A 57,671-nucleotide genomic window follows, 5' to 3' on the forward strand; every position below is an offset into this window, starting at 1 on the left:
GGCGTTAAACGTCTGGTGGACCTGATTGGCCGTACCGACCTGCTGAAAGAGCTGGAAGGCTTCACCGCCAAGCAGCAGAAGCTGGAGTTGAGCAAGCTGCTGGAAACCGCGCAGCCGCATCCTGGCAAAGCGGTCTACTGCACCGAGAACAACCCGCCGTTTGATAACGGCGTGCTGAACGCACAGCTGCTGCAGCAGGCGAAGCCGTACGTGGACGACAAGCAGAGCAAAACGTTCTGGTTTGATATCTGTAACACCGACCGTTCCGTGGGTGCATCGCTCTCCGGCTACATCGCGCAGACGCATGGTGACCAGGGGCTGGCGTCGGATCCGATTACCGCGCATTTCAGCGGTACCGCGGGTCAGAGCTTCGGCGTGTGGAACGCAGGTGGTGTTGAGCTGTACCTGACCGGCGATGCCAACGACTACGTCGGTAAAGGCATGGCGGGCGGTCTGCTGGCGGTGCGTCCTCCGGTCGGCTCAGCCTTCCGCAGCCATGAGGCCAGTATCATCGGTAACACCTGCCTGTACGGCGCGACCGGCGGTCGTCTGTTTGCAGCAGGCCGTGCGGGTGAGCGTTTTGCGGTGCGTAACTCCGGTGCCATCACCGTGGTGGAAGGCATTGGCGATAACGGTTGTGAATACATGACGGGCGGGATTGTTTGCGTTCTGGGTAAAACCGGCGTGAACTTCGGCGCGGGCATGACGGGCGGTTTTGCGTACGTCCTGGACGAAGACGGCGAGTTCCGCAAACGCGTGAACCCGGAGCTGGTAGAAGTGCTGGACGTTGATACGCTGGCTATCCATGAAGAACACCTGCGCGGCTTGATTACCGAACACGTGCAGCATACCGGTTCTTCGCGCGGCGAAGAGATCCTGGCGAACTGGCCGGCGTTCTCTGCGAAATTCGCGCTGGTTAAGCCGAAGTCCAGCGATGTTAAAGCCCTGTTGGGTCACCGTAGTCGTAGCGCAGCAGAGCTGCGTGTGCAGGCGCAGTAAGGAATTCAGATGAGCCAGAACGTATACCAGTTTATCGACCTGCAGCGTGTTGATCCGCCAAAGAAACCGCTGAAGATCCGCAAAATTGAATTTGTTGAAATCTACGAGCCGTTTTCAGAAGGCCAGGCCAAAGCACAGGCGGACCGCTGCCTGTCCTGCGGTAACCCTTACTGCGAATGGAAATGTCCGGTACACAACTACATCCCGAACTGGCTGAAGCTGGCCAACGAAGGACGTATTTTTGAAGCCGCCGAGCTGTCTCACCAGACCAATACCCTGCCGGAAGTGTGCGGCCGCGTGTGTCCTCAGGACCGTCTGTGCGAAGGCTCCTGTACGCTGAACGACGAGTTCGGTGCGGTGACCATCGGCAACATCGAGCGCTATATCAACGATAAAGCGTTCGAGATGGGCTGGCGTCCGGACATGACCGGCGTGAAGCAAACCGACAAGCGCGTGGCGATCATCGGCGCGGGCCCGGCGGGCCTGGCCTGTGCGGACGTGCTGACCCGCAACGGCGTGAAGGCGGTGGTCTTTGACCGTCATCCGGAAATCGGCGGTCTGCTGACCTTCGGTATCCCGGCCTTCAAGCTGGAAAAAGAGGTCATGACCCGTCGCCGTGAAATTTTCACCGGCATGGGCATTGAGTTCAAGCTGAACGTGGAAGTAGGCCGCGACGTGCAGCTCGACGACCTGCTGAAGGATTACGACGCCGTATTCCTGGGCGTGGGCACCTATCAGTCCATGCGCGGTGGTCTGGAAAACGAAGACGCGCCGGGCGTGTACGACGCGCTGCCGTTCCTGATTGCCAATACCAAGCAGATCATGGGCTACGGCGAAACCGCCGATGAGCCGTTCGTCAGCATGGAAGGCAAACGCGTGGTGGTGCTGGGCGGCGGTGATACCGCGATGGACTGCGTGCGTACCTCCATTCGTCAGAATGCGGCACACGTGATCTGCGCCTACCGTCGTGACGAAGAGAACATGCCGGGCTCTAAGCGCGAAGTGAAAAACGCGCGTGAAGAGGGCGTGGAGTTCCAGTTCAACATCCAGCCTCTGGGTATTGAAGTGAATGCCAACGGCAAAGTGAGCGGCGTGAAGATGGCGCGTACCGAGATGGGCGCACCGGATGCGAAAGGTCGCCGTCGCGCCGAGATCGTCGCCGGTTCTGAACACGTGATCCCGGCCGATGCCGTGGTGATGGCGTTCGGTTTCCGCCCTCACAGCATGGAGTGGCTGGCGAAGCACAGCGTTGAGCTGGATTCGCAGGGCCGCGTAATCGCGCCAGAAGGCAGCGATAATGCGTTCCAGACCAGCAACCCGAAAATCTTCGCCGGTGGCGATATCGTTCGCGGTTCCGACCTGGTGGTGACGGCGATTGCCGAAGGCCGCAAGGCGGCTGACGGTATACTGAACTACCTGGTAGTGTAAAAAAACAGGCCCGATTGGGCCTGTTTTTTTATTTCACGACGCGAAGAGCCGGACGACCACCGCGCGGAGGCGGATCGTCATCAGGGTCATTGTCATCGTGATGATCGGGTTTATCGCCATCGATAAGTGACATCACCGTGTCGCTTTCGCGCTCATCAGATGCATTCTCATCATTCAGGCTGGCAACCTCTTCATCATACGCCGCTTCCGGCTCGAACATAGTTCCCGCACCGTTTTCACGGGCGTAGATGGCCAGCACAGCGGCCAGCGGAACGGAAACCTGACGCGGCACGCCGCCAAAACGCGCGTTGAAGCGCACTTCATCGTTCGCCAGCTCCAGGTTACCCACCGCGCGCGGGGCGATGTTCAGTACGATCTGCCCGTCACGTGCGTATTCCATTGGAACCAGCACGCCCGGCAACGTCACATCCACAACCAGGTGCGGCGTGAGCTGGTTATCCAGCAGCCATTCATAGAAGGCGCGCAGCAGATAAGGACGGCGTGGGGTAAGTTGTGACATTTCCACAGTCATTAGCCTCGGCCGAGACGCATTTCACGTTCCGGTTCAGTTAAGGATGCCAGGAAAGAGTCGCGCTCAAAGACGCGAGTCATGTAGCCCTTCAGCTCTTTCGCGCCAGGACCGCTGAACTCTACGCCCAGGGTCGGCAGACGCCACAGCAGCGGTGCCAGGTAGCAATCCACCAGGCTGAACTCATCGCTCAGGAAGAACGGTTTCTGACCAAACACCGGGGCGATTGCCAGCAGCTCTTCACGCAGTTGCTTACGCGCAGCGTCAGCTTCAGAAGCGGAACCGCTGGTAATCACATTCATCAGCGAGTACCAGTCTTTTTCGATACGCTGCATGTACAGGCGGCTTTCACCACGCGCGACAGGGTAAACAGGCATCAGCGGCGGATGCGGGAAACGCTCATCCAGATATTCCATAATGATACGGGATTCCCACAGGGTCAGCTCGCGATCCACCAGCGTCGGTACGCTTTGGCTCGGGTTGAGATCGATCAGATCCTGAGGCGGGTTATCCTTTTCCACATGCTCGATCTCAAAACTGACACCCTTCTCGGCCAGCACGATACGAACCTGATGGCTATAAATGTCAGTAGGACCAGAAAACAGCGTCATTACCGAACGTTTGTTGGCAGCGACAGCCATGAAAACCTCCAGGTATATTCAGAATTTTTACTGCTACCAGCCCAACAGGGGCCAGCCAGATGTTGTATCGCCCATCCCAGAGAAAACACATTGTTCAATAATCGAACAAAAATCGAGTATTCACCGATATTTGGGCAGAAAATTGGATGATAGTTTACCAGATTTTGATGGCTTTGTGGTGAGGGGATTCTGGAAATGTGGAAAAAGAGAAGATATATGCATGGATATTGTGGATAACCTGCGCATTATCCATAAAAAAACCCGCCGAAGCGGGTTTTTCGCCAATCGTTCTGCGTAAGCAGAATGGATTAACGTTTGGAGAACTGTGGACGACGACGTGCTTTACGCAGACCCACTTTCTTACGTTCAACCTGACGCGCGTCACGAGTAACGAAGCCAGCTTTACGCAGTTCAGAACGCAGGGATTCGTCGTACTCCATCAGAGCGCGGGTGATACCGTGACGGATCGCACCTGCCTGACCGGAGATACCACCACCTTTAACGGTGATGTACAGATCCAGTTTTTCTACCATGTCAACCAGTTCCAGCGGCTGGCGAACTACCATGCGGGCAGTTTCGCGACCGAAGTATTGTTCCAGAGAACGCTGGTTGATTACGATTTTACCACTGCCCGGTTTGATGAAAACGCGAGCTGCGGAACTTTTGCGGCGACCAGTGCCGTAGTATTGATTTTCAGCCATTGCCTATAATCCCGATTAGATGTCAAGAACTTGCGGTTGCTGTGCCGCGTGGTTGTGCTCGTTGCCTGCGTAAACTTTCAGTTTACGGAACATAGCACGACCCAGCGGGCCTTTTGGCAGCATGCCTTTAACCGCGATTTCAATCACACGCTCAGGACGGCGGGCAATCATCTCTTCAAAGGTCGCTTCTTTGATACCACCGATGTGGCCGGTGTGGTGGTAGTACATTTTGTCAGTACGCTTGTTGCCGGTTACAGCAACTTTATCAGCGTTCAGAACGATGATGTAATCACCGGTATCAACGTGCGGAGTGTATTCCGCTTTATGCTTACCGCGCAGGCGACGAGCCAGTTCAGTAGCCAGACGGCCCAGAGTTTTACCGGTCGCGTCAACAACATACCAGTCGCGCTGTACGGTTTCTGGTTTAGCTGTAAAAGTTTTCATTAAAAGCTTACCCAAATAATAAGTTACACGTTGGTGAACACCCAAACGTTTAGTCAGTTGAGGTTCACACGACAAAGTCCGGCAAACCTACCCCTTCGAATAGCACATGCCGACACATAGAAAGTTTCGGGAAAAAAACCTTCTCGTAACGTGGGGTCGCAAGATTATAGAGAAGTTGAGGTCAAAGATCGACCCTTAAATGTGATTTGGAATGGGTTTTTCGGGGCCACGGAAAATGCCGGGTGGCGGCTGCGCCTTACCCGGCCTACAAGGCTCCCTTCTCAGGGAGAGGGTAGTATTTATTACGGCATATGCTCCAGCTTCAGGTACTCCTCGCTCTGCATCTCCTGCAGGCGAGACAGGCAGCGCTGGAACTCAAACTTCAGCCGCTCTCCCTGGTAAATCTCATATAAAGGTACCTCGGCGCTGACCACCAGCTTGACGTGGCGCTCATAAAACTCGTCCACCAGCGCAATGAAGCGTCGCGCCTCGCTCTCCATCAGCCGCGTCATCACCGGCACATCCAGCACCATCACGGTGTGGAACAGACGTGAAAGCGCAATGTAGTCGTGCTGGCTACGGGCATCCACGCAAAGCGTCGTAAAGGAGACCGCCAGCGTTTGGTTTTCGACGCCAAGGGTGGGGAGCGGGCGATGGTTAATCTCGAGTTCCGGGGCGTGCTCGCGCTTTGCTCCCGCCAGCGCCAGCCAAAGTTTATCCATCTCGCGGGTGGTATCGGCATTTAGCGGCGAAAGCCACAGGTGCGCCTGGGTCAGCGTGCGCAGACGATAATCGACACCGGCATCGACGTTCATAATGTCACAATGCTGTTTGATAGCGTCAATGGCGGGCAGGAAGCGTGCCCGCTGCAGGCCGTTGCGGTACAGATCGTCCGGCGGGATATTCGACGTGGCCACCAGCGTAATCCCGCGGGCAAATAACGCCTTCATCAGGCCGCCTAACAGCATGGCATCGGTGATGTCAGACACAAAAAACTCATCGAAGCAGAGTACGTCCGTTTCCACCTTGAACCGGTCGGCCACAATCTCCAGCGGATCGCTTTTACCCTGCAGTGCGGTCAGCTCTTCATGCACCCGCAGCATAAAGCGGTGGAAGTGCAGACGCTGTTTACGTGTACCCGGCAAGCTCTGGTAGAACATGTCCATCAGCCAGGTTTTTCCGCGACCGACCCCGCCCCACATGTATAAACCGCGCGCCGGCGCGTGAGCCTGTGGCGCTTTTTTACCGAGCAACCGCCCAAACGCCGCCTTTAGCCCGCCATTCTGTTCGGTTTCAGCGGGTTTTGCCGTGAGCTCCTGGTAAATCATCTCCAGACGGTTTACCGCCTCACGTTGAACGTCATCAGGCTGATGAGTGCCCTCGCTAAGGGCCAGTTGATATCGCGATGCAGGGGACAGGTTTTGCATAATCTTATTGTTATTCCTTCAATTAACGCTCACCAGCAGACGTGACTGATGAAAAAAAGGCCGTTCTACACTACGCGATGATACGTCAGGATTCCACTTCTGCAGAAATAGCGGTTATAGTGGCATTATCAGGCACAGGCAGGAGCCGAGCCAACACCCTACGGAACAACAAGACAACGGGAGAAGTTCATGACCTGGGAATATGCGCTAATCGGTTTAGTCGTCGGCATCGTCATCGGTGCTGTGGCCATGCGTTTCGGTAATCGCAAATTGCGTCAGCAGCAGTCACTGCAGTACGAACTGGAAAAGAACAAAGCCGAGCTGGAAGAGTATCGTGAAGAGCTGGTCAGCCATTTTGCCCGCAGCGCCGAGCTGCTGGACAACATGGCGACCGACTATCGTCAGCTGTATCAACATATGGCAAAAAGCTCCAGCAGCCTGCTGCCGGAAATGACCGCTGAAACCAACCCATTCCGCAACCGTCTGGCTGACTCTGAGGCCGGTAACGATCAGGCGCCCGTTCAGATGCCTCGCGACTATTCCGATGGCGCGTCCGGCCTGCTGCGCGGCGGTGTAAAACGCGATTAAGCACACAACCTGAATTTATTTTACGGGCGCAGCGATTGCGCCCGTCCTTTCTTCATGACCCCAGCTATCATTTAGTTAAACACCTCATTGTTCAGCGGTTTAAAATTCAATAACATCAACGTGTTTTTAGGGCCGTTTTTCCTTTATTCCAGGTTACGAGAGTCAACATCGATGAAGAAAAAAAACCAGCTGTTGAGCGCTATCGCGTTAAGTGTCGGGTTATCTCTCTCGGCGTCCGTCCCTGTATTCGCTGCTCTCCCCTCCCAGGTGCCTGGCCAGGCGGCCATTCCAAGCCTCGCGCCCATGCTGGAAAAAGTCTTGCCTGCGGTCGTCAGCGTTCAGGTTGAAGGCACGGCGGTACAAAGCCAACGCGTCCCTGAAGAACTGAAAAAATATTTTGGCGATGAGTCTCCCGACCAGCAGGCGCAGCCTTTTGAAGGCCTGGGCTCTGGCGTCATTATTGATGCAGCTAAAGGCTATATTCTGACTAACAACCATGTCATCAGCCAGGCCGATAAAATAAGCGTCCAGCTAAACGATGGCCGCGAATTTGATGCCAAACTGATTGGCGGCGATGACCAGAGCGACATCGCGCTGCTGCAGGTGCAAAACCCGAGCAATCTGACCCAGATTGCCATCGCGGATTCTGACAAACTGCGCGTCGGCGACTTTGCCGTCGCCGTGGGCAACCCCTTTGGCTTAGGGCAAACCGCCACCTCCGGGATCGTCTCCGCGCTGGGGCGTAGCGGCCTGAATCTGGAGGGGCTGGAAAACTTTATCCAGACCGACGCCTCAATCAACCGTGGAAACTCCGGCGGGGCATTGCTCAACCTTAGCGGCGAGCTGATTGGGATTAACACGGCGATTCTGGCCCCGGGCGGCGGCAGCATCGGGATCGGTTTTGCTATCCCCAGCAATATGGCCAAAACCCTGGCGCAGCAGCTGATCCAGTTCGGTGAAATCAAACGCGGGCTGCTGGGCATTAAAGGTATGGAGATGAGCGCTGATATCGCAAAAGCGTTCAACATCAATGTACAGCGCGGGGCGTTTGTCAGTGAAGTGCTGCCAAACTCCGGTTCCGCAAAAGCGGGAGTGAAATCGGGGGATGTGATCGTCAGCCTGAACGACAAACCGCTGAACAGCTTTGCAGAACTGCGTTCGCGGATTGCCACAACCGAACCTGGCGCCAAAGTGAAGCTGGGCCTGATACGTGACGGTAAGCCGCTTGACGTTGAAGTGACGCTGGATAAGAGCACCTCTTCCTCGGCCAGCGCGGAGCTTATTGCCCCGGCGCTGCAAGGGGCTACGTTGAGCGACGGGCAGCTGAAAGACGGTACGAAAGGCATTAGCATCGACACCGTCGAGAAGAGCAGCCCTGCCGCGCAGGCCGGATTGCATCAGGATGACGTGATCATCGGTGTAAACCGCAATCGCGTGCAGTCTATTGCCGAACTGCGCAAGGTGCTGGAAAGCAAACCGGCGGTTATTGCCCTGCAGGTCATGCGCGGCAATGAGTCTATCTATATTCTGTTGCGCTAAGCATTTGCGACCCGGACATCACCGCTGCGTGTGATGTCCGGATAACTCATGTTATGCTGCAAATCGTTCCTTTTTTAACGAAACGCGCATCATGCTTTCAAAGCTCTTACGTTCTATTGTCATCGGTTTGATTGTCGCTGGCCTGCTGCTGCTGGCGCTGCCGTCTTTACGTCAGTTCAATAAACTGTCTGCTCCCCAGTTTGATAGCACGGATGAAACGCCGGCCACCTATAACCAGGCCGTACGCCGAGCCGCACCCGCCGTAGTTAACGTCTATAACCGTGGCCTGAATAGCTCAGCCCACAACCAGCTGGAGATCCGCACCCTCGGCTCCGGCGTGATCATGGACGAGCGCGGCTACATTATTACTAACAAGCACGTGATAAACGATGCTGACCAGATCATCGTCGCCCTACAGGATGGCCGCGTGTTTGAGGCATTACTCGTTGGGTCTGACAGCCTGACCGATCTGGCCGTCCTGAAGATTAACGCCACGGGCGGTTTGCCGGTCATCCCGATCAACCGTAAACGTACCCCGCATATTGGTGATGTCGTCCTGGCGATTGGTAACCCTTACAACCTGGGCCAGACCATCACCCAGGGGATTATCAGCGCGACCGGTCGTATCGGCCTCAACCCATCCGGACGGCAGAATTTCCTGCAAACCGATGCCTCCATCAACCACGGTAACTCCGGCGGTGCGCTGGTCAACTCGCTGGGCGAACTGATGGGCATCAACACCCTCTCGTTCGACAAGAGTAACGACGGTGAGACGCCGGAAGGGATCGGCTTTGCCATTCCGTTCCAGCTGGCGACCAAAATTATGGATAAGCTGATCCGCGACGGACGCGTTATCCGCGGCTATATCGGTATCGGCGGGCGCGAAATTGCGCCGATGCATACCCAGGGCGGCGGAATCGATCAGATCCAGGGCATCGTGGTTAACGAGGTGGCGCCAGGGGGTCCGGCGGCCAACGCGGGAATTCAGGTAAACGATGTGATTGTGTCGGTCAACGGCACGCCGGCGGTCTCTGCGCTGGAGACGATGGATCAGGTGGCGGAAATTCGCCCGGGTTCTATCATCCCTGTTGAGGTCATGCGCAACGATAAGAAACTGACGCTGCACGTAACGATTCAGGAATACCCGGCAACAAACTGACAGGCATAAAAAAACGGAGCGATAAGCTCCGTTTTTTGCCGGGAGACGGTTCGTATTACTTGTTAACGAACTCTTCGCCCAGGGTGATATCTTTCTTCAGCGTATCCAGCATGCCTTCCATCGCGTGTTGTTCAAACGCGCTCAGGGTACCAATGGATTTACGCTCTTCGATACCGTTTTTACCCAGCAGCAGCGGCTGAGAGAAGAAGCGAGCGTGTTCGCCATCGCCTTCAACGTAAGCGCATTCAACAACGCCTTTCTCGCCCTGCAGAGCGCGAACCAGTGACAGACCGAAACGTGCAGCCGCCTGGCCCATAGACAGGGTTGCAGAACCGCCACCCGCCTTCGCTTCCACCACTTCGGTGCCCGCGTTCTGGATGCGTTTAGTCAGGTCAGCCACTTCCTGCTCGGTGAAGCTCACGCCAGGGATCTGCGACAGCAGAGGCAGGATGGTGACGCCAGAGTGACCGCCGATGACCGGAACTTCCACTTCTGTTGGCTGTTTGCCTTTCAGCTCAGCAACAAAGGTGTTGGAACGGATGATATCCAGCGTGGTTACGCCGAACAGTTTGTTTTTGTCGTAAACACCTGCTTTCTTCAGCACTTCTGCCGCGATAGCAACGGTGGTGTTCACCGGGTTAGTGATGATACCGATGCACGCTTTCGGGCACACTTCAGCAATCTGCTGCACCAGGTTTTTCACGATGCCCGCGTTGACATTGAAAAGGTCTGAACGATCCATGCCCGGCTTACGCGCTACGCCTGCAGAAATCAGCACCACGTCGGCACCCTGCAGTGCAGGACGTGCATCTTCACCGGAGAAGCCTTTGATTTTTACAGCAGTTGGGATGTGGCTCAGGTCAACCGCCACGCCTGGGGTTACCGGAGCAATATCGTACAGGGAGAGTTCTGAGCCTGAAGGCAGTTGGGTTTTCAGTAGTAGGGCAAGCGCCTGGCCGATACCACCAGCAGCGCCGAGGACTGCGACTTTCATCCTAAACTCCTTATTATGGTTAACTTAAGTATCTGTAAATCCGTTGCGGCGACCATAATTCAGCAAGTAAATAATTACAATTTTCGTAGCTAAAGAATTTGAGGTCACGCGACTTTATCTCTCACCAGAAAACTATCTGACGACAGAGGGCAACGCATTAAGAGGTGGTTACAATACACCCTGCCCCGCCACCAAAACAACATCATTTTGATAACATTTAATTTACTTTTAAGCTTATTTGCGCGGCGTGACCCAGGCATGTTTTCTGATAACGAAATCTGATAAAATCACTCCCTTTCATAACATTATTTCAGCCTGGCGCTGAGTAGATAATTTGCATAAAAATTCATCCACATGCATAATAATGTTGTTTCTATCGTCATATTCCGGGTGACTTATGCGAAGCTCGTCTAAGCAAGAAGAATTAGTTAAGGCGTTTAAGGCGCTACTTAAAGAAGAGAAATTCAGTTCTCAGGGAGAAATTGTTCAGGCGCTGCAGGAACAAGGCTTCGATAATATCAATCAGTCGAAAGTCTCCCGCATGTTAACGAAATTTGGCGCGGTGCGTACCCGTAACGCCAAGATGGAGATGGTCTATTGCCTGCCAGCAGAACTTGGCGTGCCGACCACCTCCAGCCCGCTCAAAAATCTGGTTCTGGATATCGATCATAACGACGCCGTAGTGGTGATCCACACAAGCCCCGGCGCCGCACAGCTGATTGCCCGCATGCTGGACTCGCTGGGTAAAACGGAGGGTATCCTCGGGACTATCGCCGGCGATGACACCATCTTTACCACACCGGCTAGCGGTTTTTCCGTGAAAGATCTCCACGAAGCGATTCTGGTTCTGTTCGAACAGGAACTCTAATCCCCTCTCCCCGTAGCGCCGCTGCGGGGATCGTTCTGCTTCCGCTGCGTTCTCCCCTCTTTTCTACTGCCCTTCACTTTGACAAATAGTGCTTTTTACCACTCATTAACATTCACATGGTGAATGCTAAATCAAAGAATCGCACAAAAAATCAAAAGTTGATATCCATATGATTTCATTAGCTATCACCAACAAAAACGTGCAAAAAACACCCAATATTATGCAATTTGGTTATAAAAAAAGGACTGGTTAACACGTAATAACAATAGAAACCATTAGTCTGGTATTAATTTTTACCGTTATTAGTGTATACTTGATTTTGTGATGAGGGTCACGAAACAAGACCCCACTAAAAAATTCGACGAGGTAAGAATCATGAAAATCAAATCAACTGTAGCGGCTCTGAGCGTCCTGTCTGTCCTGTCATTCGGTGCTTTCGCGGCTGACTCTATTAATGCTGACCAGGCGCAATCCCGTCAGGCCATCGGTACGGTTTCTGTCGGCGCGGTCGGCACATCGCCAATGGACATGCATGAGATGCTGAACAAAAAAGCGGAAGAACAGGGTGCATCATCCTATCGCATCATCGAAGCGCGTTCTGGCGACCACTGGCACGCCACCGCTGAGCTCTACAAATAAGTTTTAGTAATAGCTGAAAACGTAAATCTCCACTCAACGGCACCAGGCATAAAAATAGCGGTTCAACCCTTCTCGCCGTTGAGTAAAAACCCTTTTCAGGAGTAAAGACTATGAAAACCAAATTGATCATCGCAACCCTCGGTCTGGCATCCGTTCTCTCTTTCGGCGCAAGTGCAGCCGTACAGCAGGTGAATGCCGACCAGGCACAAAATCTACAGCGTATGGGCAGCGTCTCCGTGACGTCTGTCACTGGCTCACCGATGGATATCCGTCACGAACTGGCCGCCAAAGCTGAAAAAGCAGGTGCCAGCAGCTATCGCGTCACCGAACTGAATCAGGGTGACCACTGGCATGCAACTGCAGAACTGTATAAATAAACCCTCGTCGTATCTCATCATACGACTTGCCCCTGGCCTCATGGTCAGGGGCTTTTTTCATTCAGTGCCGCGCGTTGAAGCGCAACTGCCCTTCAAGCTCTTCTTCCGCTTCATCGAACAGCAATATCAGCGCGCCAAAACGTCTTCGCAGCTTATCGGGCAAATGGATAAACTCAATCTCCAGCGGGAGCGGCAACAGACTGCCGGTGACCACGTCCCAAAGCGTATCCAGATTCGTCACGCTTTCCCTTTCAAGATCAAACACCCGGATAAATTCCCGGTAGAAGTCTTCCTGACTGTCGATCTCGTCAAAATCAAACGTATAGGTTTTCATTGCCAGCCACCCAGTCCAGGCGAGCGGCAGCTGCCGCCCTGTCTATTATAATCCCCCAATATGCAGGGTTTTAACTTCCAGATACTCTTCCAGTCCCAGCACGGAGCCTTCTCGTCCAAGACCTGACTCTTTTACGCCGCCAAAAGGCCCGAGCTCCGTGGAGACGGCGCACTCGTTAATGCCAATCATCCCGCTCTCGATGGCCTGTGAAACGCGGAAGACCCGTGAGAGATTCTGGGTATAAAAGTAAGCCGCCAGCCCATAAGGCGTATTGTTGGCGCGCTGGATGACCTCATCCTCCGAGGTGAAACGAAAGCACGCCGCCACCGGGCCAAACGTCTCTTCTTCTGCCAGCTTCATGCCTTCATGGCAGTCGCCCAATACGGTTGGCATCCAGAAATTCCCGCCAAGCGGATGGGGCTTACCTCCTGCCAGTACGGTTGCGCCCCGGGCAACGGCGTCGTCGACATGCTCACGCACTTTGTTCACCGCAGAAGGTTCAATCAGCGGCCCGACGACCACCCCCTCCTCAAGACCATTACCCACCTTCAGCGCATTCACGGCATCGGCGAGTTTATTCACAAATTTGTCGTAGACGGTTTCCTGAATATAAAAACGGTTCACGCTGACGCAGACCTGCCCGGCATTGCGAAACTTGTTGGCGATCGCGCCCTTAACCGCTGCGTCGATGTCCGCATCCTCAAAAACGATATACGGGGCATTTCCGCCCAGCTCCATCGAGACTTTCTTCATGGTTTCGGCTGCGTTACGCACCAGCGTTTTGCCGACGGAGGTTGAGCCGGTAAAGGAGATCTTACGCACGTCGCGACTTGCCATAATCGCATCGCTGATTTCATGCGTATTCCCGGCAACGGCGTTGAGAACGCCATCGGGCACACCCGCCTGTTTAGCCAATGTAAGCAGCGCAAAGGCGCTGAGCGGCGTGTTATTGGCCGGTTTAATTACCCCGGTACATCCTGCCGCCAGCGCCGGGCCTAACTTGCGGGTAAGCATGGCCATCGGGAAGTTCCACGGCGTTATCGCCGCGACCACGCCTACAGGTTCACGGGTCGCCAGAATGCGCGAGCCGGGTTTGATCGGTGGAATAATTTCACCGTTCGCGCGTTTAGCCTCTTCGGCAAACCACTGGATAAAGCTGGCGGCGTACTCCACTTCGCCCTCCGCTTCTTTCAGGGGTTTGCCCTGTTCGGTGGTCATTAACCGCCCGAGCCAGCTTTTATTCTCAATAATCAATTCATACCAGCGGTAGAGAATCGCCGAGCGTTCTTTCGCGGTTTTGGCACGCCATGCCGGGAAGGCTTTGGTAGCCGCTGCGATAGCCTCTTCGGTTTGTGATTTACCCGCTTTGGCAACTTTCGCGATGACTTCCCCGGTAGCGGGGTTAAACACATCGAAGGTCGTATCCAGCGTTTTCCAGATTCCGTTGACCAGATAGCCGGTCTGAAAAAGGATGTGGTCCTGAAGCGCCTGGGTCGTCATGTGTCCTCCCTTTCTGAAATGTAAGAACGTGCTGGAATAAGTATAGCCACAAAAAAACCGACGCTTTTGGCGTCGGTTTTTTTACTTCAGTCAGCTATCAGTGAGGGCATTCTGGTAACGATGCAGCATAAACACTAGCCTTCCTACCGGCTCGGTCACCTGAGGCGGCGCTTCCCAGTGCTTGAGCTTTTCCTGATAGACATCGAGCTCTTCAAGCAGCTGCGTAAAGTAACGACGCCGTTTGTCATCGCTGCCGGCGGAAAGCACATGATCGGCGGTACGACGTAACTGGCGGTGGAAGGCCGACAGATCGTCGTTGATCGGCACGGGCGCGTTACGCAAACGCTGGTGCGCGATGATCAGGGTTAACGCCAGGCGGAATTTCGCGATGTCGCCCGGGAACTTGTTCAGCAGTAAAAACAGCTGCTGGTAGAGCGCGGGAAGGTGGTTCTCTTTACGGCGCGCGGTATTGGTTGTCAAAGACGACACGGCAGCCGACACGAACTGGTTCAATAGCACGCGGCCCGTTCTTGCCTGCGAGTTATCCCGCACCAGCAGTATCACCATCATGGCCAGGAAACAGCCCACCAGCTGACCTAACGCACTGTCCAGGAACTGGCTGAAATGGAAGGTCATCGGGTTATCGAGCACGATGATGTTAATCGTACTCGCCAGCGCACCCAGCGATCCCAGGCGCCGCTTTTGCACTTCAATGCCGATAAAGAACGCCATTACCGCCAGGCTAATACAGAGCAGCAGCATGCTCTGCTGCGTCGACGGGATGATGACCAGGAAATAGAACGCGCCTATCGGCAGGGCGGCAATGGCGCCGTACAGGAAATCGATGGCGACCATACGCGGATTAGGCAGACGCATCGCCAGTGCGGTAACGACGGCAATCATCACCATCGCGCCGTTGCCGGACGTCCAGCCCGTCCACAGCCAGAACAACGTGCCGAGCATACAGGCAAGCGTCGTACGCCAGAAGTTGACCATCGCGTGATGGCGCTCGGCGGATTCCGCCTTGATCACCACTTCGCCCTGCAGTACCTCTTCTTCTGCCGCGCTGATTTTGGTGTTACCAATCACGCCGCGTTTCAGCAGCAGGTAGCGCGTCGCAGCGCCGACCCAGGTGTAGATCGTTACCGGCGTGTCGCGCTCCCCGGTCCAGGCAATCACCCGGCGCATACGCTTAAGCTGCTTATGCACGTCCTGCACGGTTTCCACCGGCTCGGCGAACAGTTCGCGGAACGTATCGGTGACCGCTTCCGGCCGGGTGTTCTGAATCAGATAGGTTTCACATGCCTGGGTAATCAGCGTCAGAGAGACAGTATTGAGGGCTTTAAGGCGACGATTTGCGCGGGCCCAGCGCGAGGACTCCATATTGAGGTTGCTGCGCATCCCCTCCAGCGCCTGCGTGCGGCGAACCAGCCCGCTCCAGGCTTTATCCACCTCTTCGCTGTCACCGTGCTTAATGCAGAGCTGCATCAGCTGGTACTGGGCGACAATCAGCGCGTCAAGCTCACGGTCGACTTCTTGCTTGATGGAGCGCGGAGAGAACAGCAGATCCGCGACAATCGCACTCACGATACCAATGACAATCTCGCTGCAGCGCTCAACTGCAAACTGCGGAGCCAGCAGCGGCTCGGACTGGATGGTGATGATAATAATCAGCGCGGTATAGCCCGCCAGCCCCCAAGCGTAGGAGTTCTCCACTTTCACCAGAGACGAGATCCAGGTGCAAAAACCCGCCCAGATACAGCACACCATCAGCATCAGCAATGGCGTGCGGATCATCAGAATAATAATGGTGAGCGCCGCGAAACAGCCGATAAACGTCCCGATGATACGCAGCATCCCGCGATAGCGGATCGCGCCTGAATAGGGTTCCCCACCCGCGGCAAAGGCTGGACCCGCCGCGACAATAGCAGCCGTCAGCACTGCCCAGCGAGGGGTTTCAAGCTGGAAGTGGAAGCCAACAAACAGCGCCAGGACAATGGCACACGCCAGCTTCACGGCGAAGCGAATGTGCTGGCTGGCGATGGAAAAGATGCCCATAGCGATTAACCAAACTCGCGCAGGCGGTGGGCGATTTTACGGAAGAACGAGTCCTGGCTGGCATCCCGATCTTTTTCACCGGTAATCACCACCGTCGCCGTGGTACCCGCAGGCCACAGATTGCCCTGCTGTTCGTCCAGGTGGATACGGACCGGCACGCGCTGGGCCAGACGCACCCACTCGAGGTTGGAATCCACCGTTGCCATCCCTTTGGCATCGTTCGAACTGCTGGAGTTAGTCACCCCTGCGGCGACGCTGTCGACAGTTCCTTTAAAGACGCGATTGCTGCCCAGCGGCGTAATTTCTGCCCGGTAGCCCGGGCGTACGCCTTCCAGCTTGGTCTCTTCCATATAGGCGAGTACGTAGAAGGAGTTCTGTTTCACCAGCGCCACGGCGGTTGAGCCACGGGTAATGAATTCCCCGGCATAGACGTTAAGGTTGGTCACCCAGCCATCGGACGGCGCGCGGATCACGGTACGCTCGAGATCGAGCTTCGCCAGATCGCGCGTTGCCTGCGCTTTCGCCAGCTGGTGCAGCACGGTTTGCAGCACGTTGTTGGACTGGTCAATCTCTTCACGGGACATTGCCTGTACGCCCAGCTGATTACGGCGGCCTGCCTCGCGGCGTTTCTCCGCAGCGAGCGCCTGATAATAGGCCACGTCCGCTTCTGCCTCTTCCAGCGCTTTCTGGTAACGAGGCTGGTCGATGGTGAACAGAACCTGATCTTTTTTCACCAGCTGGTTATCGTGAACGTTGACCGCCGTGATAAGACCGGCCACGTCAGGAGCGATTGCCACCACATCGGCGCTGAAGCGTGCATCACGCGTCCACGGTGATTCGGTGTAATAAACCCAGGCGCGGAAAATAGCGATGAAGGCGAGGATAACCAGCGCCATGGTGATGGCAGTGCGGGAGATTTTTCTTGTTAGCGTTTTCACATCAACCTCAGACAAACATGCGCGATATCAGGTAAAACAGGCAGCAATACAGCGCGGTATTGAACAATGCAGGGTGCCAGACGAAATCGTAGATCCCGGTAGGGACCAGCACCTTGCGCACCAGCCAGAAGATCGCCAGTGATAAAAGAAGCTCGAAAAATATCGGTGGGAAGGACAGACCGAACACCACGATAACGGGAAACAGACTCATGTTGACCTTGATTAGAGAGAGTGCAGGCTTCAGAATTTTTTTAGCGCACGCCATCGCAGGAGAGCAAGAAACGCCGGGCGAGAATGGCGCAGCCGTTATGTAATAAATAATATATTAACGTAACTGTTATGCTGTTATCTATAATATGTGATCTAAATCACTTTTAAGCCAGAGTGAACAATGGAACGTTTAAAACGCATGTCGGTCTTCGCCAAAGTGGTTGAACTGGGCTCCTTTACCGCCGCTGCACGCCAGCTTCAGATGAGCGTCTCATCCATCAGCCAGACGGTGTCCAAACTGGAAGATGAGCTTCAGGTCAAGCTGCTCAACCGCAGCACCCGCAGCATTGGCCTGACGGAAGCGGGCAAAATTTACTATCAGGGCTGTCGCCGTATGCTGCTGGAAGTGCAGGATGTTCACGAACAGCTCTACGCCTTCAACAACACCCCCATCGGCACGCTGCGCATCGGGTGTTCTTCAACTATGGCACAAAATGTTCTCGCTGCCATGACGGCGGATATGCTGAAAGAGTATCCCGGGCTTACCGTTAATCTGGTGACGGGTATCCCGGCACCGGACCTGATTGCCGACGGTCTGGACGTGGTGATCCGCGTCGGCGCGCTGCAGGATTCCAGCCTGTTCTCGCGTCGGCTGGGCAGCATGCCGATGGTCGTCTGCGCTTCGAAGAGCTATCTGGCCCAGTACGGTGTTCCGGAGAAACCCGCCGATCTCACCAACCACTCGTGGCTGGAATACAGCGTGCGGCCCGACAATGAATTTGAGCTGATTGCCCCGGAAGGGATCTCCACCAAACTGCTGCCGGAAGGGCGATTTGTCACTAACGATCCGATGACCATTTCGCGCTGGCTGGTGGCCGGCGCCGGGATTGCCTACGTGCCGTTAATGTGGGTCATCAACGAGATCAACAGCGGCGTGCTTGAGATCCTCTTCCCGCGCTACCAGTCCGATCCTCGTCCGGTGTACGCCCTGTATACCGAAAAAGACAAACTCCCGCTCAAGGTGCAGGTGTGTATTAACTATCTGACCGAGTATTTTGTTGACGTAGCAGAGCTGTTTCAGGGGATGCGGGGAAGAAGGAAAGAATAGGTTTTGTAATTCAAGACACCTCTCCCGGTTTGGGAGAGGGTTAGAGTGACGGGAAAACTTACGCCGTGCCGCCCACCGTCAGGTTGTCCACTTTCAGCGTTGGCTGGCCCACGCCAACCGGCAGGCTCTGGCCCTCTTTACCGCAGACGCCCACGCCGTTATCCAGCTTCAGATCGTTACCGACCATCGAGATCTGCTGCATGGCTTCAATACCGGAGCCAATCAGCGTCGCACCTTTCACCGCTTTGGTCACTTTGCCCTTCTCGATCAGGTACGCTTCTGAAGTAGAGAAGACAAACTTACCGGAGGTGATGTCCACCTGGCCGCCGCCAAAGTTTGGCGCAAAGATACCGTAATCAACGGATTCGATAATCTCCTGCGGCGTGGATTTACCCGGCAGCATATACGTGTTGGTCATGCGCGGCATCGGCAGGTGCGCGTAAGATTCGCGACGTCCGTTGCCCGTCGGCGCGACGCCCATCAGGCGCGCGTTGAGTTTGTCCTGCATGTAGCCTTTCAGCACGCCATTTTCGATCAGCACGTTGTACTGGCCGGGCGTACCTTCATCGTCGATAGCCACCGAGCCGCGACGATCGCGTATCGTGCCGTCATCCACCACGGTGCACAGTTCAGAGGAGACAAGCTGCCCGATCTGACCGCTGAACACCGACGTCCCGCGACGATTAAAGTCGCCTTCCAGCCCGTGGCCTACCGCCTCGTGTAGCAGCACGCCCGGCCAGCCAGCACCCAGCACCACCGGGAATGAGCCCGCCGGCGCCGCGACGGCATTCAGATTCACCAGCGCCATGCGCACGGCTTCTTTTGCCCACGCGTCAGCGCGCGCTTCACCGTCAACGTCGCCCAGGAACCAGTCATAGCCGAAACGACCGCCGCCACCGCTTGAGCCGCGCTCGCGTTTGCCATCGTCGTCGACCTGCACGCTGATGGAGAGACGTACCAGCGGGCGAACGTCTGCCGCCAGAGTGCCGTCCGTTGCCGCCACCAGAATCAGTTCATACACACCGCTCAGGCTGGCTGAAACTTCCTGCACGCGTTTATCCGCCGCGCGGGCGACTTTGTCCACGCGACGCAGGATATCCAGCTTCTCTTCACGGCTCATGCTCTGCAGAGGATCGATGCTGGTATAGAGCGCAGAGTGCTGCACTTCTCCAAGGGTTTTCACGCGACCATCGCCAGTATCACGCACAATGGTACGCGCGGCCTGCGCGCTCTGCTCAAGTGCAGCCAGGCTAATCTGATCGGCATAGGCAAAACCGGTTTTCTCGCCGCTAACGGCGCGGACGCCGACGCCCTGGTCGATGTTGTAAGAGCCATCTTTAATGATGCTGTCTTCTAAAACCCAGGATTCGTGATAGCTCGACTGGAAATAAAGGTCGCCGTAGTCGAGACGGCGTTCGGTCAGTTGACCAAGAATGGAGAACAGGTCCTGATGATTCAGGCCGTTCGCTGCGAGCAAATGTTCACTTACCAGGTTCAGACTCATCGTATTGCTACTCGTTCGTTGCCGCCCGTGGCGGTATAAAGATCGTATTTATTGAGAGTGAGGCAATTACCTGCCCACGTCAAATCATTGCTGTGCATCTTTGCGCGGCTGGCGCAGCACCTCGTTAATCTGCGGTTTATCGACCGGACCGGTAATGCGGTAGCGCAGAATGGAGACCTTGCTCCACAGCGGCCCCAGCACTTTGCTGGCGGCAAACACCGCCGCACCGACAATCGGGTTCACCACAAAGGCCGCCGCAACGCCCACGCTCGCGGAAATTTCCGGTGCCACCACGGCTTCCATATCCAGTTCGCGGCGCACGAGGTTGACCGAGCCTTTCATGGCGATATCCGCTTCCAGGCCATCCACCAGCGTATCGTCCGTATGCAAAACGCCGTCCTTAATCCATGCCGTACTGCGGATGGAATCGTAGTAGAAACCTTCGCTGAACGTATCGCTGAAATCGAAGCGCAGCTTGCGCAGCAGCGCATCAAAACTCAGCAGGCGCAGGATCTGCCCGGCGCGCCCCGTGCTCACGTCGGCTATCTCACCTTTACCAAAGCGGGTTTTCAGAATGCCGTTCAGCGAGGCCTCATCGGGCTTCCACGGGGCGTCGCGCCAGTGAAGATCGTAATTAACATCAAATGACGAACCGCGCAGCGGCGTGCTGATACCAAAGAAATTGGCTGCCGCATCCAGCTTGTTGCCTTTGATGTCGCCCTTGAGGGACGTTCGCTGCTCGCCCGGGTTATTCACCCACTCCCCTGCGGCCGTCATGCGGCCAAAGCCGGTATCAACCAGGCCACCGGAGAGCGTAAGCGTGTTGGCCTGAATAGTGAAATCACCGTCAATACGGCCATATTTCTGCCCCCACAGCCAGCACTCAGCGCAGCGCAGCTGGAGATCGGGCCAGCCGCTAAAATCGACGCGGGAGGCATTACTCAGCGGAGACGCTTCCGCCGGTTTATCTTTCCCGCTCGTGGCGCTTGCCGGGTTGTAGTAGAGATAGCGAATCGCCGCCTGCCATGGCGCGTGATTGCGCATGGTCAAAGTACCGTTGATCTCTCTGCCCTGGGCCTCTACCTTCGTGCCGTTAGCGCCAGGCTGCGAGACGATGCTCAGGTTGTTCCACTGCTGCCCGCCCAGCATCAGCGAAGGCGTACGTACGGTAATGGTTTGCGGGAACTGGGCGGTTTCATCAACGTTTTGCCCAACGCCTTTCTGGAACAGCGCCAGCCACTCTGCACCGTCCATCGGTGGGAGATTCAGCTCAACGCCCGTCTGCTCCGGCAGCGGCGGCGTGGAGCGGCTATCCGTTGTCCAGATGGCTTTGTCGAGAGTGAGCTTGCGGTTAAGCAGCCAGCGGCTGTTGAAGTGGTTTGTCCCGCCCGCGCTGCCGGTCAGCGCGAAGCTGTTCAGGTTGCCATCGACGTTCAGCTTTACCGGCAGCGGCTGTCCGGCCTGTTTATCCAGCGGCGCAGGCAGCTGGCTTCGAATATTCTTCAGGTCACCCGTGATGTCGACCTTGTACTGGGCGCCCGCGTGATAAGGCAGGTCGATTGCCACTTTACCCTGCCAGGCGACCGCGCCATCCACCGAGGCCTCAATTGGCTTCGGCAGGACGTCCATACGCGCTGGCTGCCAGTTACCGTCCAGATTGACGGCCACCTGATACGCCTTTTCACCCTCTGTGGTCGTGAAGTCGATATTCACGGGCTGATTAAACCAGCTGGCAGTAAGCGGCTCGCTCTTCAGGTTACCGTTTTCAAAGCTGAACTGCCCGCTGAGATTTTTCAGCGTGCTCTCAAGGGGTTTGATGAACAGGCTGTTGTTTTTCAGGCGGACATCACCTTTGGCGGTGGTCATCTCTCCGTCCAGCGGGATATCAAGATGTAAGCGAGCATTCACATCGCCATCAAGCTGGAGCTGCTGAAGCGTCGCGGCCAGCGACTCTTTCAGCGGCGTCTCCTCAAAGTACGGTCCCACCGCCTTGCCGGGACCGTTGATCTCGGCATCAATCAGCAGCTTCTCTTTGGAGTAATCCGGGATGTTGGCCGTCAGGTTGCTGGCCGTCACGCCGCCCAGCGCCACGCTGTCGGACTTCATCCAGAGTCCGTCATTGAGGAAATTAAGTTCGATATCCAGGTTTTTCAGCGCGGGCCAGCCCGGCTGGAACGCGAAGGTTGCGTCATGCAGCGGGACCAGAACCTGGAACTGACCTTCATTGTGTTTGTACGGGAACAGATGGGGATTACCGCCGTAGACCAGCGTGGCATTATCCGCCTGACCGCCCTGAATCGCGCCGCTGAGATAGTCTACCAGCGCTTTCCCCATCAGGTTTTCCGGGAAATAGCGCCAGGCCTGGGAGCCATCATCGGTACTGATCCCGGCCAGAATCCCCAGCCATGGCTCATCGCCTTCAGGCTGCAGATAGCGGAAATCGCCGCGCGCGTGCACCGCTTTCGCTTTGACGTCGATATGCCGACCATCGAGCTGGAAACCCTTATCGTTACGGAGCCAGTTAAGCACTGCGTTGCCCTGTTCGATTTCCAGCGGCGCGCGGAAGACCGTCTCGTAAGGCATTTTGGCGTCGTGCATATCAACCGTCAGCCTGCCGTTCTCCACGCTGCCTTCCAGCTTGCCGCTAAAGTGCTCCGCACCCGGCAGCAGCTTCCACTGCTTCCAGGCAAGATCTTTCCAAGTTGCCTGGAAGCGGGTTTTTTCCGTCGCCTGAAGCGGAATATCCAGCGCCAGAGAATCAATCTTTCCGCTCGGCTGCGTAGCCAGCCAGATCTCGCCCAGGTCAGGAGAGAGCTTAGCCGCCATCGATCGCAGCCCTTCAATGGCGGCCAAATCCAGGTTGCTGGCGCGGATGCGCAGCTCGTCGCTGCGTTTACTGGCCGTGCCGCCAACGTCCTGCTCCGGCATCCAGGCCAGCGTCAGCGCACCGCGCGGCCACGGCTTGCCGTCCATCGTGATGCGCGTATCGGGAATGGCAAACTGCCAGCCCTCTTTCTCCTGCGTCACGTGCGCGGTGAGGTTATCGACGGAAAGCTGATGCTGTTGTTTTTCGCCTTTCCAGCTCGCGCCCCCCTGCTTGAGCCAGATATCACCGCTGGCAAATTCGCCTTTCGTCAGGGTCAACCAGCCCTCAAGGCTGAAGCGGGCCGTTTCCAGCTGCATGTTTTGCTGGAGCCAGTCGCCCAGCCACGGCTTGACGTCCACATCGTCGGCCTGCAGCCAGACTTTGCCGTTATTTAACAGGCCGTCATCGTCGCGCAGATCCATACGCACCTGCATCACGCCGTGCTGGCCGTTCAGGCTCGAGAGATTGACCTGCCCCTCGGCGCGGTGCCGATCCTTACCGTTAAGCCAGGTAAGCTGCGGGATCGCCAGCTCGGCGCGCTGCCCGGAAAGGGTAATAAAGCTCACTTCGCTGTCGCGCAGATCAAAATGATCGAACTGGCGGAGGAAAAGATCGCTGAAGCGGTTAGCTTCAAGACCCTGACCGCTATCGCCGCCAGACAGCGGCGTATTGGTCAGAAACTGGAGCTGATAAAAGGTGAGATCGCGAAACTGCCAGCGCAGATGCAGCAGGCTTTGCCAGACGTCCAGCGCCAGGGTCACGCGTTTGATTTTCAGGTAGCCGCCATCTTTCAGGCTGGCGTTGATATCCCGGACATCAAGCGTCGGGCCAAAATTCTGCCAGTTAGCGCTAACCTGGCTTACGTTCACCGGCACGCCGGTGGTGGATTCGATTTTCGCCAGCAGCTGCGGACGCCAGCTGTCCAGATGCGGTAAAACGAGGCGTAGCCCGCTCACGAGCAACGCGACAATCACGACCAGCGTTGCCCCTGTAAGCAATAAAATCCCCGGCAATCGCCTCACGCATCTCTCCTTGTCAGCTTCGTCACGCAGCGTACTGCGCTTACATCATCACGACGTCAAACTGCTCCTGGTTATAGAGCGGTTCAATTTGTACTTTTACCTGTTTGCCGACAAAGATTTCCACTTCCGCCAGCGCGTGTGACTCTTCGCCTTTCAGCGCTTCAGCCACCGCAGGGGAAGCATAGACCAGAAAACGATCGGAGTCGTAGGCATGATGAACACGGACGATTTCACGCATAATTTCGTAGCAGACGGTCTCAACCGTCTTTACCGTTCCGCGTCCATGGCAGGTTGGGCATTCATTGCACAGCACATGCTCCACGCTCTCGCGGGTACGCTTACGCGTCATTTCCACCAGCCCCAGCTGCGAGAAGCCGTTAATGCTGGTTTTCACGCGGTCTTTACTCAGGGCCTGCTCAAGCGAGTGCAGCACGCGGCGACGGTGGTCTTCATTGCTCATATCGATGAAGTCGATGATGATAATACCGCCCAGATTGCGCAGACGAAGCTGGCGCGCAATTGCCTGCGTGGCTTCGATATTGGTGTTGAAGATGGTGTCATCCAGGTTGCGATGGCCGACAAAAGCGCCGGTGTTGATATCGACGGTAGTCATCGCTTCAGTCTGATCGATGATCAGATAGCCGCCTGACTTCAGCTCGACCTTACGCTCCAGGGCACGCTGGATCTCGTTTTCGACATCATAGAGATCGAAGATCGGCTGACGCCCGGTGTAGTGCTCCAGCAGGCCAGGCATCTCAGGGATATATTCGGCGGTAAACTCGAGCAGGGCCTCGTACGTCAGACGAGAGTCCACGCGAATGCGGTCGAGCTGCGCGTCGGCAAAATCACGCAGAACGCGCTGCGCCAGCGCCAGCTCACCATAGAGCTGATAGCGGGTCTGGTTACGTTTTTTACGCTCCATCACTTTTGTCCAGACGCGCTTCAGGTAAGCCGCATCCGACGCCAGGTCCTCCTCGCTGATCCCTTCCGCGGCGGTACGGATGATAAATCCGCCCTGTTCATCGCAGTAGGCGCTGACCACTTTCTTCAGACGCTCGCGCTCGGTTTCACTCTCAATACGCTGCGAAACGCCCACGTGCGACGCGCCGGGCATAAAGACCAGATAGCGGGAAGGTAAGGTGATGTCGGTGGTCAGACGGGCGCCTTTGGTGCCGAGGGGATCTTTCACCACCTGCACCATCAGATCCTGTCCCTGACGCACCAGTTCAGAAATGTCGCGTACGGCAAACTGCTTTTGCTCTTCGCCCGCGACGCACTCGGTGTGCGGCATGATATCGGAGGCATGTAAAAATGCCGCCTTATCGAGTCCAATATCTACAAAAGCCGCCTGCATACCCGGTAGTACACGACTGACACGACCTTTGTAGATATTGCCTACTATTCCGCGCCGCGCTTCACGCTCAATATGAATTTCCTGAAGAATGCCACCATCGATATAGGCCACACGGGTTTCCGAGGGCGTTACGTTTACCAACAATTCAGCCGTCATAATTATCCCTTCCCTCACGCAGTGAGTTAAAATTGCTCAGCAACTCATACGTTTCCACCAGCGGTAAGCCGACTACGGCGTGATAGCTGCCATGAATCTTCCTGACAAAACAGCCACCCAGCCCCTGAATACCGTATGCACCTGCTTTATCCATTGGTTCACCGCTGGCAATATAAGCGGCAATGTCGTCGTCGGTAAGTACTCTGAAGGTCACTTCCGTCACCACCAGGCAGTCCAGCACGTGCTGGCTGTCAGCCAGCGCGACGGCCGTCATCACCTGATGCGTTTGTCCGGACAGCTTGCGCAGCATGCGCGCTGCATGATCGGCGTCGTGCGGTTTCTCCAGCACTTCACCGTTCAGGATAACGATGGTATCTGCCCCCAGCACGGGAAGATCGCGTGGCACACTGGCCACGCCCGCCTGCGCTTTCTCCCGCGCCAGACGTAACACGTACTGTTGAGCGCTTTCGCCCTCAGCACGTTTTTCTTCAATGCCGGTCACGATGCGTTCAAAAGATACCCCTAGCTGCGTCAGGAGTTCCTGACGGCGCGGGGAGCCGGAAGCGAGATACAAAGACGTCATAGAAACCTTTTATTGCACAGCAAACTGCTGGCGAACCTTACGCATCAGCAGGAATAACCAAGGCCAGAGCACACCGTTTACTACACTACTCCAGAACACTTCCGGTCGGAAAGAGACGTTGATCACTAAAAACTCTGCCCAGAAAACAACGATATCCGCAGCGAGCGACAATAGCATCACCACCAGGGCCTGTTGCCAGAGCGCAAGGTTACGAAAGAGCTGGAATTTGAGTGCGACGAGGTACGCAATAATGCTCATGGACAAGGCGCGCACGCCAAGCGTAGAGCCGCTAATGAGATCCAGTATGGCACCCATCACGAAACCCGTGCCGACATTTACGCGATGCGGCAGGGCAAGGATCCAGTAGAGTAAAATGAGCAATACCCAGTTTGGCCGGAAAACGAGAATGTCATCCGGCCAGGGCATAACCTGCAGTAACAGTGCAATAAGAAACGAGAGCCAGATGACCCAGCGTCCCTGGCTACGATAGCTTGCCACTACTGCCCTCCCGAAGAGAGTTTAGGCGGTGGCGGCGCATCCGGCAGCGGGTGCGTTAACCCGGTTGCCGGCGCCGGGACTGGCGCAGGCGGCCCCATGGAATCCGCAGGCGGAAGAACCTGCGGCATCATCTGCATCAGGCGCTCGTTTGCTACGCGATGGACCTCTTCAGGCGTCATCGGGTTAGCCCCGTTACGATCGGCACCCCACAGCAGCAGCAGATAGCGCAGACGCTGCAAACCAGCAGTTGGACGCGCCTGAATCACGGTATAGGCACGCTGGGTATCCAGCTTGACCGAAGAGACCACCGCAACCGGATAACCTTCAGGGAAGCGTCCACCCAGACCAGACGTCACCAGCACGTCGCCTACGCGGATATCCGTGTTAGCCGGCAGGTGTTCCAGCTGCAGGTCGTCCGTACAGCCGTTACCGGCCGCGATCACGCGGATGTCGTTGCGCAGGACCTGGATCGGCAGCGCATGCGTGGCGTCGCAAATCAGCAGCACGCGGCTGGTCAGTTTAGCCACGGCAACAACCTGGCCTACTACGCCTTTATCGCTGATAACTGGCTGGCCTTCATACACCCCGTTCACGCTGCCTTTGTCGATCACAACCTGATCGCTATAGGGGTCGTTCACGGTGGAGATCACCTGCGTGACCATTTTCTGCTCATCCTGACGCAGCGGCGAGCCGAGCAGTTCACGCAGGCGCGCGTTTTCCTGCTTGTATTGCCCCAGCATCAGCAGTTCGCTGTTTTTCAGCAACAGTTCCTGACGTAATGCCCGGTTTTCGAGTTCGAGTTGGTCACGCGAAGACAGCGTTTGAGAAACGGAGTCGAGCAGTTCACGGGGACCATTTGAAACAAAGTAGAAAGGACTGACGGCGGTATCCATGTACGTTCTGATCTGGCTGAACGTACCGAGGCGGCTATCGGCAATAATGACCCCAAGCGCAACCAGAACCGCCAGAATGAGGCGAAACTGTAGCGATGGGCCACGGCTAAAAATTGGCTTCATAGGCTATGCGTATTCTCGCGTCAGAGAGAAAGGGTAGCAAATTGCTACCCTCTCAAACTCGACTACTCTTCGCTGAACAAATCGCCGCCGTGCATGTCGATCATTTCCAGCGCCTTGCCACCACCACGGGCGACGCAAGTCAGTGGATCTTCTGCAACTACGACAGGAATACCTGTCTCTTCCATTAACAGGCGGTCGAGGTTACGCAGCAGCGCACCACCACCGGTCAGAACCATACCGCGCTCGGAGATATCGGACGCCAGCTCTGGTGGACACTGTTCCAGCGCGACCATTACCGCGCTCACGATGCCCGTCAGTGGTTCCTGCAGTGCTTCCAGAATTTCGTTGGAGTTCAGGGTGAAACCGCGTGGAACACCCTCAGCCAGGTTACGGCCACGTACTTCGATCTCACGCACTTCATCGCCCGGATACGCAGAGCCGATTTCATGTTTGATACGCTCTGCGGTGGCTTCACCGATCAGAGAGCCGTAGTTACGGCGCACATAATTAATGATGGCTTCGTCGAAGCGGTCACCACCGATACGTACGGAAGAGGAGTACACCACGCCGTTCAGAGAGATAACGGCCACTTCAGTGGTACCACCACCGATATCCACCACCATGGAACCGGTCGCTTCAGACACAGGCAGACCTGCACCGATTGCCGCCGCCATTGGCTCTTCAATCAGGAACACTTCACGCGCACCTGCCCCCTGGGCAGATTCACGGATTGCGCGACGTTCTACCTGGGTTGCGCCAACCGGCACACACACCAGAACACGCGGGCTTGGACGCATGAAGCTGTTGCTGTGAACCTGCTTGATGAAGTGCTGAAGCATTTTTTCAGTCACGAAGAAGTCGGCGATAACACCGTCTTTCATTGGGCGGATAGCGGCAATGTTGCCTGGGGTACGACCCAGCATCTGCTTCGCGTCATGACCCACTGCGGCCACGCTTTTTGGCGAGCCTGCACGATCCTGACGAATGGCCACAACGGAAGGCTCATTCAATACGATGCCTTGTCCTTTTACATAAATAAGGGTATTCGCGGTACCCAGGTCAATGGACAGGTCATTGGAAAACATGCCACGAAATTTTTTCAACATACTAAGGGATAATCCTGAAAGCTGGGGCGGAAAACAAAATCCGCTTACTTTACCAACCACACGCAGCAGCGACAAGGCGCAAAAATCATCTGCAACGGTGAAAATTTATGCAGTACGTTTCCTGATGTTACAAAATCATCCCCTGACTCCTTCAGGGCTGAGTAAACAGTTGCGTTCCCCACTGACGTTTGTAACCCATTAAAGGTCGTTCACTGGCTTTTTGCTCGACATACTCAAAGCTACAGGCGCGATATTCTACGTGAAAACAGCGTAAACGGCAGGTCAAACAGAGTATCTTTGCAAATATTTTTTCACGTTGGTGTCAAGCGGTTGAGAGGCAGCAAAAAAATCCCCCTGACCACCCATCACGCCGCGCGCTGTTAACATCTGCCATTCGCTTCTGGAGCGCACGCCCGTGGCAAACACTTGTGTTCGCGTTCCCTTGCATGCTTCTACCAGACTCTGTACCAGAAGCTGGTTTTCCGTACGCTTCTCGATATTCCTTACCAGCCCCGGATGTAGCTTTAATAACTCCACATCCAGTTCCTTGATCCAGTTGGTACTGACCAGCGTTAAACCAGCCTGCGTCACCGCTACACGCGCACCGAGCGCATTGATCAAACGTACCACCGGACGTAACCGGCTGATGTGTTGACCTACATCGGCCTCAGCAAGTTCAAAAATAATGTGTTTGCGCTGTGATTTTTCGCATTGCATTAATGTATCACGTAGCCAGCGCTGAAAACGTGGGCGTATTAACGACTCAACGGTGACCTGTAACGCCAGGTTTTCTTCAGGCCAGAAGGATAAAAACGGAATCAGCCGGGTAATTTGCTGGCGGTCATACTCTTCGGACAGCCCAAATTGCAGCACCATCGGCAGATATTCCGCCGAAATGACCTCTTCGGTACCGTCAAAAATACGACACATCAGTTCTCGGTGATGAACATTGCCGTTTTTCATCACCGCGGGTTTTTGATAAATACGCGGTCCGCCGCGGCTAAGCATTTGCTCAATCATCGTTCGCCAGCGCACGTTGCCGCGCCCTTTTTCCGGCAGCGAGTCATCATACACCGCCCATCCGTTCGCCCCCTGCAAGACAGCGTTGCGGGTAGCGGCTTCAGCATGTTCCATTACCTGTTCTGTCGATTGTCCGCCACGCCAGGCGCAGATCCCCATATGGACCATATCGTCCCTGTCGAGCATTTTGCTCTGCGGCAGCGCATCCACCGCCTTCAGCAGCTGGCTGGCGATGCTTTCCGACTCCTTCAGCGTACGGTGCGGCAGTAACACGGCAAAGTCACTGCGGTGATAGCGGGCCAGTAATGCGCCCGGGTAGCGCATAATAAAGGTGGAGAGCAGGTTGATTAGCGTAAAGAGATTTTCTTCCGCGGCCCGCTGCCCCCATGTGTCGCGCAGGAGATCGAAATCGGGCAGGCGAATCATCATCACTACCCCATGTGTCCCCACTTTTTCTGAATCGTCGAGCAGCGTGGCCAGCTGATTATCAAAGAAAAGACGGTTGTTAAGGCCAGTTTTATTATCCTGCGCTGCATAAGAGCGGATCAGCGTATCCATACGGCTGCGCTGGTCGCTGGCAAACTGGACTTCGGAGAGCAAGGTATCCAGCGCGCTGCTGGCGCGTGAAGGCCATTCATGAACCGAGCCGCGCACCTGCGGGCCGCGTTCACCGTTCAGGATACGTACGGAGCGCATCTCCAGCAGCTCCTGGCCGGAGAGCTGGCGGCGCAGCCAGCGGACCGCGAGAAAGATCAGCAGGACGATAAACGCCACCGCGACGGTGAGCGGCGCGGTGGTCATCATGGATCGGAAATAGCTGGCCATCGGATCGAGATAGACCATGCGTATGGTCATCCCCGGATTTTTGAGGGAATGCACCGTCACTTCCCGATACTGGCTCACCACGCCCGCAGGCCGATAGCTCCCCGGCCGTTCATGGCTTAAAACACGATGCTTTCCCTGCTGAATGTCGATCTGAACAATGTCAACAGGTACCATCAACTCATCAAGCTCACTGGTGAGCGTTGGTAGCGGCGTCGTTAGCAGACGCGTATCAATCACCGACGCGACAGACTGTACCCGGTTGACCAGTTTGTCCTGAATGGCGTTGTAAAAGCTCAGAGAGCAACCCAGAAGGGTGACAAAAATGGTAAGACCCGTCAGCAAGGTGATAAAAGCTGAGAACTTCGTCGTTAATCGCATCCTTGAGATTACTCCGTGGGTTGATGGGGGTAGCGAGTAAGCGCTAACTTGCATTTCAAATGCGGCATACTACCAAATCGGGTGTATCTGGCAATTTATTGCGTTAAATCGGCACTGCGTTTCCCTGAGCGAGTATAGTCTTCAGAAATTATTTTCCAATCATATGAGTTGAGAGGACCCCGTATGCAGGCTTTGATCTTAGAACAGCAGGACGGCAAAACGCTTGCCTCAGTGCAGCCGGTAGAAGAGAGCCGCCTGCCGGAAGGCGAAGTAACCGTCGACATCGACTGGTCCAGTTTAAATTATAAAGATGCGCTGGCTATTACCGGTAAGGGTAAAATCATCCGAAATTTCCCTATGGTGCCTGGTATTGATTTCGCGGGCCGGGTTCATACCAGCGAGGATCCGCGCTTCCATCCGGGCCAGCAGGTGCTGCTCACCGGTTGGGGTGTGGGTGAAAATCACTGGGGTGGGCTGGCCACGCAGGCGCGCGTGAAGGGCGACTGGCTGGTGCCGATGCCGAAAGGCATGGATGGCCGCAAGGCGATGATCGTCGGTACGGCAGGCTTTACCGCCATGCTGTGCGTGATGGCGCTGGAAGATGCGGGTATCCGCCCTGAGTCGGGTGACATTGTCGTCACCGGCGCCAGCGGCGGCGTGGGCAGCACGGCTGTCACGCTGCTCCACAAGCTGGGCTATCAGGTCGCTGCGGTTTCCGGCCGTGAAAGCACCCATGACTATCTGCGCCAGCTCGGTGCAAACCGCATTCTCAGCCGTGACGAATTCGCTGAAACCCGTCCGCTGGAAAAACAGGTCTGGGCAGGGGCTGTGGATACCGTAGGTGATAAGGTGCTGGCCAAAATCCTGGCGCAGATGAACTACGGCGGCTGCGTGGCAGCCTGCGGTCTGGCGGGCGGATTTGCCCTGCCAACTACCGTTATGCCGTTTATTCTGCGTAACGTCCGCCTGCAGGGCGTGGATTCCGTGATGACACCTGCGGCTCGTCGCCATGAAGCCTGGGAACGGCTGGTGCGCGATCTGCCGGAATCTTTCTATACCCAGAGCGCGACGGAGATAAACCTGAGCCAGGCGCCGGAATACGCCTCTAAGATCATGGATAACCAGTTCCACGGTCGCGCGCTGGTGAAAATCGCCTAATCTTCAAATTTTCGTGACATATTCGCGCGAATCACTCTCCTCCGTCATGCTTAGGAAAACGCATGACGGAGGATGCCATGAAAAACCGAAAACTGACGGAAGCCGACGTAACGTCTGAGTCTGTCTTTATGCTACAGCGCCGCCAGATCCTGAAAATGCTTGGCATCAGCGCCACCGCGCTCTCGCTCTCGCCTTCGGCTCACGCCGACCTGCTCGACTGGTTTAAAGGCAACGATCGGCCAAAGGCTCCTTCCGGCGCCCCGCTCACCTTTACGAAACCGGCTGAATGGCAAAACAAACTGACGCTTACGCCGGAAGATAAAGTCACCGGCTACAACAACTTCTACGAATTTGGTCTCGACAAGGCCGATCCTGCCGCCAACGCGGGAAGCCTCAAAACCGATCCGTGGACGCTGAAGATTGATGGCGAAGTGGCGAAACCCCTGACGCTGGACCACCACGATCTCACCACCCGTTTCCCGCTCGAAGAGCGTATCTATCGCATGCGCTGCGTGGAAGCCTGGTCGATGGTAGTGCCCTGGGTCGGCTTCCCGCTGCATAAATTGCTGGCGATGGTTGAGCCCACCAGCAATGCAAAATATGTCGCCTTCCAGACGCGGTATGCGCCGGACGAGATGCCCGGGCAGAAAGATCGGTTTATCGGCGGCGGGCTTGATTATCCGTATGTGGAAGGGTTACGTCTCGATGAAGCTATGCACCCCCTCACCCTGCTGACCGTCGGCGTGTACGGTAAGGCGCTTCCGCCGCAGAACGGTGCCCCCATCCGTTTGACCGTACCGTGGAAATATGGCTTCAAAGGGATTAAATCTATCGTCAGCATCAAGCTTACCCGTGAACGTCCACCTACCACGTGGAATCTGGCGGCCCCGGACGAATACGGTTTCTTCGCCAACGTGAACCCGCAGGTGGATCATCCACGCTGGTCGCAAGCGACCGAGCGGTTTATTGGTTCCGGCGGTGCGCTGGACGTGAAGCGCCAGCCGACGCTGCTGTTTAACGGTTATGCGGATGAAGTGGCCTCGCTTTATCGTGGTCTCAACTTACGGGAGAACTTCTGAGTGCGTTTAACGGCAAAACAGATTACCTGGCTGAAAGTGCTTCTGCACCTGGCCGGGGTACTTCCTTTTATATGGCTGTTCTGGGCCGCCAGCCAGGGGCTCTTTAGCGCAGACCCGGCCAAGGATATCCAGCATTTTACCGGTCGGATGGCTCTGAAATTTTTGCTGGCCACCTTGCTCGTCTCGCCGCTGGCGCGCTACGCTAAACAGCCCTTATTGATACGCACCCGTCGGCTGTTAGGACTATGGTGTTTTGCCTGGGCAACGCTGCACCTTACCAGCTATGCCCTGCTGGAACTGGGAATTAACAATCTTGCGCTGCTTGGCCGCGAACTGGTGACACGCCCTTATCTGACCCTGGGCATCGTGAGCTGGGTGATTTTACTGGCGTTAGCGCTGACCTCCACGCAATATGCACAGCGAAAACTGGGCAGGCGCTGGCAGCTGCTGCACAACTTCGTCTATCTTGTCGCGATCCTCGCTCCCCTTCATTACCTGTGGTCGGTGAAGATCCTCTCCCCGCAGCCGGTCCTGTACGCACTGGCCGCCGTGGCGCTTTTAGCATGGCGTTATAAGAAGTTCCGCCAGTGGTTGCGATAGTTCGCGAAACTGTGCGTTTTCCCGCAGATTACCCGTCAACCGCAAATCTTTTTCGGATAGCGGTTGATAATCTTCCCTGATAAGACCAGTATTTAGCTGCTAAATGCTACGAAATCGTTATAATGTGCGACCTTGGTTCGCCTGACAGCGGTTTTAAGCCTCTGAAAAGGTGACATTTGCGTTTCGAAGGTATATTTTGTTTTTTACCCGAAAATCGCAGGAGATAGCGGCATAATGACTGATAAGTTCCATATCTTAGTTTTGAACGGACCGAACCTGAACATGCTCGGCACCCGTGAGCCAGAGAAGTACGGCACGCTGACATTGAGTGAAATTGTTAACCGTCTTGGAACGGAGGCAGCGTCGCTGAATGTGGATTTGGATCATTTTCAGTCGAATGCGGAGTACGCACTCATCGACCGTATTCATCAGGCTAAAGACAATGTGGACTATATCCTGATCAATCCGGCCGCGTTTACGCACACCAGTGTTGCTATCCGCGACGCACTTCTCGCGGTGAGTATCCCGTTTATCGAGATCCACCTGAGTAATGTGCACGCCCGAGAGCCGTTCCGCCACCATTCGTATCTGTCGGATATCGCTGCTGGCGTTATCTGTGGACTGGGCGCAGACGGCTATTCATACGCTTTACAGACAGCGGTAAAACGCTTGTCACAATCACACTAAACAAGAGTACGGAACCCACTCATGGATATTCGTAAGATTAAAAAACTGATCGAGCTGGTTGAAGAATCAGGCATCTCCGAACTGGAAATTTCTGAAGGCGAAGAGTCTGTACGCATCAGCCGTGCAGCCCCAGCCGCTAGCTTCCCGGTAATGCAGCAGGCTTATGCTGCGCCAGTGCAGCAGCCTGCGCTCTCCGCAGCCGTTGCACCAGCAGCTGAAGCCGCACCTGCCGCTGCAGCAGAAATCAGTGGTCACATCGTACGTTCCCCAATGGTTGGTACTTTCTACCGCACCCCGAGCCCTGACGCGAAGGCGTTCATCGAAGTGGGTCAGAAAGTCAACGTCGGCGATACCCTGTGCATCGTAGAAGCGATGAAAATGATGAACCAGATCGAAGCAGACAAATCAGGTACTGTGAAAGCGATTCTGGTCGAAAGTGGTCAGCCGGTTGAATTTGACGAGCCGCTGGTCGTCATCGAGTAACGAGGCGTACATGCTGGATAAAATTGTTATCGCCAACCGCGGCGAGATCGCACTGCGTATTCTTCGTGCCTGTAAAGAACTGGGCATCAAGACCGTCGCTGTGCACTCAAGCGCGGATCGCGATTTAAAACACGTATTGCTGGCGGATGAGACGGTCTGTATTGGCCCGGCTCCGTCCGTAAAAAGCTATCTAAACATCCCGGCTATCATCAGCGCCGCTGAAATCACCGGCGCGGTGGCAATTCATCCGGGTTATGGCTTCCTCTCTGAGAACGCCAACTTTGCTGAGCAGGTTGAACGCTCTGGCTTCATCTTCATCGGCCCGAAAGCCGACACCATCCGCCTGATGGGCGACAAAGTGTCTGCAATCACCGCGATGAAAAAAGCCGGTGTTCCAACCGTACCAGGCTCTGACGGCCCTCTGACCGACGACATGGATGCTAACCGTGCTCATGCTAAACGCATTGGCTATCCGGTTATCATCAAGGCGTCCGGCGGCGGCGGCGGTCGCGGTATGCGCGTTGTGCGTAGCGATGCTGAACTGGCGCAGTCCATCTCCATGACCAAAGCAGAAGCGAAAGCCGCTTTCAGCAATGACATGGTGTACATGGAAAAATACCTGGAAAACCCACGCCACATCGAAATTCAGGTGCTGGCTGACGGTCAGGGCAACGCAATCTATCTGGCAGAACGTGACTGCTCTATGCAGCGTCGTCACCAGAAAGTGGTCGAAGAAGCACCAGCGCCGGGCATTACCCCGGAACTGCGTCGCTACATCGGCGAGCGTTGCGCTAAAGCGTGTGTCGATATCGGCTATCGTGGAGCGGGTACCTTTGAGTTCCTGTTCGAGAACGGCGAGTTCTATTTCATCGAAATGAACACCCGTATTCAGGTTGAGCACCCGGTTACCGAAATGATCACCGGCGTTGACCTGATCAAAGAGCAGCTGCGTATCGCTGCAGGCCAGCCGCTGTCCATCAAGCAGGAAGAAGTTGTGGTGAAAGGCCATGCGGTAGAATGCCGTATCAACGCCGAAGACCCGAACACCTTCCTGCCAAGCCCGGGCAAAATCACGCGTTTCCACGCGCCGGGTGGCTTTGGCGTGCGCTGGGAGTCTCATATCTACGCCGGTTACACCGTACCGCCGTACTATGACTCAATGATCGGCAAGCTCATCTGCTACGGCGAAAATCGTGACGTGGCGATTGCCCGCATGAAGAATGCCCTGCAGGAGCTGATCATCGACGGTATCAAAACCAACGTTGATCTGCAGATGCGCATCATGAGCGACGAGCACTTCCAGAATGGTGGAACTAACATCCACTATCTGGAGAAAAAACTCGGTCTGAACGAGAAGTAAGAGACCTGTGTTGCTAAAAGGCCGGATTATCCGGCCTTTTTTATTTCTGGGGCCTGGAAAGGCTCATCATGTACAATCCCCGCTTTCTTCATCCACAAGGGACAATAAATGGACAAACGTTTTGTTCAGGCCCATAAAGAAGCGCGCTGGGCGCTGTGGCTGACCCTTCTCTATCTCGCAGCATGGTTGGTAACTGCTTACTTACCTGACTCCGCTATTGGCATCACCGGCCTGCCGCACTGGTTCGAAATGGCGTGCCTGCTGGTACCGCTGGTCTTCATCCTGCTGTGCTGGGCAATGGTGAAATTCATCTATCGCGATATCCCGCTGGAGGACGATGATGCAGCTTGAAGTCATTCTGCCGCTTATCGCTTACTTGTTAGTGGTGTTTGGTTTATCCGTTTACGCCATGCGTAAAAGAACGACGGGCACCTTCCTGAACGAGTATTTTCTTGGTAGCCGTTCGATGGGCGGCGTCGTGCTGGCCATGACGCTGACCGCGACCTACATCAGTGCCAGTTCGTTTATCGGCGGACCCGGAGCAGCCTATAAATATGGGTTAGGCTGGGTGCTTCTGGCGATGATCCAGCTTCCAGCCGTCTGGCTCTCACTGGGCATACTGGGCAAAAAATTTGCCATTCTGGCGCGCCGTTATAATGCCGTGACGCTCAATGATATGCTGTTTGCCCGCTATCAGAGCCGTTTACTGGTGTGGCTGGCCAGCTTAAGCCTGCTGGTGGCCTTTATTGGCGCAATGACGGTGCAGTTTATCGGCGGGGCACGTCTGCTGGAAACGGCGGCCGGGATCCCCTACGAGACAGGCTTGATCATCTTCGGAGTCAGCATTGCGCTGTATACCGCGTTCGGCGGATTCCGCGCCAGCGTGCTGAACGATACGATGCAGGGATTGGTGATGCTTGTTGGCACCATTGTTCTGCTGGTGGGCATTGTGCATGCTGCTGGTGGCCTGAGCCACGCAGTCGAAACACTGGAAACCATCGACCCGAAACTGGTCTCTCCGCAGGGCGCAGATGACATCCTTTCGCCAACCTTTATGACCTCGTTCTGGGTGTTGGTGTGCTTTGGAGTAATTGGCCTGCCGCATACCGCCGTGCGCTGTATCTCTTACAAAGACAGCAAAGCCGTGCACAGAGGTATCATTATCGGCACTATCGTGGTTGCGATCCTGATGTTTGGTATGCACCTGGCGGGCGCGTTAGGTCGGGCAGTTATTCCTGACCTTACCGTACCCGATCTGGTTATCCCAACCCTGATGGTTAAAGTGCTGCCGCCATTTGCCGCCGGGATCTTCCTCGCAGCCCCGATGGCCGCCATTATGTCGACAATCAACGCTCAGCTGCTGCAAAGTTCCGCTACGATCATTAAAGATCTCTATCTGAACCTGCGTCCTGAGCAGGCAGAGAATGAACGGCGCCTGAAGCGCATGTCGGCCATTATTACTCTGGCGTTAGGGGCATTGCTGCTGTTAGCCGCATGGCGCCCGCCTGAGATGATCATCTGGCTGAACCTGCTGGCGTTTGGTGGGCTTGAAGCGGTATTCCTGTGGCCGCTGGTGTTAGGGCTCTACTGGGAGCGTGCAAACGCTGCGGGCGCGCTGAGCGGCATGATTGTCGGCGGTGTGCTGTACGCCGTCCTTGCAACGTTTAAGATTCAGTACCTGGGCTTCCATCCGATTGTGCCTTCGTTACTGCTGAGTTTACTGGCGTTTGTGGTGGGAAACCGTTTCGGTCAGCCCCTCCCACAGCCCGCTATGATTTCTACTGATAAATAAAGAGTTTTGCCATGCCGTGGATCCAACTAAAACTGAACACAACCGGCGCTAACGCCGAGGAACTGAGCGATGCGCTGATGGAGGCCGGTTCGGTCTCTATCACCTTCCAGGACACGCATGACACGCCGGTCTTTGAGCCGTTGCCGGGCGAAACCCGCCTGTGGGGTGATACCGACGTTATTGGCCTGTTTGATGCCGAAACCGACATGAAAGAGGTTGTCGCGATTCTGGAGAATCATCCTCTGCTGGGTGCGGGTTTTGCCCATAAAATCGAACAGCTGGAAGATAAAGACTGGGAACGCGAGTGGATGGATAACTTCCACCCGATGCAGTTCGGCAAACGCCTGTGGATCTGCCCGAGCTGGCGCGAGGTTCCTGATGAAAACGCGGTTAACGTCATGCTCGATCCGGGCCTGGCGTTTGGTACCGGCACTCACCCAACCACGTCCCTGTGCCTGCAGTGGCTGGATGGTCTGGATCTGGACGGTAAGACAGTGATCGACTTCGGCTGTGGATCCGGGATCCTCGCGATTGCTGCCCTGAAGCTGGGCGCGGCAAAAGCTATCGGGATCGATATCGATCCGCAGGCCATTCAGGCCAGCCGCGATAACGCCGAGCGTAATGGCGTTTCCGATCGACTGGAGCTGTATTTACCGGATGCGCAGCCAGAAGCGATGAAAGCCGACGTGGTGGTCGCAAACATTCTGGCGGGCCCACTGCGCGAGCTGGCCCCGCTAATCAGCGTGCTGCCCGTTGAGGGCGGTCTGCTGGGGCTTTCCGGTATCCTGGCAAGCCAGGCCGACAGCGTATGTGAAGCCTACGCCGATCTCTTTGCCCTCGATCCGGTCGTGGAAAAAGAAGAGTGGTGCCGCATCACCGGCCGTAAAAAATAAGAATCTGGCGTGGTCATCTGACCACGCCTTTCTCCCTTTGATAATCCTCTCTCCCCCGGTCATTCTTCGGTAAAATAACCACACAAATCACGTTGGTTTGTATTACAAAAATTCACCGGAAGAATATGATGAAACACATTACAGGCAAGGCAGCGCTGCTGGCGCTGAGCATGATCTCGGCTTCAGCATTTGCATCACACTGGAACTACGAAGGGGAAGGTTCACCGGAACACTGGGGCGAGCTGGACGAGGCCTACAAGACCTGTCAAAGCGGGATGAACCAGTCTCCGATTAATATTGATTCCACCGCTAACGCCCATCTTTCCCCGCTGCAAACCCACTACGTTGATGGCCCTGTTACACTGACAAACAATGGCCATACCATTCAGGCTGGTGAACAGGCTGACACCCGCGATACCCTTACTCTTGATAAGCAAACCTGGACGTTACAACAGTTCCATTTTCACGCGCCGAGCGAAAATACCGTGCATGGCAAAAGGTACGCGATGGAAATGCATCTGGTTCATAAAAATGCCGGCGGGGAACTGACGGTGGTGGCGGTCATGTTTGATAAAGGGGCCACAAACTCGGAGCTTGAAAAACTGTGGCGCGTTATGCCTCAGCAGGCCGAGCAGAACGTCTCCATCAAACAGGATCTCAACCTGAACAAACTGCTGCCGAAAGATAAAACGTACTGGCGCTTTAGCGGTTCACTGACCACCCCGCCGTGTTCAGAAGGCGTCACCTGGATTGTGCTCAAGCAACCCTTGACGGTTTCTGCAGAACAACTTGCCAGATTCACCGGGACAATGCATCACGATAATAACCGTCCGGTACAGTCTCTGCATGGGCGTGTTGTGGTCGAATAACGCCCATCCAGAGGCTAAAGATCATGTTCTAAAATGCGACGCAGATCGCAAAGAAGACGGGAAATCTGCTGCTAAAAACAGCAGATTATCCCGCTCAGGTAAGCCCTTTATTCAGAAATGATGAGAAGTTACGGGAAATTGTAAGCGCCCATAAAATAGTCATTCTCGCATAACACAATGATTTAAATAGTGAATAATTCTTAACGGAAAGATTGAGCGGCGATTCCTTGATCTACAACAGTGGATTGTTCAAAGTTTGGCCTTTCATCTCGTGCAAAAAATGCGTAATATACGCCGCCTTGCAGTCACAGTATGGTCATTTCTTAACTCATGCGCATCGGACACCACCAGCTTAGAAATCGCCTGATCGCAGCCCCAATGGCAGGTATTACAGACCGGCCGTTCAGGACGCTGTGCTATGAGATGGGAGCCGGTTTAACCGTATCCGAGATGATGTCGTCTAACCCGCAGGTTTGGGAAAGCGATAAATCCCGCCTTCGGATGGTGCACGTTGATGAACCAGGTATTCGCACCGTGCAAATTGCCGGAAGCGTGCCTGAAGAGATGGCAGATGCCGCGCGAATTAACGTGGAAAGTGGTGCCCAAATTATTGATATCAATATGGGGTGCCCGGCCAAAAAGGTGAATCGCAAGCTTGCAGGTTCAGCCCTTCTGCAATACCCCGACCAGGTGAAAGCTATCCTGACGGCGGTTGTCAGCGCGGTGGACGTTCCTGTTACGTTGAAGATTCGCACGGGTTGGTCGCCGGAACACCGTAACTGTGTAGAGATTGCCCAACTGGCCGAAGACTGTGGCATTCAGGCCCTGACCATTCATGGACGCACTCGCGCCTGTTTGTTCAACGGCGAAGCTGAATACGACAGCATTCGGGCAGTTAAGCAGAAAGTTTCCATTCCGATTATCGCGAATGGCGACATAACTGACCCGCTTAAAGCCAGGGCTGTACTCGACTATACGGGAGCTGATGCTCTGATGATAGGACGTGCAGCTCAGGGAAGACCCTGGATCTTCCGGGAAATCCAGCATTATCTGGACACTGGGGAGCTGCTTGCCCCGCTGCCTCTGGCAGAAGTTAAGCGCTTGCTTTGTTCGCATGTTCGGGAACTGCATGACCACTACGGTCAGGCAAAAGGGTACCGAATTGCGCGTAAACACGTCTCCTGGTATCTCCAGGAGCACGCTCCAGATGACCAGTTTCGGCGCACATTCAACGCCATAGAGGATGCCAGCGTACAGCTGGAGGCGTTGGAGGCATACTTCGAAAATCTTGCGTAATGAAATAAAGAGCTGACAGAACTATGTTCGAACAACGCGTAAATTCTGACGTACTGACCGTTTCTACCGTTAACTCTCAGGACCAGGTAACTCAAAAACCCCTGCGTGACTCGGTTAAACAGGCACTGAAGAACTATTTTGCTCAACTGAATGGTCAGGATGTTAATGACCTGTATGAGCTGGTACTGGCTGAAGTTGAACAGCCACTGTTGGACATGGTGATGCAATACACCCGCGGTAACCAAACCCGCGCTGCGCTGATGATGGGTATCAACCGTGGTACTCTGCGTAAGAAACTGAAAAAATACGGCATGAACTGATACTAATCAGTTGAATGCTTGTTTAAAAAGGCGCTCTTCGGCATGGGGAAGCGCCTTTTTTATTCCCCTGCTTCAGTCCGTCAACGCTTTGTAAACCTTCACTTATCCCGCTTTAAAACCGCAGATTTTGGTGTATATTTCCCCCACCTTACTGGCGCTCTTCTCGCGGAATGACACAATGATTCGTAAATACTGGTGGCTGGTTGTCTTTGCAATCTCCGTTCTCATTTTCGATGCACTCCTGATGCAGTGGATTGAACTGATGAGCACCGAAACCGATAAGTGTCGCAATATGAACTCCGTGAATCCCCTTAAACTCGTGAACTGCTCAGAGCTCGACTAAGCGCCCGATTGCGCAAATCACCTGTTATTACCCACTAAAAACGGGGATTTAAATCCCTTTGAGCCATTACCTGACGGTGATAATGTCTCGCCCTTCTCAACCGCTCTAGCGTAACCCCACACTTGAGTAGAACCGTCCATGCTGGTCAGCCAATACAACCATATCCTTGTCGTCCTCTCCTTTGTTGTTGCCATCCTTGCTGCGTATACCGCATTGAATATGGCTGCACGCGTTGCCGGAAGCGAGGGCGTCGCTGCCCGCGTCTGGCTGGCTGGCGGCGGTATTGCTATGGGTATTGGCGTGTGGGCCATGCATTTTATCGGCATGCTGGCAATGGACCTCTCCATGAGCATGAGCTACAACGCCACCCTGACGGTGTTATCTATGGTCATCGCCGTGGGGTCGTCGCTATTTGCGCTATGGCTCGTTAGCTGCGAGCAATTACGCCTGCGCCGACTGCTGCCCGGCGCGTTGGTGATGGGAAGCGGTATAGTTGCAATGCATTACACCGGTATGGCGGCGCTGGAAGTGATGCCCGGGATTATCTGGGACAAGGTCTGGGTGGCCATTTCGGTCGCGATTGCGCTTGCCGCTTCACTCGCGGCGTTATGGCTGACCTTCCGCCTGCGCCACGAAGCCGCGCAGGTCGTGCTGATGCGCATGGGTGCCGCCATCACGATGGGAATTGCCATTGCCGGTATGCACTATGCCGGGATGAAAGCGGCGCAGTTTCCGATGTCCACAATGGTTCATCATGAGGGTATCAACGGGAGCTGGCTGGCGGTGCTGGTCAGCGTCGTCGCGCTCTCTATTCTTGGGATCACCCTGCTGGTCTCGATGCTGGATGCCCGCCTTCAGGCTCGTACCGCCCTTTTGGCCTCGTCGCTTGCAGAAGCTAACCGGGAACTCGCTCAACTGGCTCTACACGATACCCTCACGCGTCTGCCCAACCGTATCCTGCTGGAAGACAGACTCGATCAGGCCATCAGCAAAGCCGATCGTGAAAGAACCCATTTTGCCCTGATGTTTATGGATCTTGACGGCTTTAAAGCCATCAATGATGCCTACGGCCATGATGTCGGTGACAGGCTGCTGGTCGCCGTTACACAGCGTCTGCTGCTTCTCCTGAAAGGCCAGTTCACCCTTGCACGTATTGGCGGTGATGAGTTTGTTCTGCTGGCAGAGGGAGAAGGTCCGGACGACGCGGCGTCGCTGGCGAATTCGCTGGTACGCGCGATCGATAATCCATTCAATCTCAGTCCCTATGAACTGGTGGTTACCCTCAGCATTGGTATTGCGCTGTACCCTCACGACGGCAAAACCGAGCGTGAGCTGATGTTTAACGCCGACGCGGCGATGTATCACACGAAGCATATGGGCCGTAACGGTTACCATTTTTTCCAGCCCTCCATGAACACCCTGGCGCAGACCCATCTCCAGTTAATGAACGATTTGTGGATGGCAATCGAGCGCAATGAGCTGCGCCTGCTTTATCAGCCAAAATTCAACGCCCCCGCGGGTCCTGTCCTCGGTTTCGAGGCGTTATTACGCTGGCAGCATCCTAAGCAGGGGTTACTGACCCCTGACCTTTTCCTGCCGCTGGCGGAAAAAACGGGGCTGATCATCCCCATTGGCAACTGGGTGATTAATGAAGCCTGTCGCCAGCTGCGGGAATGGCATCTGCAGGGGCATCAAAGCTGGTCAATGGCGGTAAACCTGTCGACACTGCAGTTTGAACAACCTTCGCTGGTTAAAATGGTTCTCGACTGCCTGGCACTTCACCAGGTGCCACCGGAATTGTTGATCCTCGAAGTGACGGAAACCACGGCGATGAGCAACCCGGATGAGAGCGTACGAGTGCTGACAGAGCTGACGGATGCGGGGGTGAAAGCCTCCATTGATGATTTTGGCACCGGATATTCAAGCCTGCTGTACCTCAAACGCTTACCGGCCTGCGAACTAAAAATCGACAGGGCGTTTGTACAAGAGCTTAGCGGGGAGAGTGAGGATGCGACTATTGTCTCAGCGATTGTAGCCCTTGCAAAAACACTTAACCTGAAAGTCGTGGCTGAAGGTGTAGAAACCGAAGCTCAGCAGGCCTTTTTGACCGAGCTAGGCTGTAACACCCTTCAGGGTTATCTGTTAGGTAAACCCGTCAGCGTGGAAACCATCGAAGCACTTTGTGCCCGAGGGGAAATGTTACCTGCCGCTGAGTAGTAAGCATCATCAGGCGACACGCGAATGACAGGAAGTGTCGCCAGAATGCTATCAACCAGGGCGGGGGCCTGCTGATAAAGATTAAAACTGTCGGTATTCATTAGCCAGTTTTTAATTATTCCGCTAAAAAACCCGTGGAATACAATCAAGGTGAGATCAACATTCACCTTTGGCGAAATGATATTCCGCGAAATACAGGTCTCCAGCGTGGCACGGAGCGTATCATCATTAAATCCAATACGTTTCCTGATTTCATGCTCTGAAATCATATCACCGCTAAATTCACACTTATGATACAGAATTTGTAAAAGCGCACATTGCCGGGGTTCATGGGCAATATACTGCAGCGCAGTAATAAATTGCTCACGAAGTCTTAACAAGGGATCGTCACTATCGGAAAGGGGAAGCCTGTCGCGGATAATGTCGCGAAGGGATAATTGCTGTTCCCAGATGGCATTAAATATTTCAGATTTACTGGTGAAGTGCCAGTAGATAGCGCCGCGCGTCACCTTAGCAGCATCAGCGATATCCGTCAGCGTCGTGCTGGCTACGCCACGCGTCGCAAACTGTCCGATAGCCGCCTCAATCAGTTTCTGCCGGGTTTGTTGAGCTTCTTCTTTCTTTTTACGCGCCATAGGCAACTACTCGTGACTCAGAAGGTTTAAAGGTAACATTGCGTTCATGCAAATGTAAGTATTTACTAAAATCCTTTTTAATTTTGCACAAAAAAAGTCACCTCTATTAATTTATAATTAATACAAATACATTAAATCAATTAAATTGGCGGCATGAATAACAAGAAGCATTAAACTCACTTACCTGATTAATATACATGAAGTATACCCCTGAATGGACATGGTCTGATTCTGATTTTTTCTGCAAGCATGGTCATTCGCACTTATAAATTAAAAAAGATTAAATACCCTCATTATTATACGCAGCTACATTTTATTTTTTATCCCTCTGCCCCGCTACCGATTCGCGGCATATATCGGTTTATGGGTATTTAAAGGAACAGTAATGACGAATCATTTCAGACGCTTGCCCTTATCCGGTTTCATTGTCTGCGCGGTACTGCTCACTGGATGCGATGGTCAGGAAAATCAACAACACCTGCAGGCACCTCAGGTCAGCGTGCATATTGTGCAAAGCGCGCCTCTGGCTGTCACCACTGAACTCCCGGGAAGAACAGATGCGTTCCGCGTTGCAGAGGTTCGTCCGCAAGTTAGCGGTATCATCCTGCGCCGTAACTTCACGGAAGGTAGCGATGTAAAAGCCGGGGATTCGCTTTATCAGATTGATCCTGCAACCTATCAGGCGGCATACGATAACGCGAAAGGCGAGCTGGCGAAGGCCCAGGCGGCGGCCAATATTGCGCACCTGACGGTGAAACGTTATCTCCCGCTGGTCGGCACACAGTATGTCAGCAAGCAAGAGTATGACCAGGCCGTCGCCACGGCCCAGCAGGCAGATGCCAGCGTCGTCGCCGCCAAAGCTGGCGTTGAAAGCGCGCGTATCAACCTTGCCTACACCAAAGTAACCTCTCCGGTTGATGGTCGTATCGGAAAATCCAGCGTGACGGAAGGGGCGCTGGTGACGAACGGACAAACCGCTGCGCTGGCAACGGTCCAGCAGCTCGATCCTATTTATGTCGATGTCACCCAGTCCAGCAATGATTTTATGCGCCTTAAACAAACGAGCCTGCAAAAAGGCGATAACGCCAGCAGCGTTGAGCTACTGATGGAGAACGGACAGCCCTATCCGCTGAAAGGCAGATTGCAGTTCTCTGACGTCACGGTGGACGAAAGTACCGGCTCGATTACCCTGCGCGCCATTTTCCCGAACCCTCAACATCTGCTGTTACCCGGCATGTTCGTTCGCGCCCGCATTGATGAAGGTACGCAGCCGGATGCGATTCTGGTTCCCCAGCAAGGCGTGACCCGCACGCCGCGAGGCGAAGCCACCGTGATGGTGGTGAACGATAAAAACCATGTTGAGTCTCGCACCATCGTTGCGCCTCAGGCGATTGGTGACCGCTGGCTGGTAACAGAAGGGCTGAAAAATGGAGACCGCGTGATCGTCAGCGGGCTGCAGAAAGTCAGACCGGGGGTAACCGTCGTCGCCACGCCGGATACCACAACGACTCCATCCGGTTAAGGGACGACGACATGGCTAATTTCTTTATTCAGAGACCGGTTTTCGCCTGGGTACTTGCCATCATTTTGATGATTGCAGGCGGGCTGGCCATTCTCAAACTCCCCGTCGCACAGTACCCAACCATTGCACCTCCCGCCGTGGCGATATCCGCGACCTACCCTGGAGCGGACGCTCAAACGGTACAGGATACCGTGACTCAGGTTATCGAACAGAACATGAACGGTATCGATAACCTGATGTATATGTCATCCACCAGCGATTCAGCGGGCAACGTCACCATCACTCTGACCTTCGAGTCAGGAACCGATCCGGACATCGCTCAGGTGCAGGTGCAGAACAAGCTGCAGCTCGCCATGCCGCTGCTGCCGCAAGAGGTGCAGCAGCAAGGGATCGGCGTGGAGAAATCCAGCAGCAGCTTCCTGCTGGTCGCCGGTTTTGTTTCTGACAACAAAAATCTCACGCAGAACGACATCTCTGATTACGTCGCCTCAAACGTCAAAGATGCCATCAGCCGAACGTCTGGCGTCGGCGACGTTCAGCTGTTTGGTGCTCAGTATGCGATGCGCATCTGGCTCGACAGCAACGCGATGAACAAATACCAGCTGACGCCGCTGGATATTATCAGCCAGCTGAAAACGCAGAACGACCAGATAGCGGCAGGCCAGCTGGGCGGAACGCCGTCCATCCCCGGTCAGCAGCTGAATGCCTCGATCATCGCGCAAACTCGCCTGAAATCACCGGGGGAATTTGGCCGCGTGACGCTCAAGGTGAATCAGGACGGCTCGATGGTTCATCTTAAGGATGTGGCTCGCATTGAGCTCGGTGGCGAAAACTACAACATGGTCACTAAAATCAACGGGCAGGCAGCAACCGGTCTCGGGATCAAGCTGGCAACCGGAGCAAATGCGCTGGACACTGCGGCTGCCATTAAGAGCAAGCTGACGCAACTGCAGCAGTTCTTCCCACAGGGTCTGAAAGTTGTCTATCCCTATGACACCACGCCTTTTGTAAAAATCTCTATCCACGAAGTGGTGAAGACCCTGTTTGAAGCAATCATTCTCGTCTTCCTGGTCATGTACCTCTTCCTGCAAAACCTGCGGGCAACGCTCATCCCGACTATCGCGGTGCCAGTCGTTCTGCTGGGTACCTTCGCGGTTCTGGCGGCATTTGGTTTCTCCATCAATACCCTGACGATGTTCGGCATGGTGCTGGCGATAGGTCTGCTGGTCGATGACGCTATCGTGGTCGTTGAGAACGTTGAACGCGTCATGGTCGAGGATAACCTGCCGCCCAAAGAGGCCACGCAGAAGTCGATGGAGCAGATCCAGGGTGCGCTGGTAGGGATCGCCATGGTGCTCTCGGCGGTCTTTATTCCAATGGCCTTTTTTGGCGGCTCGACTGGAGCAATATATCGCCAGTTCTCACTGACTATCGTGTCCGCTATGGCGCTGTCGGTACTGGTTGCGCTAATCCTGACGCCCGCACTCTGCGCAACGTTGCTTAAGCCCGTATCCGACGACCATCGTCAGAAAAAAGGTGGCTTTTTCAGCTGGTTTAATGCGCTCTTTGATAAAAGCGTGGAGCACTACAGCAATAGCGTGAGCGGTATTTTGCGCAAGACAGGGCGCTATCTGGTGGTGTACGTCATCATCGTCGGTGGGATGGCGGTGCTCTTCCTGCGCTTACCTACCTCCTTTCTGCCCGAAGAGGATCAGGGGGTGTTCATGACGATGGTTCAACTCCCGGCAGGTGCAACTCAGACGCGTACTCAACAGGTGCTCGACCAGGTACAGGACTATTACCTGAACAAAGAGAAGGCGAACGTCGAATCCGTCTTTACCGTAAATGGCTTTAGCTTTAGCGGCCAGGGTCAGAACGCCGGCATTGCCTTCGTCAGCCTGAAGCCCTGGGAGGAACGCCCGGGACAGAAAAACGGCGTTGAGGCGATTGTCGGTCGCGCGACTAAAGCCTTCAGTCAGATTAAAGATGGCCTCGTGTTCCCGTTTAACCTGCCTGCAATTATCGAACTGGGTACCGCTACGGGCTTCGATTTTGAATTGATCGATCAGGCTAACCTGGGGCATACCCAGCTGACTCAGGCGCGTAACCAACTGCTTAACATGGTGAAAGAGCACTCTGATCTGCTGGTTAGCGTGCGTCCTAACGGTCTTGAAGATACGCCCCAGTTCAAGCTGGATGTCGACCAGGAGAAAGCGCAGGCGCTGGGCGTCAGTCTTTCTGACGTCAACCAGACGATTTCAACGGCCTTAGGTGGCACCTATGTGAACGACTTTATCGATCATGGGCGCGTGAAAAAAGTCTACGTACAGGCCGACGCAAAATTCCGTATGTTGCCAGGAGATATTAACAACCTTTACGTGCGCAGCGCGAATGGAGAAATGGTCCCTTTCTCAGCCTTTAGCAACGCTCGCTGGGTCTATGGTTCACCCCGACTGGAGCGCTATAACGGGATGCCCTCTATGGAGATCCTCGGTGAGTCAGCCCCGGGTAAAAGTACCGGTGAGGCTATGGCTATGATGGAAAGCCTCGCGGCAAAACTGCCTTCCGGTATCGGATATGACTGGACGGGGATGTCTTATCAGGAGCGGCTTTCGGGTAACCAGGCACCTGCCCTGTACGCCATTTCACTGATCGTGGTGTTCCTGTGTCTGGCAGCGCTGTATGAAAGCTGGTCCATTCCGTTCTCCGTTATGCTGGTTGTGCCGCTGGGGGTCATTGGGGCGCCTCTCGCAGCGTCGCTGCGTGGATTAAACAATGACGTCTATTTCCAGGTCGGCCTGCTGACGACGATTGGTTTATCGGCGAAAAACGCCATTTTGATCGTCGAATTTGCTAAGGACCTGATGGAGAAAGAAGGTAAAGGCATCATTGAAGCCACACTGGAGGCGTCAAGGATGCGCCTTCGACCGATCCTGATGACTTCCCTGGCCTTTATCCTTGGCGTCATGCCGCTGGTAATCAGCGCCGGGGCCGGGAGCGGCGCACAAAACGCCGTCGGTACGGGTGTGATGGGGGGAATGCTTTCTGCAACGCTTCTGGCGATTTTCTTCGTGCCCGTCTTCTTTGTGGTTGTCCATCGACGCTTTACCCGTCATAAAGATTAACATTTCCCTAAAAAGGCACCTGGGGTGCCTTTTTTATTTTTAAGATAAACAATGAATTGGGCATTAAGCAAAAGTCATGTTAAAAATACGATGATTTGCATTAAGTAAAAACACTCTATTACCCCTTCATAATGTCTCCATTAATTCGTCCTGAAACCGGCTTTTCTCCACGATTTTTACAAACTACATAATTTGAGATTATTCCTCGTGTAACGTGGACTTACCCCGGTGGTAAAATAACCTCCAGTTCGTTAATTGCCCTCCTGGCTTTATAGCGGACGAGAAATAATACTGAGGTAACATCATGAAAAGATTCATTTCCGTTGCACTCTTCGCTGCGCTGCTTGCTGGTTGCGCGCACGACTCTCCATGTGTACCGGTTTACGACGACCAGGGCCGACTGGTTCATACCAATACCTGTATGAAAGGCACCACCCAGGATAACTGGGAAACTGCAGGTGCTATCGCCGGCGGTGCTGCCGCAGTGGCGGGTTTGACGCTGGGTATTGTTGCCCTGACGAAGTAACATCTGTTGAGAAAGCGCGGCTCTGTCCGCGCTTTTGCTTTTAATGAGTGCAGCATTTTCAAATAAGTAAAAAAATAGCCCCGTATTTATTCGCGCTGTTCATTTCAGGCTGAAGCCAGTCACATCTTTTTCGTATACTCATTTAAATTACCGGTTCTATTGTGATGATTTTCACACATTAATATTATTGAATATCCTGCCAATATTCACGCTGGAAACTATCTCGTCTTTTTCCTCACGCGACTCAAAACTTTTGCTCCAATTTGTGGCGCAGGTTGTAATTTCGCACCGTTTCAGGGCGCTCGTTTTATTTAAGCCTGTCTAAACTCAGCATTAAGCGTTCACTCATCTCTAATTTTGTCGGACGCAAAACTGGCATTACGTTTGCTTTATAAACGTTGGCCAAAGCCACAGACAGGTAAAGCGTTTAAAAACGCCTCTATAACGATAAATTTCGCCACACAGGATGCATTATGAAAAAGACGATGATAGCCAGCCTGGCCGCTGCAGGCATGTTGTTTGCCGTAGCCGGTCAAGCCCATGCGGGAACGACACTGGATGCCGTTAAAAAGAAAGGTTTTGTTCAATGCGGTATCAGTGACGGTTTGCCTGGCTTCTCTTATGCCGATGCGAACGGCAAATTTACCGGTATTGATGTGGATGTCTGCCGTGGCGTTGCAGCCGCCGTTTTTGGTGATGACAGCAAAGTAAAATACACCCCGCTGACGGCGAAAGAACGCTTTACGGCACTGCAGTCCGGCGAGGTCGACATGCTCTCCCGTAATACCACCTGGACTTCCTCCCGTGATGCAGGCATGGGGATGTCATTTACGGGCGTGACCTATTATGACGGCATCGGCTTCCTGACCCACAACAAAGCCGGCCTGAAAAGCGCTAAGGAGCTGGATGGGGCCACCGTTTGTATCCAGGCGGGCACCGATACCGAGCTGAACGTCGCCGATTATTTCAAAGCAAATAACATGAAATATACGCCAGTGACATTCGACCGCTCGGATGAATCGGCTAAAGCACTGGAATCCGGCCGTTGCGACACGCTAGCCTCTGACCAGTCACAGCTGTATGCCTTACGCATTAAGCTGAGCAACCCGGCAGAGTGGATTGTTCTGCCTGAAGTGATCTCCAAAGAACCTCTCGGACCGGTGGTACGTCGTGGCGATGAAGACTGGTTCTCCATTGTTCGCTGGACGCTATTCGCCATGCTGAACGCAGAAGAGATGGGCATCAACTCGAAAAACGTGGATGAGAAAGCGGCTAAACCATCCAACCCGGATATGGCACACCTGCTGGGTACAGAAGGTGATTTCGGCAAGGATCTGAAGCTGGATAACAAGTGGGCCTACAACATCATCAAACAGGTGGGCAACTACTCTGAGATCTTTGAACGCAACGTGGGATCGGAAAGCCCGCTGAAGATCAAACGCGGCCAGAACAATCTCTGGAACAACGGCGGTATTCAGTACGCACCACCAGTACGTTAAGTCATAGCTGTAACGGGCACTGCTCCGGCAGTGCCCACTCCAGAGTCATGGTTACTGAGGTTTCTTATGTCCCATCGCCGCTCAGCCGTAAAAGGATCGCTATCCTTTTCTCATCCCGCGGTCCGCGCCTGGCTATTCCAGATTATTGCTATTGTTGCGGTTGTTCTCATCGCCGTGTATCTCATCCATAACACCATCACCAACCTGAATAATCGCGGCATTACCTCCGGTTTCGCGTTTTTAGATCGCAGCGCGGGGTTTGGCATTGTTCAGCATCTTATTGATTACCAGGAAGGTGACACGTATGGACGCGTGTTCGTGGTCGGTTTACTGAATACGCTGTTGGTATCGGCGCTTTGTATCGTCTTCGCGTCGATACTGGGCTTCTTTATTGGTCTGGCGCGTCTTTCTGAAAACTGGCTCCTGCGGAAGCTGTCGACTGTTTATATTGAAACGTTCCGCAATATCCCCCCGCTCCTGCAGATCTTCTTCTGGTATTTTGCCGTATTGCGTAACCTACCCGGCCCCCGTCAGGCCGTCGACGCGTTTGAGCTTTTTTTCCTGAGCAACCGTGGGTTGTCTATCCCTTCTCCTCTGCCGGGTGAAGGTCTGTACGCTTTTATCGGCGCGATTGTGATAGCGTTTGCTCTGTCTGCCGGGGTATTCCGTTTTAACCGCAAGCATCAGATCAAAACCGGTCAGCTTCGCAGAACCTGGCCCACGGCAGTTATCCTGCTCGTTAGCCTGCCGCTGGTGGCACACTGGCTGTTTGGAGCCGCGCTGCACTGGGATGTTCCACACCTACGAGGCTTTAACTTCCAGGGTGGAATGGTGTTAATTCCCGAGCTGGCGGCCCTGACGCTGGCGCTGTCGATTTATACGTCCGCGTTTATTGCCGAGATTATTCGTGCCGGGATCCAGGCCGTACCTTACGGGCAGCACGAAGCGGCACGCTCGCTGGGATTACCCCATACCGTGACGCTTCGCCAGGTCATCATCCCGCAGGCTTTACGGGTCATCATTCCGCCTCTGACCAGCCAGTATCTCAACATCGTTAAAAACTCGTCGCTGGCCGCCGCTATTGGTTATCCGGATATGGTGTCACTCTTCGCCGGAACCGTGCTTAACCAGACCGGACAAGCCATTGAAACCATCGCCATCACGATGTCTGTCTATCTGATCATCAGCCTGGTGATTTCATTGCTGATGAACCTCTATAACCGTCGTATAGCACTGGTCGAGCGCTAAGGATTTATGATGACAAAAGCGATACTGTCGCACTCCTCGCGCCCTGCCAACTCGACAGGTGGACGTTTCATTCTCTGGGCGCGCAAGAACCTGTTCTCCAGCTGGAGTAACAGCCTGCTGACGATTGTCTGCCTGTGGCTCATGTGGGAATTGATTCCTCCCCTGCTGAACTGGGCGTTTTTACAGGCCAACTGGGTCGGTTCAACTCGGGCAGACTGTACAAAAGCCGGCGCCTGCTGGGTGTTTATCCATGAACGCTTCGGTCAGTTCATGTATGGGCTGTATCCCCACGAACAGCGCTGGCGGATTAATCTGGCGCTGATTATCGGCCTGATATCTGTCGCAATCATGTTCTGGAAAAAGCTGCCTCACCGTGGACGCTATATTGCCGTCTGGGCGGTGGTTTATCCGATTATTATCTGGGTGCTGTTGTATGGCGGTTTCCTGGGGCTGGAACGCGTTGAAACACGCCAGTGGGGCGGGCTGACGCTGACGCTGATTATCGCTTCTGTGGGGATAGCCGGTGCGCTACCGTGGGGGATTTTACTGGCCCTGGGACGGCGTTCAAAAATGCCGATTGTACGCGTGCTCTCCGTTATCTTCATTGAGTTCTGGCGTGGCGTCCCGCTTATCACCGTCCTGTTCATGTCGTCGGTCATGCTGCCGCTATTTATGGCAGAAGGTACAACGATCGACAAACTGATCCGTGCCCTGGTCGGGGTAATTCTCTTCCAGTCCGCCTATGTTGCAGAAGTTGTGCGCGGTGGTCTGCAGGCGTTGCCTAAAGGCCAGTACGAAGCGGCGGAATCACTGGCGCTCGGCTACTGGAAAACTCAGGGGCTGGTCATTCTTCCCCAGGCACTCAAGCTGGTCATCCCGGGTCTGGTCAACACGATCATTGCCCTCTTCAAAGATACCAGCCTGGTGATCATCATCGGATTGTTCGATCTCTTTAGCAGCGTGCAACAGGCGACCGTTGACCCAGTCTGGCTGGGTATGTCCACCGAAGGATATGTCTTTGCTGCCCTGATCTACTGGATCTTTTGTTTTAGCATGTCGCGCTACAGCCAGCATCTGGAAAAGCGCTTTAACACCGGGCGTACACCGCACTGAGGAAATTATGAGCCAAATAACTATGACACCCGCCGACGCGATGATTACGCTGGAAAGTGTGAATAAATGGTACGGACAGTTTCATGTCCTGAAGGACATTAATCTTAAGGTAAAGCAGGGAGAACGCATCGTCCTTTGCGGCCCTTCTGGCTCCGGGAAATCCACAACCATTCGCTGTATTAATCATCTTGAAGAACATCAGCAAGGACGCATTGTGGTTGATGGTATCGAGCTGAATGAAGATATCCGCAATATCGAACGCGTGCGTCAGGAAGTGGGTATGGTCTTTCAGCACTTTAATCTGTTTCCGCACCTGACCGTTCTGCAGAACTGTACGCTTGCACCGATTTGGGTACGGAAGATGCCGAAAAAGGAAGCCGAGGCGTTGGCAATGCACTACCTGGAGCGAGTGCGCATCGCAGAGCATGCCAATAAGTTCCCTGGCCAGATATCGGGTGGCCAGCAGCAGCGTGTGGCTATCGCCCGTTCTCTGTGTATGAAACCGAAAATTATGCTGTTTGATGAACCGACATCTGCCCTCGATCCGGAAATGGTGAAAGAGGTTCTGGACACCATGATTGGGCTGGCACAATCCGGCATGACCATGCTGTGCGTGACGCATGAGATGGGTTTTGCACGAACCGTCGCCGATCGGGTGATCTTTATGGACCGTGGGGAGATTGTTGAGCAGGCGCCACCGGATGAGTTCTTTGCGCATCCGAAGTCAGAGCGTACGCGAGCATTCCTGTCGCAGGTGATTCATTAATCAGCAGTTTTTGCCCGGTAGCGCTGCGCTTACCGGGCTTACGGTTTTCACGAGAATCATAACGCAAAAAGGCCATCCTTTCGGATGGCCTTCTCACTTATTTGATGTCTGGCAGTTCCCTACTCTCACATGGGGAGACCCCACACTACCATCGGCGCTACGGCGTTTCACTTCTGAGTTCGGCATGGGGTCAGGTGGGACCACCGCGCTAAAGCCGCCAGACAAATTCTTTTACTTCTTGCCGAACTTTAACCTAAGTATAAAGTGGTGCTGATACCCAGAGTCGAACTGGGGACCTCACCCTTACCAAGGGTGCGCTCTACCAACTGAGCCATATCAGCACGCTAAATTTGATGCCTGGCAGTTCCCTACTCTCGCATAGGGAGACCCCACACTACCATCGGCGCTACGGCGTTTCACTTCTGAGTTCGGCATGGGGTCAGGTGGGACCACCGCGCTAAAGCCGCCAGGCAAATTCTGTTAAATCTGTATCAGGCTGAATTTGATTGTTCTGTCTCTTCGCCAAAACACCTTCGGCGTTGTAAGGTTAAGCCTCACGGTTCATTAGTATCGGTTAGCTCAACGCATCGCTGCGCTTACACACCCGACCTATCAACGTCATAGTCTTTAACGTTCCTTCAGGAGACTTAAAGTCTCAGGGAGAACTCATCTCGGGGCAAGTTTCGTGCTTAGATGCTTTCAGCACTTATCTTTTCCGCATTTAGCTACCGGGCAGTGCCATTGGCATGACAACCCGAACACCAGTGATGCGTCCACTCCGGTCCTCTCGTACTAGGAGCAGCCCCCCTCAATTCTCCAGCGCCCACGGCAGATAGGGACCGAACTGTCTCACGACGTTCTAAACCCAGCTCGCGTACCACTTTAAATGGCGAACAGCCATACCCTTGGGACCTACTTCAGCCCCAGGATGTGATGAGCCGACATCGAGGTGCCAAACACCGCCGTCGATATGAACTCTTGGGCGGTATCAGCCTGTTATCCCCGGAGTACCTTTTATCCGTTGAGCGATGGCCCTTCCATTCAGAACCACCGGATCACTATGACCTGCTTTCGCACCTGCTCGAGCCGTCACTCTCGCAGTCAAGCTAGCTTATGCCATTGCACTAACCTCCTGATGTCCGACCAGGATTAGCTAACCTTCGTGCTCCTCCGTTACTCTTTGGGAGGAGACCGCCCCAGTCAAACTACCCACCAGACACTGTCCGCAACCCGGATCACGGGTCTACGTTAGAACACCAGCCATTAAAGGGTGGTATTTCAAGGACGGCTCCACGCAGACTGGCGTCCACGCTTCAAAGCCTCCCACCTATCCTACACATCAAGGACCAGTGTTCAGTGTCAAGCTATAGTAAAGGTTCACGGGGTCTTTCCGTCTTGCCGCGGGTACACTGCATCTTCACAGCGAGTTCAATTTCACTGAGTCTCGGGTGGAGACAGCCTGGCCATCATTACGCCATTCGTGCAGGTCGGAACTTACCCGACAAGGAATTTCGCTACCTTAGGACCGTTATAGTTACGGCCGCCGTTTACCGGGGCTTCGATCAAGAGCTTCGCGTTGCCGCTAACCCCATCAATTAACCTTCCGGCACCGGGCAGGCGTCACACCGTATACGTCCACTTTCGTGTTTGCACAGTGCTGTGTTTTTAATAAACAGTTGCAGCCAGCTGGTATCTTCGACTGATTTCAGCTCCACCCGCAGGGGCTTCACCTACATATCAGCGTGCCTTCTCCCGAAGTTACGGCACCATTTTGCCTAGTTCCTTCACCCGAGTTCTCTCAAGCGCCTTGGTATTCTCTACCTGACCACCTGTGTCGGTTTGGGGTACGATTTCGTGTTACCTGATGCTTAGAGGCTTTTCCTGGAAGCAGGGCATTTGTTACTTCAGCACCGTAGTGCCTCGTCATCACACCTCAGCGTTAATAAACGACCGGATTTACCTGGTCGTTCCGCCTACATGCTTAAACCGGGACAACCGTCGCCCGGCTAACATAGCCTTCTCCGTCCCCCCTTCGCAGTAACACCAAGTACAGGAATATTAACCTGTTTCCCATCGACTACGCCTTTCGGCCTCGCCTTAGGGGTCGACTCACCCTGCCCCGATTAACGTTGGACAGGAACCCTTGGTCTTCCGGCGAGCGGGCTTTTCACCCGCTTTATCGTTACTTATGTCAGCATTCGCACTTCTGATACCTCCAGCATGCCTCACAGCACACCTTCAACGGCTTACAGAACGCTCCCCTACCCAACAACGCATAAGCGTCGCTGCCGCAGCTTCGGTGCATGGTTTAGCCCCGTTACATCTTCCGCGCAGGCCGACTCGACCAGTGAGCTATTACGCTTTCTTTAAATGATGGCTGCTTCTAAGCCAACATCCTGGCTGTCTGTGCCTTCCCACATCGTTTCCCACTTAACCATGACTTTGGGACCTTAGCTGGCGGTCTGGGTTGTTTCCCTCTTCACGACGGACGTTAGCACCCGCCGTGTGTCTCCCGTGATAACATTCTTCGGTATTCGTAGTTTGCATCGGGTTGGTAAGCCGGGATGGCCCCCTAGCCGAAACAGTGCTCTACCCCCGAAGATGAATTCACGAGGCGCTACCTAAATAGCTTTCGGGGAGAACCAGCTATCTCCCGGTTTGATTGGCCTTTCACCCCCAGCCACAAGTCATCCGCTAATTTTTCAACATTAGTCGGTTCGGTCCTCCAGTTAGTGTTACCCAACCTTCAACCTGCCCATGGCTAGATCACCGGGTTTCGGGTCTATACCCTGCAACTTAACGCCCAGTTAAGACTCGGTTTCCCTTCGGCTCCCCTATACGGTTAACCTTGCTACAGAATATAAGTCGCTGACCCATTATACAAAAGGTACGCAGTCACACCACGAAGGTGCTCCCACTGCTTGTACGTACACGGTTTCAGGTTCTTTTTCACTCCCCTCGCCGGGGTTCTTTTCGCCTTTCCCTCACGGTACTGGTTCACTATCGGTCAGTCAGGAGTATTTAGCCTTGGAGGATGGTCCCCCCATATTCAGACAGGATACCACGTGTCCCGCCCTACTCTTCGAGTTCACAGCCTGTGTGCTTTCGTGTACGGGACTGTCACCCTGTACCGTGCGACTTTCCAGACGCTTCCACTAACACACAAGCTGATTCAGACTCTGGGCTGCTCCCCGTTCGCTCGCCGCTACTGGGGGAATCTCGGTTGATTTCTTTTCCTCGGGGTACTTAGATGTTTCAGTTCCCCCGGTTCGCCTCGTTAACCTATGTATTCAGTTAACGATAGTGCAACGAATTGCACTGGGTTTCCCCA

The 57,671-nt window shown here is 54.5% G+C and carries 50 protein-coding genes, 1 tRNA gene and 3 rRNA genes (2 of these 54 cut by a window edge); 30 read left to right on the plus strand and 24 right to left on the minus strand.

Annotated elements, in window-relative coordinates; all coding sequences use genetic code 11:
* Positions 1–999: the end of a glutamate synthase large subunit gene (gene gltB / locus PUP35_RS19550; protein WP_274240987.1), read on the plus strand. It extends 3,462 nt beyond the left edge of the window; only the last 999 of its 4,461 coding nucleotides appear in the window; its start codon lies off the left edge, out of view; it ends in the stop codon at positions 997–999.
* Between the two features lie 9 nt (positions 1,000–1,008).
* Positions 1,009–2,427, plus strand: coding sequence for a glutamate synthase subunit GltD (gene gltD / locus PUP35_RS19555; RefSeq protein WP_274240988.1), 1,419 nt, complete (start codon positions 1,009–1,011; stop codon positions 2,425–2,427).
* Positions 2,428–2,455: 28 nt separating this feature from the next.
* Here gltD and sspB read toward each other — a convergent pair whose 3' ends face one another.
* From sspB to zapE, 5 genes are all read right to left on the minus strand, one after another.
* On the minus strand, positions 2,456–2,953 hold the full coding sequence (gene sspB, locus PUP35_RS19560; protein ID WP_115876392.1) for a ClpXP protease specificity-enhancing factor: 498 nt from the start codon (positions 2,951–2,953) through the stop codon (positions 2,456–2,458).
* Between the two features lie 5 nt (positions 2,954–2,958).
* Positions 2,959–3,597, minus strand: a complete 639-nt coding sequence (gene sspA, locus PUP35_RS19565; protein WP_014885418.1) for a stringent starvation protein SspA — start codon at positions 3,595–3,597, stop codon at positions 2,959–2,961.
* 308 nt (positions 3,598–3,905) lie between these two features.
* Entirely contained in the window at positions 3,906–4,298 is a 393-nt protein-coding gene (gene rpsI / locus PUP35_RS19570) for a 30S ribosomal protein S9 (RefSeq protein ID WP_003860436.1), read from the minus strand.
* Between the two features lie 15 nt (positions 4,299–4,313).
* Positions 4,314–4,742, minus strand: coding sequence for a 50S ribosomal protein L13 (gene rplM, locus PUP35_RS19575; RefSeq protein WP_003860434.1), 429 nt, complete (start codon positions 4,740–4,742; stop codon positions 4,314–4,316).
* 302 nt (positions 4,743–5,044) lie between these two features.
* Complete coding sequence (gene zapE, locus PUP35_RS19580) at positions 5,045–6,169, minus strand: cell division protein ZapE (protein WP_271369472.1); 1,125 nt, start codon at positions 6,167–6,169, stop codon at positions 5,045–5,047.
* 189 nt (positions 6,170–6,358) lie between these two features.
* On the opposite strand from zapE, the gene zapG reads away from it, so the two are divergent.
* From zapG to degS, 3 genes are all read left to right on the plus strand, one after another.
* Positions 6,359–6,757, plus strand: coding sequence for a Z-ring associated protein ZapG (gene zapG / locus PUP35_RS19585; protein WP_008502832.1), 399 nt, complete (start codon positions 6,359–6,361; stop codon positions 6,755–6,757).
* 171 nt (positions 6,758–6,928) lie between these two features.
* Positions 6,929–8,296, plus strand: a complete 1,368-nt coding sequence (gene degQ / locus PUP35_RS19590) for a serine endoprotease DegQ (protein ID WP_115876365.1) — start codon at positions 6,929–6,931, stop codon at positions 8,294–8,296.
* Between the two features lie 91 nt (positions 8,297–8,387).
* Positions 8,388–9,455, plus strand: coding sequence for an outer membrane-stress sensor serine endopeptidase DegS (gene degS / locus PUP35_RS19595; protein WP_111964987.1), 1,068 nt, complete (start codon positions 8,388–8,390; stop codon positions 9,453–9,455).
* Positions 9,456–9,510: 55 nt separating this feature from the next.
* Here degS and mdh read toward each other — a convergent pair whose 3' ends face one another.
* The gene (mdh, locus tag PUP35_RS19600) at positions 9,511–10,449 is read right to left on the minus strand and encodes a malate dehydrogenase (RefSeq protein WP_008502835.1); all 939 of its coding nucleotides are present in this window, start codon (positions 10,447–10,449) and stop codon (positions 9,511–9,513) included.
* A 397-nt stretch (positions 10,450–10,846) separates the two neighbouring features.
* Between mdh and argR the strand changes: the two genes are divergently transcribed.
* The 3 genes from argR (at position 10,847) to yhcN (PUP35_RS19615) (ending at position 12,333) form a co-directional block, all read left to right on the plus strand.
* The gene (gene argR, locus PUP35_RS19605; protein ID WP_023309388.1) at positions 10,847–11,317 is read left to right on the plus strand and encodes a transcriptional regulator ArgR; all 471 of its coding nucleotides are present in this window, start codon (positions 10,847–10,849) and stop codon (positions 11,315–11,317) included.
* Positions 11,318–11,692: 375 nt separating this feature from the next.
* Positions 11,693–11,956 (plus strand): peroxide/acid stress response protein YhcN, encoded by a 264-nt coding sequence (gene yhcN / locus PUP35_RS19610; protein ID WP_023309389.1) that lies wholly within the window; start codon positions 11,693–11,695, stop codon positions 11,954–11,956.
* 110 nt (positions 11,957–12,066) lie between these two features.
* Positions 12,067–12,333, plus strand: a complete 267-nt coding sequence (gene yhcN, locus PUP35_RS19615; protein WP_032659672.1) for a peroxide/acid stress response protein YhcN — start codon at positions 12,067–12,069, stop codon at positions 12,331–12,333.
* A gap of 61 nt (positions 12,334–12,394) precedes the next feature.
* On the opposite strand, the gene PUP35_RS19620 is transcribed toward yhcN (PUP35_RS19615), so the two are convergent.
* From PUP35_RS19620 to aaeX, 5 genes are all read right to left on the minus strand, one after another.
* Positions 12,395–12,667 (minus strand): barstar family protein, encoded by a 273-nt coding sequence (locus PUP35_RS19620; RefSeq protein WP_008502839.1) that lies wholly within the window; start codon positions 12,665–12,667, stop codon positions 12,395–12,397.
* A 45-nt stretch (positions 12,668–12,712) separates the two neighbouring features.
* Positions 12,713–14,167, minus strand: coding sequence for an NAD-dependent succinate-semialdehyde dehydrogenase (locus PUP35_RS19625; RefSeq protein ID WP_133295220.1), 1,455 nt, complete (start codon positions 14,165–14,167; stop codon positions 12,713–12,715).
* Between the two features lie 90 nt (positions 14,168–14,257).
* Positions 14,258–16,225: a p-hydroxybenzoic acid efflux pump subunit AaeB gene (gene aaeB / locus PUP35_RS19630; RefSeq protein ID WP_274241000.1), complete on the minus strand. Its 1,968-nt coding sequence runs from the start codon at positions 16,223–16,225 to the stop codon at positions 14,258–14,260.
* Between the two features lie 5 nt (positions 16,226–16,230).
* Positions 16,231–17,163 carry a p-hydroxybenzoic acid efflux pump subunit AaeA gene (aaeA, locus tag PUP35_RS19635; RefSeq protein WP_023309394.1) on the minus strand — a complete coding sequence of 311 codons (933 nt, stop codon included), beginning with the start codon at positions 17,161–17,163 and terminating at the stop codon, positions 16,231–16,233.
* Positions 17,164–17,170: 7 nt separating this feature from the next.
* Positions 17,171–17,374 (minus strand): p-hydroxybenzoic acid efflux pump operon protein AaeX, encoded by a 204-nt coding sequence (aaeX, locus tag PUP35_RS19640; protein WP_003860416.1) that lies wholly within the window; start codon positions 17,372–17,374, stop codon positions 17,171–17,173.
* 180 nt (positions 17,375–17,554) lie between these two features.
* Between aaeX and aaeR the strand changes: the two genes are divergently transcribed.
* Positions 17,555–18,481 carry an HTH-type transcriptional activator AaeR gene (gene aaeR / locus PUP35_RS19645; protein WP_023616809.1) on the plus strand — a complete coding sequence of 309 codons (927 nt, stop codon included), beginning with the start codon at positions 17,555–17,557 and terminating at the stop codon, positions 18,479–18,481.
* Positions 18,482–18,539: 58 nt separating this feature from the next.
* Here the strand turns inward: aaeR and tldD are convergent, their stop codons facing one another.
* The 8 genes from tldD to csrD form a co-directional block, all read right to left on the minus strand.
* Positions 18,540–19,985, minus strand: coding sequence for a metalloprotease TldD (tldD, locus tag PUP35_RS19650; RefSeq protein WP_127732430.1), 1,446 nt, complete (start codon positions 19,983–19,985; stop codon positions 18,540–18,542).
* An 84-nt stretch (positions 19,986–20,069) separates the two neighbouring features.
* A complete protein-coding gene (yhdP, locus tag PUP35_RS19655) occupies positions 20,070–23,873 on the minus strand; it encodes an AsmA2 domain-containing protein YhdP (protein ID WP_136195025.1) in 3,804 nt (1,267 codons plus the stop codon).
* Positions 23,874–23,913: 40 nt separating this feature from the next.
* Entirely contained in the window at positions 23,914–25,383 is a 1,470-nt protein-coding gene (gene rng / locus PUP35_RS19660; RefSeq protein WP_111964993.1) for a ribonuclease G, read from the minus strand.
* Complete coding sequence (locus tag PUP35_RS19665; RefSeq protein WP_271369468.1) at positions 25,373–25,966, minus strand: Maf family protein; 594 nt, start codon at positions 25,964–25,966, stop codon at positions 25,373–25,375. The genes rng and PUP35_RS19665 overlap by 11 nt, the downstream gene beginning before the upstream one ends.
* Before the next feature lie 9 nt (positions 25,967–25,975).
* Positions 25,976–26,464 carry a rod shape-determining protein MreD gene (gene mreD, locus PUP35_RS19670; RefSeq protein ID WP_023309399.1) on the minus strand — a complete coding sequence of 163 codons (489 nt, stop codon included), beginning with the start codon at positions 26,462–26,464 and terminating at the stop codon, positions 25,976–25,978.
* Positions 26,464–27,480 (minus strand): rod shape-determining protein MreC, encoded by a 1,017-nt coding sequence (gene mreC, locus PUP35_RS19675; protein ID WP_274241001.1) that lies wholly within the window; start codon positions 27,478–27,480, stop codon positions 26,464–26,466. Before mreC ends, mreD begins: the two co-directional genes overlap by 1 nt.
* 62 nt (positions 27,481–27,542) lie before the next feature.
* Positions 27,543–28,586 (minus strand): rod shape-determining protein MreB, encoded by a 1,044-nt coding sequence (gene mreB / locus PUP35_RS19680; protein ID WP_000913396.1) that lies wholly within the window; start codon positions 28,584–28,586, stop codon positions 27,543–27,545.
* 282 nt (positions 28,587–28,868) lie between these two features.
* Positions 28,869–30,809, minus strand: coding sequence for an RNase E specificity factor CsrD (gene csrD, locus PUP35_RS19685; RefSeq protein ID WP_274241002.1), 1,941 nt, complete (start codon positions 30,807–30,809; stop codon positions 28,869–28,871).
* A 183-nt stretch (positions 30,810–30,992) separates the two neighbouring features.
* On the opposite strand from csrD, the gene acuI reads away from it, so the two are divergent.
* The 14 genes from acuI (at position 30,993) to PUP35_RS19755 (ending at position 43,906) form a co-directional block, all read left to right on the plus strand.
* Positions 30,993–31,967, plus strand: a complete 975-nt coding sequence (acuI, locus tag PUP35_RS19690) for an acrylyl-CoA reductase (NADPH) (protein WP_115876371.1) — start codon at positions 30,993–30,995, stop codon at positions 31,965–31,967.
* A 77-nt stretch (positions 31,968–32,044) separates the two neighbouring features.
* Positions 32,045–33,046, plus strand: a complete 1,002-nt coding sequence (msrP, locus tag PUP35_RS19695) for a protein-methionine-sulfoxide reductase catalytic subunit MsrP (RefSeq protein WP_143345594.1) — start codon at positions 32,045–32,047, stop codon at positions 33,044–33,046.
* On the plus strand, positions 33,047–33,646 hold the full coding sequence (gene msrQ / locus PUP35_RS19700) for a protein-methionine-sulfoxide reductase heme-binding subunit MsrQ (RefSeq protein ID WP_274241005.1): 600 nt from the start codon (positions 33,047–33,049) through the stop codon (positions 33,644–33,646). It begins immediately after the preceding gene.
* A 234-nt stretch (positions 33,647–33,880) separates the two neighbouring features.
* On the plus strand, positions 33,881–34,333 hold the full coding sequence (aroQ, locus tag PUP35_RS19705) for a type II 3-dehydroquinate dehydratase (protein ID WP_023309405.1): 453 nt from the start codon (positions 33,881–33,883) through the stop codon (positions 34,331–34,333).
* Positions 34,334–34,354: 21 nt separating this feature from the next.
* Positions 34,355–34,816, plus strand: a complete 462-nt coding sequence (gene accB / locus PUP35_RS19710) for an acetyl-CoA carboxylase biotin carboxyl carrier protein (protein ID WP_010436174.1) — start codon at positions 34,355–34,357, stop codon at positions 34,814–34,816.
* Between the two features lie 10 nt (positions 34,817–34,826).
* Complete coding sequence (accC, locus tag PUP35_RS19715; protein WP_003860388.1) at positions 34,827–36,176, plus strand: acetyl-CoA carboxylase biotin carboxylase subunit; 1,350 nt, start codon at positions 34,827–34,829, stop codon at positions 36,174–36,176.
* 108 nt (positions 36,177–36,284) lie between these two features.
* On the plus strand, positions 36,285–36,527 hold the full coding sequence (locus PUP35_RS19720) for a YhdT family protein (RefSeq protein ID WP_006178860.1): 243 nt from the start codon (positions 36,285–36,287) through the stop codon (positions 36,525–36,527).
* Complete coding sequence (gene panF / locus PUP35_RS19725) at positions 36,517–37,968, plus strand: sodium/pantothenate symporter (protein ID WP_274243320.1); 1,452 nt, start codon at positions 36,517–36,519, stop codon at positions 37,966–37,968. Before PUP35_RS19720 ends, panF begins: the two co-directional genes overlap by 11 nt.
* An 11-nt stretch (positions 37,969–37,979) precedes the next feature.
* Positions 37,980–38,861, plus strand: a complete 882-nt coding sequence (prmA, locus tag PUP35_RS19730) for a 50S ribosomal protein L11 methyltransferase (protein WP_008502859.1) — start codon at positions 37,980–37,982, stop codon at positions 38,859–38,861.
* Between the two features lie 128 nt (positions 38,862–38,989).
* Positions 38,990–39,730 (plus strand): carbonic anhydrase, encoded by a 741-nt coding sequence (locus PUP35_RS19735; RefSeq protein WP_274243322.1) that lies wholly within the window; start codon positions 38,990–38,992, stop codon positions 39,728–39,730.
* Positions 39,731–40,060: 330 nt separating this feature from the next.
* The gene (gene dusB, locus PUP35_RS19740; protein ID WP_023309409.1) at positions 40,061–41,026 is read left to right on the plus strand and encodes a tRNA dihydrouridine synthase DusB; all 966 of its coding nucleotides are present in this window, start codon (positions 40,061–40,063) and stop codon (positions 41,024–41,026) included.
* Between the two features lie 23 nt (positions 41,027–41,049).
* On the plus strand, positions 41,050–41,346 hold the full coding sequence (fis, locus tag PUP35_RS19745; RefSeq protein ID WP_000462905.1) for a DNA-binding transcriptional regulator Fis: 297 nt from the start codon (positions 41,050–41,052) through the stop codon (positions 41,344–41,346).
* 178 nt (positions 41,347–41,524) lie between these two features.
* On the plus strand, positions 41,525–41,689 hold the full coding sequence (locus tag PUP35_RS19750) for a DUF2556 family protein (RefSeq protein ID WP_008502862.1): 165 nt from the start codon (positions 41,525–41,527) through the stop codon (positions 41,687–41,689).
* Between the two features lie 138 nt (positions 41,690–41,827).
* Entirely contained in the window at positions 41,828–43,906 is a 2,079-nt protein-coding gene (locus PUP35_RS19755; RefSeq protein WP_274241006.1) for a putative bifunctional diguanylate cyclase/phosphodiesterase, read from the plus strand.
* Here PUP35_RS19755 and envR read toward each other — a convergent pair.
* Positions 43,825–44,541, minus strand: a complete 717-nt coding sequence (gene envR / locus PUP35_RS19760; protein ID WP_274241007.1) for an acrEF/envCD operon transcriptional regulator — start codon at positions 44,539–44,541, stop codon at positions 43,825–43,827. The genes PUP35_RS19755 and envR overlap by 82 nt on opposite strands.
* A gap of 385 nt (positions 44,542–44,926) precedes the next feature.
* On the opposite strand from envR, the gene PUP35_RS19765 reads away from it, so the two are divergent.
* The 7 genes from PUP35_RS19765 to PUP35_RS19795 all read left to right on the plus strand — a co-directional run bounded on the left by PUP35_RS19765 (position 44,927) and on the right by PUP35_RS19795 (position 54,340).
* Positions 44,927–46,063, plus strand: a complete 1,137-nt coding sequence (locus PUP35_RS19765; protein ID WP_337993035.1) for an efflux RND transporter periplasmic adaptor subunit — start codon at positions 44,927–44,929, stop codon at positions 46,061–46,063.
* An 11-nt stretch (positions 46,064–46,074) separates the two neighbouring features.
* Complete coding sequence (locus tag PUP35_RS19770; protein ID WP_274241008.1) at positions 46,075–49,188, plus strand: efflux RND transporter permease subunit; 3,114 nt, start codon at positions 46,075–46,077, stop codon at positions 49,186–49,188.
* 304 nt (positions 49,189–49,492) lie between these two features.
* Positions 49,493–49,714: a lipoprotein gene (locus PUP35_RS19775; protein WP_274241009.1), complete on the plus strand. Its 222-nt coding sequence runs from the start codon at positions 49,493–49,495 to the stop codon at positions 49,712–49,714.
* Between the two features lie 473 nt (positions 49,715–50,187).
* Positions 50,188–51,213: an amino acid ABC transporter substrate-binding protein gene (locus PUP35_RS19780; RefSeq protein WP_024906309.1), complete on the plus strand. Its 1,026-nt coding sequence runs from the start codon at positions 50,188–50,190 to the stop codon at positions 51,211–51,213.
* A 66-nt stretch (positions 51,214–51,279) separates the two neighbouring features.
* Complete coding sequence (locus tag PUP35_RS19785; RefSeq protein WP_111965007.1) at positions 51,280–52,461, plus strand: amino acid ABC transporter permease; 1,182 nt, start codon at positions 51,280–51,282, stop codon at positions 52,459–52,461.
* A 9-nt stretch (positions 52,462–52,470) separates the two neighbouring features.
* Positions 52,471–53,574 carry an amino acid ABC transporter permease gene (locus PUP35_RS19790; RefSeq protein ID WP_274243328.1) on the plus strand — a complete coding sequence of 368 codons (1,104 nt, stop codon included), beginning with the start codon at positions 52,471–52,473 and terminating at the stop codon, positions 53,572–53,574.
* Between the two features lie 7 nt (positions 53,575–53,581).
* Entirely contained in the window at positions 53,582–54,340 is a 759-nt protein-coding gene (locus PUP35_RS19795) for an amino acid ABC transporter ATP-binding protein (RefSeq protein ID WP_111965009.1), read from the plus strand.
* Between the two features lie 106 nt (positions 54,341–54,446).
* On the opposite strand, the gene rrf (PUP35_RS19800) is transcribed toward PUP35_RS19795, so the two are convergent.
* From rrf (PUP35_RS19800) to PUP35_RS19815, 4 genes are all read right to left on the minus strand, one after another.
* Positions 54,447–54,562 (minus strand): 5S ribosomal RNA (gene rrf / locus PUP35_RS19800).
* A 43-nt stretch (positions 54,563–54,605) separates the two neighbouring features.
* A tRNA-Thr gene (locus PUP35_RS19805) sits at positions 54,606–54,681 on the minus strand.
* A gap of 14 nt (positions 54,682–54,695) precedes the next feature.
* Positions 54,696–54,811, minus strand: a 5S ribosomal RNA gene (gene rrf, locus PUP35_RS19810).
* Positions 54,812–54,883: 72 nt separating this feature from the next.
* A 23S ribosomal RNA gene (locus tag PUP35_RS19815) occupies positions 54,884–57,671 on the minus strand; it runs 118 nt beyond the window's last position.

The organism is Enterobacter sp. S-33, from assembly GCF_028735835.1.
Classification (GTDB): Bacteria; Pseudomonadota; Gammaproteobacteria; order Enterobacterales; family Enterobacteriaceae; genus Enterobacter; species Enterobacter vonholyi.

Coding starts and splice junctions, on each gene's coding strand:
- gltD (WP_274240988.1), top strand. CDS start 1,009: ATGAGCCAGAACGTATACCAGTTTATCGACCTGCAGCGTGTTGATCCG.
- sspA (WP_014885418.1), bottom strand. CDS start 3,597: ATGGCTGTCGCTGCCAACAAACGTTCGGTAATGACGCTGTTTTCTGGT.
- rpsI (WP_003860436.1), bottom strand. CDS start 4,298: ATGGCTGAAAATCAATACTACGGCACTGGTCGCCGCAAAAGTTCCGCA.
- rplM (WP_003860434.1), bottom strand. CDS start 4,742: ATGAAAACTTTTACAGCTAAACCAGAAACCGTACAGCGCGACTGGTAT.
- zapE (WP_271369472.1), bottom strand. CDS start 6,169: ATGCAAAACCTGTCCCCTGCATCGCGATATCAACTGGCCCTTAGCGAG.
- zapG (WP_008502832.1), top strand. CDS start 6,359: ATGACCTGGGAATATGCGCTAATCGGTTTAGTCGTCGGCATCGTCATC.
- degQ (WP_115876365.1), top strand. CDS start 6,929: ATGAAGAAAAAAAACCAGCTGTTGAGCGCTATCGCGTTAAGTGTCGGG.
- degS (WP_111964987.1), top strand. CDS start 8,388: ATGCTTTCAAAGCTCTTACGTTCTATTGTCATCGGTTTGATTGTCGCT.
- mdh (WP_008502835.1), bottom strand. CDS start 10,449: ATGAAAGTCGCAGTCCTCGGCGCTGCTGGTGGTATCGGCCAGGCGCTT.
- argR (WP_023309388.1), top strand. CDS start 10,847: ATGCGAAGCTCGTCTAAGCAAGAAGAATTAGTTAAGGCGTTTAAGGCG.
- yhcN (WP_023309389.1), top strand. CDS start 11,693: ATGAAAATCAAATCAACTGTAGCGGCTCTGAGCGTCCTGTCTGTCCTG.
- yhcN (WP_032659672.1), top strand. CDS start 12,067: ATGAAAACCAAATTGATCATCGCAACCCTCGGTCTGGCATCCGTTCTC.
- PUP35_RS19620 (WP_008502839.1), bottom strand. CDS start 12,667: ATGAAAACCTATACGTTTGATTTTGACGAGATCGACAGTCAGGAAGAC.
- PUP35_RS19625 (WP_133295220.1), bottom strand. CDS start 14,167: ATGACGACCCAGGCGCTTCAGGACCACATCCTTTTTCAGACCGGCTAT.
- aaeB (WP_274241000.1), bottom strand. CDS start 16,225: ATGGGCATCTTTTCCATCGCCAGCCAGCACATTCGCTTCGCCGTGAAG.
- aaeX (WP_003860416.1), bottom strand. CDS start 17,374: ATGAGTCTGTTTCCCGTTATCGTGGTGTTCGGTCTGTCCTTCCCACCG.
- aaeR (WP_023616809.1), top strand. CDS start 17,555: ATGGAACGTTTAAAACGCATGTCGGTCTTCGCCAAAGTGGTTGAACTG.
- tldD (WP_127732430.1), bottom strand. CDS start 19,985: ATGAGTCTGAACCTGGTAAGTGAACATTTGCTCGCAGCGAACGGCCTG.
- rng (WP_111964993.1), bottom strand. CDS start 25,383: ATGACGGCTGAATTGTTGGTAAACGTAACGCCCTCGGAAACCCGTGTG.
- PUP35_RS19665 (WP_271369468.1), bottom strand. CDS start 25,966: ATGACGTCTTTGTATCTCGCTTCCGGCTCCCCGCGCCGTCAGGAACTC.
- mreC (WP_274241001.1), bottom strand. CDS start 27,480: ATGAAGCCAATTTTTAGCCGTGGCCCATCGCTACAGTTTCGCCTCATT.
- mreB (WP_000913396.1), bottom strand. CDS start 28,586: ATGTTGAAAAAATTTCGTGGCATGTTTTCCAATGACCTGTCCATTGAC.
- csrD (WP_274241002.1), bottom strand. CDS start 30,809: ATGCGATTAACGACGAAGTTCTCAGCTTTTATCACCTTGCTGACGGGT.
- acuI (WP_115876371.1), top strand. CDS start 30,993: ATGCAGGCTTTGATCTTAGAACAGCAGGACGGCAAAACGCTTGCCTCA.
- msrP (WP_143345594.1), top strand. CDS start 32,045: ATGAAAAACCGAAAACTGACGGAAGCCGACGTAACGTCTGAGTCTGTC.
- aroQ (WP_023309405.1), top strand. CDS start 33,881: ATGACTGATAAGTTCCATATCTTAGTTTTGAACGGACCGAACCTGAAC.
- accB (WP_010436174.1), top strand. CDS start 34,355: ATGGATATTCGTAAGATTAAAAAACTGATCGAGCTGGTTGAAGAATCA.
- accC (WP_003860388.1), top strand. CDS start 34,827: ATGCTGGATAAAATTGTTATCGCCAACCGCGGCGAGATCGCACTGCGT.
- PUP35_RS19720 (WP_006178860.1), top strand. CDS start 36,285: ATGGACAAACGTTTTGTTCAGGCCCATAAAGAAGCGCGCTGGGCGCTG.
- panF (WP_274243320.1), top strand. CDS start 36,517: ATGCAGCTTGAAGTCATTCTGCCGCTTATCGCTTACTTGTTAGTGGTG.
- prmA (WP_008502859.1), top strand. CDS start 37,980: ATGCCGTGGATCCAACTAAAACTGAACACAACCGGCGCTAACGCCGAG.
- PUP35_RS19735 (WP_274243322.1), top strand. CDS start 38,990: ATGAAACACATTACAGGCAAGGCAGCGCTGCTGGCGCTGAGCATGATC.
- dusB (WP_023309409.1), top strand. CDS start 40,061: ATGCGCATCGGACACCACCAGCTTAGAAATCGCCTGATCGCAGCCCCA.
- fis (WP_000462905.1), top strand. CDS start 41,050: ATGTTCGAACAACGCGTAAATTCTGACGTACTGACCGTTTCTACCGTT.
- PUP35_RS19750 (WP_008502862.1), top strand. CDS start 41,525: ATGATTCGTAAATACTGGTGGCTGGTTGTCTTTGCAATCTCCGTTCTC.
- PUP35_RS19755 (WP_274241006.1), top strand. CDS start 41,828: ATGCTGGTCAGCCAATACAACCATATCCTTGTCGTCCTCTCCTTTGTT.
- envR (WP_274241007.1), bottom strand. CDS start 44,541: ATGGCGCGTAAAAAGAAAGAAGAAGCTCAACAAACCCGGCAGAAACTG.
- PUP35_RS19765 (WP_337993035.1), top strand. CDS start 44,927: ATGACGAATCATTTCAGACGCTTGCCCTTATCCGGTTTCATTGTCTGC.
- PUP35_RS19770 (WP_274241008.1), top strand. CDS start 46,075: ATGGCTAATTTCTTTATTCAGAGACCGGTTTTCGCCTGGGTACTTGCC.
- PUP35_RS19775 (WP_274241009.1), top strand. CDS start 49,493: ATGAAAAGATTCATTTCCGTTGCACTCTTCGCTGCGCTGCTTGCTGGT.
- PUP35_RS19780 (WP_024906309.1), top strand. CDS start 50,188: ATGAAAAAGACGATGATAGCCAGCCTGGCCGCTGCAGGCATGTTGTTT.
- PUP35_RS19785 (WP_111965007.1), top strand. CDS start 51,280: ATGTCCCATCGCCGCTCAGCCGTAAAAGGATCGCTATCCTTTTCTCAT.
- PUP35_RS19790 (WP_274243328.1), top strand. CDS start 52,471: ATGACAAAAGCGATACTGTCGCACTCCTCGCGCCCTGCCAACTCGACA.
- PUP35_RS19795 (WP_111965009.1), top strand. CDS start 53,582: ATGAGCCAAATAACTATGACACCCGCCGACGCGATGATTACGCTGGAA.